At 67.1% G+C, this 56,607-nt stretch carries 52 protein-coding genes (2 of these 52 cut by a window edge); 32 read left to right on the top strand and 20 right to left on the bottom strand.

Going from position 1 to position 56,607, the window contains the following annotated elements:
- The 6 genes from ACFRAH_RS02830 to ACFRAH_RS02805 form a co-directional block, all read left to right on the top strand.
- Positions 1-875 carry the 3' end of an L-lactate permease gene (locus ACFRAH_RS02830; RefSeq protein ID WP_377989396.1) on the top strand. It extends 880 nt beyond the left edge of the window, so only the last 875 of its 1,755 coding nucleotides appear in the window; its start codon lies beyond the left edge, outside the window; its stop codon occupies positions 873-875.
- The gene (locus tag ACFRAH_RS02825; RefSeq protein ID WP_377989395.1) at positions 875-3,730 is read left to right on the top strand and encodes an FAD-binding and (Fe-S)-binding domain-containing protein; all 2,856 of its coding nucleotides are present in this window, start codon (positions 875-877) and stop codon (positions 3,728-3,730) included. The genes ACFRAH_RS02830 and ACFRAH_RS02825 overlap by 1 nt, the downstream gene beginning before the upstream one ends.
- A gap of 79 nt (positions 3,731-3,809) precedes the next feature.
- On the top strand, positions 3,810-4,703 hold the full coding sequence (locus ACFRAH_RS02820; RefSeq protein ID WP_377989394.1) for a potassium channel family protein: 894 nt from the start codon (positions 3,810-3,812) through the stop codon (positions 4,701-4,703).
- A gap of 124 nt (positions 4,704-4,827) precedes the next feature.
- On the top strand, positions 4,828-5,850 hold the full coding sequence (locus tag ACFRAH_RS02815) for a DUF6454 family protein (protein ID WP_377989393.1): 1,023 nt from the start codon (positions 4,828-4,830) through the stop codon (positions 5,848-5,850).
- A gap of 90 nt (positions 5,851-5,940) precedes the next feature.
- Positions 5,941-7,623, top strand: a complete 1,683-nt coding sequence (locus ACFRAH_RS02810) for a phospholipase C (RefSeq protein WP_377989392.1) — start codon at positions 5,941-5,943, stop codon at positions 7,621-7,623.
- A gap of 437 nt (positions 7,624-8,060) precedes the next feature.
- Positions 8,061-9,005 (top strand): SAM-dependent methyltransferase, encoded by a 945-nt coding sequence (locus tag ACFRAH_RS02805; protein WP_377989391.1) that lies wholly within the window; start codon positions 8,061-8,063, stop codon positions 9,003-9,005.
- Positions 9,006-9,061: 56 nt separating this feature from the next.
- Here ACFRAH_RS02805 and ACFRAH_RS02800 read toward each other — a convergent pair whose 3' ends face one another.
- Entirely contained in the window at positions 9,062-9,589 is a 528-nt protein-coding gene (locus tag ACFRAH_RS02800; RefSeq protein WP_377989390.1) for a flavodoxin domain-containing protein, read from the bottom strand.
- 47 nt (positions 9,590-9,636) lie between these two features.
- On the opposite strand from ACFRAH_RS02800, the gene ACFRAH_RS02795 reads away from it, so the two are divergent.
- The 4 genes from ACFRAH_RS02795 to ACFRAH_RS02780 all read left to right on the top strand — a co-directional run bounded on the left by ACFRAH_RS02795 (position 9,637) and on the right by ACFRAH_RS02780 (position 13,547).
- Positions 9,637-10,854: a glycerophosphodiester phosphodiesterase family protein gene (locus ACFRAH_RS02795; RefSeq protein ID WP_377989389.1), complete on the top strand. Its 1,218-nt coding sequence runs from the start codon at positions 9,637-9,639 to the stop codon at positions 10,852-10,854.
- A gap of 308 nt (positions 10,855-11,162) precedes the next feature.
- Positions 11,163-11,981 (top strand): hypothetical protein, encoded by an 819-nt coding sequence (locus ACFRAH_RS02790; protein WP_377989388.1) that lies wholly within the window; start codon positions 11,163-11,165, stop codon positions 11,979-11,981.
- Positions 11,982-12,081: 100 nt separating this feature from the next.
- Positions 12,082-12,630: an RNA polymerase sigma factor gene (locus ACFRAH_RS02785; protein ID WP_377989387.1), complete on the top strand. Its 549-nt coding sequence runs from the start codon at positions 12,082-12,084 to the stop codon at positions 12,628-12,630.
- Positions 12,627-13,547 carry a hypothetical protein gene (locus ACFRAH_RS02780; RefSeq protein ID WP_377989386.1) on the top strand — a complete coding sequence of 307 codons (921 nt, stop codon included), beginning with the start codon at positions 12,627-12,629 and terminating at the stop codon, positions 13,545-13,547. The genes ACFRAH_RS02785 and ACFRAH_RS02780 overlap by 4 nt, the downstream gene beginning before the upstream one ends.
- Before the next feature lie 88 nt (positions 13,548-13,635).
- On the opposite strand, the gene ACFRAH_RS02775 is transcribed toward ACFRAH_RS02780, so the two are convergent.
- Positions 13,636-14,160 carry a TM2 domain-containing protein gene (locus ACFRAH_RS02775; protein ID WP_377989385.1) on the bottom strand — a complete coding sequence of 175 codons (525 nt, stop codon included), beginning with the start codon at positions 14,158-14,160 and terminating at the stop codon, positions 13,636-13,638.
- A 318-nt stretch (positions 14,161-14,478) separates the two neighbouring features.
- Between ACFRAH_RS02775 and ACFRAH_RS02770 the strand changes: the two genes are divergently transcribed.
- Positions 14,479-15,192 (top strand): hypothetical protein, encoded by a 714-nt coding sequence (locus ACFRAH_RS02770; protein ID WP_377989384.1) that lies wholly within the window; start codon positions 14,479-14,481, stop codon positions 15,190-15,192.
- A gap of 140 nt (positions 15,193-15,332) precedes the next feature.
- Here the strand turns inward: ACFRAH_RS02770 and ACFRAH_RS02765 are convergent, their stop codons facing one another.
- Positions 15,333-16,283, bottom strand: a complete 951-nt coding sequence (locus ACFRAH_RS02765) for a 2-hydroxyacid dehydrogenase (protein ID WP_377989383.1) — start codon at positions 16,281-16,283, stop codon at positions 15,333-15,335.
- Between the two features lie 142 nt (positions 16,284-16,425).
- Between ACFRAH_RS02765 and ACFRAH_RS02760 the strand changes: the two genes are divergently transcribed.
- From ACFRAH_RS02760 to ACFRAH_RS02715, 10 genes are all read left to right on the top strand, one after another.
- A complete protein-coding gene (locus tag ACFRAH_RS02760) occupies positions 16,426-16,971 on the top strand; it encodes a gluconokinase (protein ID WP_377989382.1) in 546 nt (181 codons plus the stop codon).
- A gap of 159 nt (positions 16,972-17,130) precedes the next feature.
- Positions 17,131-17,763 (top strand): RraA family protein, encoded by a 633-nt coding sequence (locus tag ACFRAH_RS02755; RefSeq protein ID WP_377989381.1) that lies wholly within the window; start codon positions 17,131-17,133, stop codon positions 17,761-17,763.
- Positions 17,764-17,811: 48 nt separating this feature from the next.
- A complete protein-coding gene (locus ACFRAH_RS02750) occupies positions 17,812-19,161 on the top strand; it encodes an MFS transporter (RefSeq protein ID WP_377989380.1) in 1,350 nt (449 codons plus the stop codon).
- A gap of 92 nt (positions 19,162-19,253) precedes the next feature.
- Positions 19,254-20,057 carry a LamB/YcsF family protein gene (locus tag ACFRAH_RS02745; protein ID WP_377989379.1) on the top strand — a complete coding sequence of 268 codons (804 nt, stop codon included), beginning with the start codon at positions 19,254-19,256 and terminating at the stop codon, positions 20,055-20,057.
- 58 nt (positions 20,058-20,115) lie between these two features.
- Positions 20,116-20,952: a carboxyltransferase domain-containing protein gene (locus tag ACFRAH_RS02740; protein WP_377989378.1), complete on the top strand. Its 837-nt coding sequence runs from the start codon at positions 20,116-20,118 to the stop codon at positions 20,950-20,952.
- A complete protein-coding gene (locus ACFRAH_RS02735) occupies positions 20,939-21,967 on the top strand; it encodes a biotin-dependent carboxyltransferase family protein (RefSeq protein WP_377989377.1) in 1,029 nt (342 codons plus the stop codon). The genes ACFRAH_RS02740 and ACFRAH_RS02735 overlap by 14 nt, the downstream gene beginning before the upstream one ends.
- Positions 21,968-22,059: 92 nt before the next feature.
- The gene (locus tag ACFRAH_RS02730) at positions 22,060-22,857 is read left to right on the top strand and encodes an SDR family oxidoreductase (RefSeq protein WP_377989376.1); all 798 of its coding nucleotides are present in this window, start codon (positions 22,060-22,062) and stop codon (positions 22,855-22,857) included.
- 137 nt (positions 22,858-22,994) lie between these two features.
- Positions 22,995-24,167, top strand: a complete 1,173-nt coding sequence (locus ACFRAH_RS02725; protein WP_377989375.1) for a pyridoxal phosphate-dependent aminotransferase — start codon at positions 22,995-22,997, stop codon at positions 24,165-24,167.
- A 5-nt stretch (positions 24,168-24,172) separates the two neighbouring features.
- Entirely contained in the window at positions 24,173-24,808 is a 636-nt protein-coding gene (locus tag ACFRAH_RS02720) for a TetR/AcrR family transcriptional regulator (RefSeq protein ID WP_377989374.1), read from the top strand.
- 25 nt (positions 24,809-24,833) lie between these two features.
- A complete protein-coding gene (locus tag ACFRAH_RS02715) occupies positions 24,834-25,439 on the top strand; it encodes a TetR/AcrR family transcriptional regulator (RefSeq protein ID WP_377989373.1) in 606 nt (201 codons plus the stop codon).
- 18 nt (positions 25,440-25,457) lie between these two features.
- Here ACFRAH_RS02715 and ACFRAH_RS02710 read toward each other — a convergent pair whose 3' ends face one another.
- The 7 genes from ACFRAH_RS02710 to ACFRAH_RS02680 all read right to left on the bottom strand — a co-directional run bounded on the left by ACFRAH_RS02710 (position 25,458) and on the right by ACFRAH_RS02680 (position 32,628).
- Positions 25,458-26,009, bottom strand: a complete 552-nt coding sequence (locus tag ACFRAH_RS02710; RefSeq protein WP_377989372.1) for a hypothetical protein — start codon at positions 26,007-26,009, stop codon at positions 25,458-25,460.
- Positions 25,993-26,202: a hypothetical protein gene (locus ACFRAH_RS02705; protein ID WP_377989371.1), complete on the bottom strand. Its 210-nt coding sequence runs from the start codon at positions 26,200-26,202 to the stop codon at positions 25,993-25,995. The genes ACFRAH_RS02710 and ACFRAH_RS02705 overlap by 17 nt, the downstream gene beginning before the upstream one ends.
- A gap of 11 nt (positions 26,203-26,213) precedes the next feature.
- Positions 26,214-27,284: an L-idonate 5-dehydrogenase gene (locus tag ACFRAH_RS02700; protein ID WP_377989370.1), complete on the bottom strand. Its 1,071-nt coding sequence runs from the start codon at positions 27,282-27,284 to the stop codon at positions 26,214-26,216.
- 1 nt (position 27,285) lies between these two features.
- Positions 27,286-28,059 carry an SDR family oxidoreductase gene (locus ACFRAH_RS02695; RefSeq protein WP_377989369.1) on the bottom strand — a complete coding sequence of 258 codons (774 nt, stop codon included), beginning with the start codon at positions 28,057-28,059 and terminating at the stop codon, positions 27,286-27,288.
- 148 nt (positions 28,060-28,207) lie between these two features.
- Positions 28,208-30,643 (bottom strand): hypothetical protein, encoded by a 2,436-nt coding sequence (locus tag ACFRAH_RS02690; protein ID WP_377989368.1) that lies wholly within the window; start codon positions 30,641-30,643, stop codon positions 28,208-28,210.
- 158 nt (positions 30,644-30,801) lie between these two features.
- Positions 30,802-31,875 carry a TM2 domain-containing protein gene (locus tag ACFRAH_RS02685; RefSeq protein ID WP_377989367.1) on the bottom strand — a complete coding sequence of 358 codons (1,074 nt, stop codon included), beginning with the start codon at positions 31,873-31,875 and terminating at the stop codon, positions 30,802-30,804.
- Between the two features lie 336 nt (positions 31,876-32,211).
- The gene (locus ACFRAH_RS02680; protein WP_377989366.1) at positions 32,212-32,628 is read right to left on the bottom strand and encodes an ester cyclase; all 417 of its coding nucleotides are present in this window, start codon (positions 32,626-32,628) and stop codon (positions 32,212-32,214) included.
- A 172-nt stretch (positions 32,629-32,800) separates the two neighbouring features.
- On the opposite strand from ACFRAH_RS02680, the gene ACFRAH_RS02675 reads away from it, so the two are divergent.
- The 7 genes from ACFRAH_RS02675 (at position 32,801) to ACFRAH_RS02645 (ending at position 41,017) form a co-directional block, all read left to right on the top strand.
- The gene (locus ACFRAH_RS02675; RefSeq protein ID WP_377989365.1) at positions 32,801-33,118 is read left to right on the top strand and encodes a YegP family protein; all 318 of its coding nucleotides are present in this window, start codon (positions 32,801-32,803) and stop codon (positions 33,116-33,118) included.
- Between the two features lie 146 nt (positions 33,119-33,264).
- Positions 33,265-35,043, top strand: coding sequence for a RecQ family ATP-dependent DNA helicase (locus tag ACFRAH_RS02670; RefSeq protein WP_377989364.1), 1,779 nt, complete (start codon positions 33,265-33,267; stop codon positions 35,041-35,043).
- Positions 35,044-35,083: 40 nt separating this feature from the next.
- Positions 35,084-35,791, top strand: a complete 708-nt coding sequence (locus tag ACFRAH_RS02665; protein WP_377989363.1) for a FadR/GntR family transcriptional regulator — start codon at positions 35,084-35,086, stop codon at positions 35,789-35,791.
- A 218-nt stretch (positions 35,792-36,009) separates the two neighbouring features.
- Positions 36,010-37,425 (top strand): aspartate ammonia-lyase, encoded by a 1,416-nt coding sequence (locus ACFRAH_RS02660; protein ID WP_377989362.1) that lies wholly within the window; start codon positions 36,010-36,012, stop codon positions 37,423-37,425.
- A 154-nt stretch (positions 37,426-37,579) separates the two neighbouring features.
- Entirely contained in the window at positions 37,580-38,860 is a 1,281-nt protein-coding gene (locus ACFRAH_RS02655) for a dicarboxylate/amino acid:cation symporter (protein WP_377989361.1), read from the top strand.
- Positions 38,861-38,991: 131 nt separating this feature from the next.
- On the top strand, positions 38,992-39,747 hold the full coding sequence (locus ACFRAH_RS02650; protein ID WP_377989360.1) for an ArsR/SmtB family transcription factor: 756 nt from the start codon (positions 38,992-38,994) through the stop codon (positions 39,745-39,747).
- Between the two features lie 73 nt (positions 39,748-39,820).
- Positions 39,821-41,017 carry a TerC family protein gene (locus tag ACFRAH_RS02645; RefSeq protein ID WP_377989359.1) on the top strand — a complete coding sequence of 399 codons (1,197 nt, stop codon included), beginning with the start codon at positions 39,821-39,823 and terminating at the stop codon, positions 41,015-41,017.
- A gap of 153 nt (positions 41,018-41,170) precedes the next feature.
- Here the strand turns inward: ACFRAH_RS02645 and ACFRAH_RS02640 are convergent, their stop codons facing one another.
- From ACFRAH_RS02640 to ACFRAH_RS02610, 7 genes are all read right to left on the bottom strand, one after another.
- Positions 41,171-41,368, bottom strand: coding sequence for a hypothetical protein (locus ACFRAH_RS02640; RefSeq protein ID WP_377989358.1), 198 nt, complete (start codon positions 41,366-41,368; stop codon positions 41,171-41,173).
- Positions 41,369-41,573: 205 nt separating this feature from the next.
- The gene (gene eda, locus ACFRAH_RS02635; RefSeq protein WP_377989357.1) at positions 41,574-42,200 is read right to left on the bottom strand and encodes a bifunctional 4-hydroxy-2-oxoglutarate aldolase/2-dehydro-3-deoxy-phosphogluconate aldolase; all 627 of its coding nucleotides are present in this window, start codon (positions 42,198-42,200) and stop codon (positions 41,574-41,576) included.
- The gene (locus ACFRAH_RS02630; RefSeq protein WP_377989356.1) at positions 42,193-43,578 is read right to left on the bottom strand and encodes a mannitol dehydrogenase family protein; all 1,386 of its coding nucleotides are present in this window, start codon (positions 43,576-43,578) and stop codon (positions 42,193-42,195) included. Before ACFRAH_RS02630 ends, eda begins: the two co-directional genes overlap by 8 nt.
- Positions 43,579-43,664: 86 nt before the next feature.
- Positions 43,665-44,621 carry a PfkB family carbohydrate kinase gene (locus ACFRAH_RS02625; protein WP_377989512.1) on the bottom strand — a complete coding sequence of 319 codons (957 nt, stop codon included), beginning with the start codon at positions 44,619-44,621 and terminating at the stop codon, positions 43,665-43,667.
- Between the two features lie 38 nt (positions 44,622-44,659).
- Positions 44,660-45,871 (bottom strand): D-mannonate dehydratase ManD, encoded by a 1,212-nt coding sequence (manD, locus tag ACFRAH_RS02620; protein WP_377989355.1) that lies wholly within the window; start codon positions 45,869-45,871, stop codon positions 44,660-44,662.
- A gap of 53 nt (positions 45,872-45,924) precedes the next feature.
- Positions 45,925-46,950, bottom strand: a complete 1,026-nt coding sequence (locus ACFRAH_RS02615; RefSeq protein WP_377989354.1) for an L-idonate 5-dehydrogenase — start codon at positions 46,948-46,950, stop codon at positions 45,925-45,927.
- Complete coding sequence (locus tag ACFRAH_RS02610; RefSeq protein ID WP_377989353.1) at positions 46,947-48,362, bottom strand: MFS transporter; 1,416 nt, start codon at positions 48,360-48,362, stop codon at positions 46,947-46,949. The genes ACFRAH_RS02615 and ACFRAH_RS02610 overlap by 4 nt, the downstream gene beginning before the upstream one ends.
- A gap of 154 nt (positions 48,363-48,516) precedes the next feature.
- Here ACFRAH_RS02610 and ACFRAH_RS02605 point away from each other — a divergent pair, with 154 nt between their 5' ends.
- Positions 48,517-49,248, top strand: coding sequence for a GntR family transcriptional regulator (locus ACFRAH_RS02605; RefSeq protein WP_377989352.1), 732 nt, complete (start codon positions 48,517-48,519; stop codon positions 49,246-49,248).
- Between the two features lie 90 nt (positions 49,249-49,338).
- On the opposite strand, the gene ACFRAH_RS02600 is transcribed toward ACFRAH_RS02605, so the two are convergent.
- Complete coding sequence (locus ACFRAH_RS02600; RefSeq protein ID WP_377989351.1) at positions 49,339-49,884, bottom strand: YceI family protein; 546 nt, start codon at positions 49,882-49,884, stop codon at positions 49,339-49,341.
- A 321-nt stretch (positions 49,885-50,205) separates the two neighbouring features.
- Here ACFRAH_RS02600 and ACFRAH_RS02595 point away from each other — a divergent pair, with 321 nt between their 5' ends.
- On the top strand, positions 50,206-50,943 hold the full coding sequence (locus ACFRAH_RS02595) for an HNH endonuclease family protein (RefSeq protein ID WP_377989350.1): 738 nt from the start codon (positions 50,206-50,208) through the stop codon (positions 50,941-50,943).
- A 38-nt stretch (positions 50,944-50,981) separates the two neighbouring features.
- On the opposite strand, the gene ACFRAH_RS02590 is transcribed toward ACFRAH_RS02595, so the two are convergent.
- Both ACFRAH_RS02590 and fdhA read right to left on the bottom strand, forming a co-directional pair.
- Entirely contained in the window at positions 50,982-51,278 is a 297-nt protein-coding gene (locus ACFRAH_RS02590) for a hypothetical protein (protein ID WP_377989349.1), read from the bottom strand.
- 190 nt (positions 51,279-51,468) lie between these two features.
- Complete coding sequence (gene fdhA, locus ACFRAH_RS02585; RefSeq protein ID WP_377989348.1) at positions 51,469-52,680, bottom strand: formaldehyde dehydrogenase, glutathione-independent; 1,212 nt, start codon at positions 52,678-52,680, stop codon at positions 51,469-51,471.
- Positions 52,681-53,026: 346 nt separating this feature from the next.
- Between fdhA and ACFRAH_RS02580 the strand changes: the two genes are divergently transcribed.
- Positions 53,027-53,329: a DUF1540 domain-containing protein gene (locus ACFRAH_RS02580; protein ID WP_377989347.1), complete on the top strand. Its 303-nt coding sequence runs from the start codon at positions 53,027-53,029 to the stop codon at positions 53,327-53,329.
- 148 nt (positions 53,330-53,477) lie between these two features.
- Positions 53,478-56,607, top strand: partial view of a TM0106 family RecB-like putative nuclease gene (locus tag ACFRAH_RS02575; RefSeq protein ID WP_377989346.1) — the 5' portion only. It continues 659 nt past the right edge of the window; only the first 3,130 of its 3,789 coding nucleotides appear in the window; the start codon lies at positions 53,478-53,480; the stop codon falls past the right edge of the window.

Below are 56,607 nucleotides of genomic sequence, written 5' to 3'. Positions count from 1 at the left end.
GAGGCGCCGTGGCCGCCGGGACAGGTACGACGGCGGTCTCCCGCACTTCCGGTTCCGCCGCCGCTTCCAGTGCCGCCGCCGGCGGCAACGCGAGTGACGGCAGCACCGCCCCGGCCAACAACACCCGCCCCGAACCGCGCCACATCTGGATGGCCATCGCCCCGTACCTGATCATCATCACCGTGTTCTCCATCGCCCAGGTCCCGGCGGTCAAGGCCTGGCTGAACCAGGTGGGCACCGTGACGTTCCACTGGCCGGGCCTGGACATCACCGACTCCGCCGGCAAGCCCGTGGCCGCCACCAAGTTCAAGCTCGACCACCTCAAGGCCACCGGCACGCTGCTGCTGTTCTCCGGCCTCATCACCATGACCCTCTACCGGATCACGGCCGGCCAGGGCTGGCGGATCTACCGCGAGACCCTGGTGCAGCTCCGCTGGACCATCGTCACCGTCACCTCCGTACTGGCCCTCTCCTTCGTGATGAACCTGTCCGGGCAGACCACCACGCTGGGATTCGCACTGGCATCCGCCGGCGGCTTCTTCGCCGTGCTCTCCCCGCTGATCGGCTGGATCGGCGTGGCCCTGACCGGTTCCGACACCTCCTCCAATTCCCTGTTCGGCCAGATGCAGGCCACCGCGGCCCAGCAGACCGGACTGTCCCCCGTCCTGATGGCGGCCTCCAACTCCTCCGCCGGCGTCATGGGCAAGATGCTCTCGCTGCAGAACCTCGCCGTGGCCTCCGCCGCCGTCGGCCTGGACGGTTCCGAGGGGACCCTGTTCCGTAAACTGATCGGATGGAGCGTTGGGCTGCTGGCCCTCATCACCGTCCTGATCCTCCTGCAGTCCACCCCCGTACTTGGCTGGATGGTTCCCTGATGACAACACTGCAACTTGCCGGACTCCGCGAGGCCGTGGCGGATCCCGCCCAGGTGAAAACCCGGCCGATCGACCTTCACGCCAACGCCCATGACGCCTCCCACTTCCTGCTCATTCCGCAGGCCGTGGTGACGGCGGGGAACGCGGACGAGGTGGGCCGCCTGCTCCGCGCCAGTGCCGCCCAGGGCGTTCCGCTGACCTTCCGCTCCGGCGGCACCAGCCTCAGCGGGCAGGCCGTGTCCGACGGCGTCCTGGTGGACGTGCGCCGCAACTTCCGGAACGTCGAGGTGCTCGACGGCGGGGCCCGGGTCCGCGTCCAGCCCGGCGTCACGGTGCGCGCGCTGAATGCCCGGCTGGCGCCCTACGGGCGGAAGTTCGGACCGGATCCCGCCAGCGAATCGGCCTGCACCGTGGGCGGGGTGGTGGCCAACAACTCGTCCGGCATGAACTGCGGCACGGTGGACAATGCGTACCGCACCCTCGAGTCCGTCACCGTGGTGCTGCCCTCCGGCACCGTGATCGACACCGGCGCCCCGGATGCCGACGAGAAACTTCGCGCCCTGGAACCTGAGCTGCACGCGGGCCTGGCGGACCTGGCCGGGCGGGTGCGCGGCAACAGCGACTCGGTGGGCAGGATCCGGCAGCAGTTCGCCATGAAGAACACCATGGGCTACGGCCTTAACTCCCTGCTGGACTTCGACTCCCCCGCGGAGATGATGGCCCACCTGATCGTCGGCAGCGAGGGCACGCTGGGTTTCGTGGCCGAGGCGGTCTTCCGCACGATTCCGCGGCTGACCCACGCGGCCACCGGACTGCTGGTGTTCCCCGACCTGCAGGCAGCCAACGAGGCCCTCCCTGCCCTGGTGGAATCCGGGGCGGCGACGGTGGAGCTCATGGACGCCCTGTCACTGAAGGTGGGCCAGACGCTTAAGGGGACACCCGCCGTCGTACAGGATCTGACGGTCCGGGATCACGCGGCTCTGCTGGTGGAATACTCCGCCGAACTGGCCGAGGGGCTGGGTGCGCTGCGGCAGCGCGGAGAGCGCATGCTCACTCACCTGGGCCTGGCCGCCCCCGCGCAGTTCACCGGCGACGCCTCCGCCCGCGCCCGGCTGTGGCACCTGCGCAAGGGGCTTTACGCCTCGGTGGCCGGAGCCCGCCCGCAGGGAACCACGGCGCTGCTGGAGGACATCGTGGTTCCGGTACCCGCGCTGGGCCGCACCTGCCGCGAGCTGGTGGGGCTGTTCGACAAGTACAGCTACGCCAACAGCGTCATCTTCGGCCACGCGAAGGACGGCAACGTCCACTTCATGCTCACCGACGGCTTCACCACGCAGCAGGAGCTGGACCGCTACAGCTCGTTCACGGAGGACATGGTGGACCTGGTCCTGGGCGAAGGCGGCTCGCTCAAGGCCGAACACGGCACCGGCCGGGTCATGGCTCCGTATGTGCGGCGGCAGTACGGCGATGAGCTGTATGGGGTGATGCGCCGGATCAAGCAGCTGTTCGACCCGTCGGGGATGCTCAATCCCGGAGTGCTGATGGACGACGACCCGCAGGCCCACCTCCGCCACATCAAGACGGCGCCGCCGGTGGCCGAGGAGGTGGACCGGTGCGTCTCGTGCGGCTACTGCGAACCGGTGTGCCCCAGCAAGGACCTGACCCTGACGCCCCGGCAGCGCATTGTCACGCTGCGCGCCATCGAACAGGCACGGCTGGACGGAGATGAGCGGCTGGCCCGGCAGCTGGAGAAGGACTACGACTACGAATCGGTGCAGACCTGCGCGGTGGACGGCATGTGCCAGACGGCATGCCCCGTGGAGATCAACACCGGCTTGCTGGTGAAACGGATCCGCCGCTCCGAGGCCGGAGCGGTGGAAAACGGCGTGTGGAACGCGGCGGCGAAGCACTGGGGCGGCGTGACACGCGGGGCTTCCCTGGCGCTGACCGTCGTGAACAAGCTTCCGGCCGCGGCGGTGGTCCCACCTAATAAGGCGGCCCGCGCGGTCCTCGGGACGGACACCGTTCCGCTGTACTCGGCGGAACTTCCGGGCGGCGGTTCCGCCCGGAAACGTCCGACGCCGGATGGCGCGCCGGACGCTGTCTACTTCCCGGCGTGCGTGGGGACGATGTTCGGGCCTGCCGGGTCTGATTCCGGCGGCGCCGGCGAGGGCGCTGCCGGCGGTGCCGCGGGCAGCGGCGTTCAGTACAGCTTTGAACAGCTTTGCCAGCGGGCAGGGGTAACCCTCCTGGTGCCGGACGGCATCGACGGGCTGTGCTGCGGAACCCCCTGGTCCTCCAAGGGCATGGTCGCGGGCCAGGCCACCATGCGGGAGAAAACCCTGGCGGCGCTGCGGCAGGCCACCCGCGACGGGGAACTCCCGATCGTCTGCGACGCGTCCTCGTGCACGGAGGGCCTGCGCCAGGCGGTGGAATCCGACGAGCCGATGCCTGGCCAGCGTGAGCTGCGGATCGTGGATGCCGTGGACTTTGCCGCCCAGCACATCCTGCCCAAACTTCCGGACCACCAGAAGCTCGAGTCCCTGGCGCTGCACCCCACCTGCTCCTCCACCCGGATGGGCATCAACAATTCGCTGAACGCCGTTGCACAGGCAGTGGCCGAGCGGGTGGAGGTTCCGGACAACTGGGGCTGCTGCGCGTTCGCCGGGGACCGCGGCATGCTGCATCCCGAGCTCACGGCCTCCGCCACCGCGAAGCAGGGCAGGGAGGTTGCGGAGATGGGCGCGTCCGCGCACGCGTCCTGCAACCGCACCTGCGAACTGGGCATGACCCGGGCCACCGGCAAGGACTACCGACACGTGCTGGAGCTGCTGGAGGAGATGACGCGGAGCTGACGTGTTGACGTGTGCAGGGCGGCCCGGTCAGACCGCCGGCGCGGGCGTACTCCCGGGACGGCCGATCCTAAAATGAGGCATGGACTTCTGGGACATCGTGTGGACGGTGGCCGGAGCCGGGCTGATTCTGCTGATGCTCGTCGACGTCTTCCACACACTGCTCTACCCGCACGGCTCCGGCCCGGTGTGCAGGACCATCATGCACGGATGCTGGAGTCTCTCCAGGCTATCCAGGAGAGGCGTCTCGTCGATCGCGGCGCCCATGGCCATGGCTGCCGTCATCATCGCCTGGGCAGCGATGGCCATCCTGGGCTGGGCGCTGCTCTACCTGCCGCATCTGCTGGACGGCTTCATCTACGCTGCTGGAGTCCCCCGCCAGGCAGATTTCGCGGAAGCGGTCTACATCTCGATGGTCACTCTTTCCACCGTCGGGTTCGGGGACATAGCGGCGGGCTATCCGCTGCTGAGGCTGGTCCTGGCCGCCCAGGCGGTCACAGGCTTCGGTTTGCTGACCGCCACGGTCTCCTGGATCCTGCAGATGTATCCGGCCCTGAACCGCCGTCGGGCTCTGGCGCATCAACTGAACCTGTTCAGGGAGGCGGCAACTCCGGGTGACCCGTTCTCGATGGGTCCCAGCCACGCCGCCGGATTGCTCGAATCGCTGGCCAGCAGCGTCGCCGCCGTCAGCATCGATCTGCTGGCCTTCCACGAAACGTACTATTTCCTGGAGGTCGACCAGCGGGGCTCCCTGCCGGCCACGGTGACGTACGCACAGGAACTCGCATCCGAAGCCAAGACCAGCGACCACCCCGATCTTCAGTTTGCCGGGAGGATGCTGGAGGCCGCTTTGGAGGACCTGGCCAAGGTTCTGCGCGGCAGGTTCGGCCACGCCGGAACGACGTCGGCCGAGGTGCTCGAACACTATTCCACGCACCACAGGCACCGCCGGGCTGGTGGCGCGGGCACGGGTTAGCGGGCGCTGCGCCGCCAGTTAGCCATCCCGCAATATGCCGTTCACCGGCCCACCCCGGCGGGTTAATTACTCACCAGTAACGTGGCGAGCTCTTGATAAGACCTATCTTCGAGAGGCTCCCCCAATGAGCACGACCCGTACCCGAGGCATCCTCACGGCCGCCGCCGCCGTCATCCTGGCCGCATCCGCCATCGGCGGCACCGCCGTCGCCCAAGCCGCCGGCAACCAAGACGCGGGCAGCACAGCCGGCTCCGGTGACCACCACGTGACTGACGCCGCCCTGGCCGACGCGTTCACCGGCGTCGACCGCACCACGAACTGGACCCGGACGTCCACGCTGAAGCTGAACTTCCCCACGTACCACACCGAGGGAATCGCCTACAGCCGGGACCACATCTTCCTCTCGGCCGTCCAGATCATCGAACCGACCAAGAAGTTCGCCGCGCCGCAGGACGGCTTCGACCGCACACCCGGCAAGGGCATCGGCCACCTGTTCGTCATGGACAAGGCCGGCAACCTGCAAAAGGACATCGTCCTGGGCGAGGCGGACATGTACCACCCCGGCGGCATCGACTTCGACGGCACCAACGTCTGGGTGCCCGTCGCGCAGTACCGGCCCAACAGCAGCGCCATCATCTACCGCGTCGACGCCAACACCCTTGAGGTGCACAAGCAGTTCGAGGTCAAGGACCACTTCGGCGGCATCGTGCTGGACAAGCAGACCGGCCACCTGGTGGGCAACACCTGGGGCTCCCGGCGGTTCGCGGAATGGGACCTGCAGGGCAGGCAGCTCGCCACCTGGCAGAACCCGAACTTCTTCATCGACTACCAGGACTGCCAGTATGTGCCCAACTCCAAAATGCTCTGCGCCGGCGTCACCAACCTCCCGCAAACCCCCGCCGCCGGCGGCACCACGGCAACCTATGAGCTCGGCGGCATGGCCATGATCGACCTCAAATCCCGCAGCGTGATCCGCGACGTGCCGTTCCAGCAGTGGTCCACCGCCGGGCACGTGGCCACCCGCAACCCGTTCAAGATGACCGCGGCCGGCAACCACCTCACCATGACGGTGGCCCCGGACAACGGCGAAGAGGGCAACGGCACCGAGATCCTCACCTACGAAGCCGACGTCACCCCTGCCAAGTAACGCCCCCCCCGGCTCACCGGACGCCGTTATCGCTCACGACGGCGGCCCACCGGTTCCGCTCCTCCACCAACAGGAACGATTGGATTTCCCATGCCCTCTCCAGCCCTCCGATTTACCCGAAAAGGCGCCGCCGGCGCCGCCGCCCTCGCGGTCTCTGCCCTGACCGCCGGACTGGCCGGTTTCGGCGCAGGCCCGGCCACCGCCGTCGAACCCCACCCTCAGACCGCAACGCCGATCAAGCACGTGGTGGTGATCTTCCAGGAGAACGTCTCCTTCGACCACTATTTCGCCACCTACCCCAAGGCCGCCAACACCGCCGGCGAAACCCAGCAGGGCAGCGGCACCCGTGCGGCCTCCTTCACCGCCGCGGACGCCACGCCGAAGGACATCAACACCCTCGCCCACGCAGGCCTGCTCGCGCCGAACAACCCCAACTCCGTCCAGCCGGAGCGGCTGTCGCCCCTGCAGGCCGTCACCTGCGACCAGGACCACGGGTATTCGGCCGAGCAGAAGGCCTACAACGGCGGCGCGATGGACAAGTTCGTCCAGTTCACCAGCCGCGACGCCTGCGGCACCAACCAGTACGGACGCCCCGGCCTCACCATGGACTACTACGACGGCAACACCGTCACGGGCATCTGGAACTACGCCCAGAACTACTCGATGAGCGACAACCACTTCAGCACCGTCTTCGGCCCCTCCACCCCGGGCGCCCTGAACCTCATCTCCGGCCAGACCCACGGTGCCACCGAATACACCGCCGCCGGGCAGCCGGTGGCCACGCCCGCCTCCGGAAGCAGCGCCGTCCGCCAGCCCGACGCGAACGGCGTGGGCACCGTCATCAACGACCCCGACCCCGTGTACGACGACTGCTCTAACAACAGCCACGCCAAGACCGGCAACCTGGCCGGGATGACCGGCAGGAACATCGGCGACCTGCTCAACGCGAAGGGCGTGTCCTGGGGCTGGTTCCAGGGCGGCTTCACGCCGACCGCCGCCGCGACGGGGACCAGCCCGGCGTCGTGCCTGTCCGGCCACACGAACGCCGCGGGTGCCAGCGTTGTTGACTACTCCCCGCACCACCAGCCGTTCCAGTACTACACCTCCACCGCCAACCCGCACCACCTGGCACCGGCGTCTGACGCGGAAATCGGCCACAACGGCCAGGCCAACCACCAGTACGACCTCACCGCGTTCAACAAGGTGGTGGACACCGGCAACCTGCCCGCGGTGTCCTTCCTGAAGGCCGGCATGTTCCAGGACGGCCACGCCGCGTACTCCGACCCGGTGGACGAGCAGAACTTCGTCACAAGCACCGTGAACCGGATCCAGAGCTCCCGGAACTGGGACAACACCGCCGTCGTGCTGGCGTACGACGACTCGGACGGCTGGTACGACCACGTCGCCGCGAAGGTGAGGAACTCCTCCAACTCCGCCGACGACGCCGCCTGGTGCCAGAGCGCCGCGGCCAGCGGCATCCCGATGGCCGGCGGCTACGCCGACCGCTGCGGCCCCGGCCCGCGGCAGCCGCTGGTGGTCATCTCCCCCTACGCGAAGAAGAACTTCGTGGACCACACCGAGACCGACCAGGCCTCGATCCTGCGGTTCATCGAGGACAACTGGAACACGGGCCGGATCGGCGACGCCTCGGCCGACGCCACAGCGGGCTCCGTGAATGCCATGTTCAACTTCCACCACCAGCGCAACGACAAGGTCCTGCTCAACGAACAGACCGGCGCCGTCGCATCCATCAGCCACAGCTCCCTGAAGTAGCACCCTTGGTCCTGCCCCGGACCATCCTTCATCAGAAACGCCACCCGGCAGCCGCAGGGTGGCGTTTCTGTTGTGAGCCCGACAGCGGGGCGGCACTTCGCGCTGCCGCCGTGTGAGCAGACGGATACAAAAACGAAACGTTGGATCGACGCCCTGAAACATGCCGTGACTACGCTGATTCCTACCTGAGAGCGGGTCATCCGCAGGTCAATTGAAAGGAAGCAGCTGAATGCTTTGGAATACCTTGAACCTGTTTTTCAGTTCCTCGTGCAATGACGGAAAGGCCCCTTTTGGCCAGGCCGGGCCGACCAGTGATTTTCCGCAGGGCAAGCTCACGTCCGCACCCTGGGAAGGCTGGTGGGACAGCCCCACGCAGGCGTGACGGGCGGGTGGGGTAAGCTCGCCGCAAGTGGTCCGGCACGGCAGAAGGGCATCGCGTGGCAGAGCTCGACGGCAGTACGTCACTCGAGGACCAGGGGCTGCCGCTGACGGCCCTGGCCGTGGCTGCCGGCCGGGCGGTCGAGGCGTCGAGGCCCGACCCGCTCGTGGCCGACCGGTTCGCTTCAGCCCTGGTGGTGGCCGCGCGCTCCCATCTGGACCTGCCGACGGTGTGGCCTGCCCAGCCCTCGGAGGCTCCTCCCCTGGAGCAGCCCCTCCTGCTGGCGTCCATCTATATCGGGATGCGGACCAGGTTCATCGACGATTTCCTGCAGTCCGCCTCCACCGCCGCGCAGACGGTCGTTCTGGGCGCCGGACTGGACACCCGGGCTTTCAGGTTGCCGTGGCCGGCCGGCTCCAAGGTCATTGAGATCGACAGCGCCAACGTCCTGGAGTTCAAGGCCCATGTGCTGGGCCGGCTGTCCGCGGAGCCCGGGTGCGAACTGATTTCCCTGCCCGCCGATCTCTCCCTGCCGTGGCGGGAGCCGCTCCTGGCCGCCGGCTTTGACCCGTCGCAGCCCACCACGTGGGTCGTCGAGGGCCTGCTGCCGTACCTCGATGCCGCCGCGCAGCACGCGGTGCTGGGCGAAATCGCGGCGTTGTCGGCGCCGGGGTCCCGGGCGGTGATTGAGCAGGCCGTGCCGATTCCCCGGACCGATGACATGGAAGCCAAGCTGCGCGAATTCAGCGAGCAGACGGGCCTGCCCATGAGCGAGCTGCTGGCGCGGTCCGATCCGCCGGACCCGGCGGCACTGCTCGAAGCGGCCGGCTGGCGCTGCAGCGGCCACACGGTGGAGGACCTGTGCTCGCTGTACGGCAGGGTGCTGTCACTGGATACTTCAACTGAAGCCGGAGCGGGCGTGCCCGACGACGAGCAGCCCGGACCGCAGGACCAGGGCCAGGACCAGTCGCGGGGCGGCTTCGTCACCGCGTGGCTGCCGTAAGCCGGCTCCGGCAAATTCAGTGCCTCGCAAATTCAGTGCCTCGCAAACTCAGTGCCTCAAGTCGCGGGTGACGCAGGTGTGGCGAGTTCCGCTGTGATTTGGTCCGTCCAGGCGTCGATGGCCGCCCAGTTCCGCAGGTCTCCGAGCCGGCCGCCGGTGAGGCGGAACAATGACCGCAGCGGCGCCGCCATCTGGCTGGCCTCGTAGACTCCGGAAAAGACAGCGTGGCCGCGAAGCGGAACGTCCTGGAACTGCGTCTGCTCCAGGCGTTGCTGCTGCAGTACCGCACCGCGCTCGCGGAACAGCTTGGGCAGGCCGTCGGACATGCCCACGCTGAAGGCCCAGACAGGCCATTGGGCCAACTCGGGCCCATGCTGTGTGAGGAACGCTAAGGCCGGAGCCAGCCACGCCTGGTTGTGAACGGCGCTGCCCACCACCACAGCTTCGTAGCCGGAGACGGAACCGACTTCCGCCACGGACCGGCACTCAACCTCGCCCAGTGCATCCGCCATACGTGCAGCGATGTGTTGGGCTATTTCGCGGGTGGAACCCCGCGCACTTGCGTAGGCAACAAGAACAGCCATGGTCGAGCCTCCCTTTCCTTCCCCCATTCTGCGGGAACGGGAGCCGGATGGAACCTGCCATTGGTCCCAACGATGCCGTTAACCTCACCGCCACCTTCCCGCAGACAGCAGGCCACCTGGCCTCACTAGGGTTGTCGGGTCGGCGGCTCAGCGCCGACCACCGACTTCCGGGAGGAACCACCACCATGCGCAAAGTCCTGACCGCAGCGGCCGCCGCCGCGCTTTTCACAACAGGCATTGCCTCAGGGGCGGGAACCGCCGTCGCCGCGCCCACCGCGGAGGCCGGCACGCCGTCGCCGAACGCCGCAGGAACCACCGCGCCAGCGGTCAAGACCAACGAGAGCAACGGCTCCTTCGACCTGCAGGCCCACCGCGGCGGCCGGGGCGAGTGGACCGAGGAGTCGCTGGCCGCATTTGCCAACTCGCTGAAACTGGGCGTGAGCACGCTGGAGCTGGACACCCACCTGACGGAGGACGGCAAGGTCATTGTCTGGCACGACGACACGATGCAGGCCAACAAGTGCGCCGACACCGCGCCGGCTACGCCCAACGACCCCGAGTTCCCCTACGCCGGCGACCGTGTGGCGGACCTTTCCCTGGCCCAGATCAAGACGCTGAACTGCGGCTACACCCAGCTGGCCGGCTACCCGGAACAGCAGGTGATCGAGGGCAACCGCGTCGCCGAGCTCAAGGACGTGTTCGCGCTGGCCAACGAGTACGGCGCCAAGAAGGTCCGCTTCAACGTGGAGACCAAGGTGGAGGACGGCCGGGCCGGCGGTCCCGATTCTGTGGCGCTGACCAAGGCCGTGGTCACCGAGATCTACATGGCGGGCATGTCCGGCCGGACCACCGTGCAGTCGTTCGACTGGTCCACGCTGAACTACACCAAGAAGATCGCCCCGCAGCTGCCGCTCGTGGCCCTCTCCAGCGGCGATGCCTGGCTGCAGGTGGGCAAGCCCGGCGCTGCCCCGGAACTCGGCGGCATCGACATCGACGATTACGACGGCTCGCTCGCCAAGGCCGCGAAGGCCCAGGGCTACGACGTCATCTCGCCCGCGTTCGCGTCCGTCACCCCGAAGATGATCGCCGAGGCCCACGAGTTCGGCCTGCCGGTGATCCCGTGGACCGTCAACACCACGGCGGACATGGCGCGCCTGATGGACCTCGGCGTGGACGGCATCATCACCGACTACCCCACCCGCCTGCGCACGCTCATGCAGGAACGCGGGCTGAAGCTGCCGAAGGCATACGCCCCGGCTGACTGACCGGGCCTGTCACCGCTGACCGCCGTGATTCTTCCGTCGATTGCTCTGTAACTGCCGTTTTGCGGCTGCATAAGGGCAGTTGCGGAGCAATCGATGGGGCCAGCGGCAGCGCAGAGGCGTACGACGGCGGGCCGTCCCCTTCTCGGGGCGGCCCGCCGTTTTGCTTCCCCCCGACTGACTACTTGTCGCCGACCAAAAGTTTTTTACCAAACCCGTAACCTTTGTGACTGAATTTACGATCCACAGAGTGCGGAGAGAAAACCGCAAAGTTGAACGCAACTATTTTCGTCAACGGAGGGTCTCATCTCATGTCTCTGTTCACTCTTACTGGAAACAGGCTGGCGGCCACCGTGATCGTCGCCGGAGCCTTGGTGGTAAGCGGGACTGGCTGTACTGCCATCACCGCGTTCCTGCAGGACGGCCGCACGGTCTCGGACGCCGAATCACCGTCGCCTGCTCCCACAGAAACCGAATCACCGTCACCTACTCCCACGGCCACGGAGACGGAAACGCCGTCGCCGAGCCCAACGGCCACCGAAACCGAATCACCGTCGCCGTCCCCGACGGCCACCGAAACCGAATCACCGTCACCCACTCCGACGCCAACAGAATCGGCCACGCCGAGCCCGTCCCCCACTGAGTCCGAGGAGCCGACCCCTGCGCCGACCTCCGCTCCCAAGGGACCGGACGCCACCGGCCCGGCAGCCTTCGGCCTCTGCAACGCCTTCACCCACGGCGGCCTGGGCCACAAGTCCACGGCGCGTGCTGCGCTTGTCAGGGCGGCGGGCGGCGAAAGCAGGATCGTCACTTACTGCGTGAACATCACGGCCAAGCGCCACGCACATGACGATGATGCCCGCGAGAGCTCGACCGGCCAATCAGTAACTCGCCGTTCCGGCGCGGAGCAGAAGGACCGGCGGGCGGACCGGCAGACCGAGCAGCGGGTGGAGCAGCAGAGCGAGCGGCGGGCGCAGCAGCGTACCGAGCGGCGCGTGGAGCAGCCGGGTCGGGCGCCGGCCCGTGGTTCGTGGGACGGTGCACGCCACGACTCTGACAACTCGCGGGGGCACTCCGGCAATTCGCATTCACACGGCAACTCGCATTCACATTCCGGCGGACGCAGGTAGCCTGTCAGCAGGAGGAACGTCGGGCGGGGGACGGCCAGTTCACCCCGTCCGGCGCCACATCCGAAGGATGCCCGGGACAGGGCATCCGCACAGGGGGCGAATGCAACCGGTCAAAGGTGATCCCACGACGCCTGGTCAATCCGACGAGGGCGCCTTTTGTGCTGTCTACCGCGAATTTTCGCCCTCCGTGCTGAGCTATCTTCGGGCCCGCGGCGTGGAAGATCCGGAAGGATCAACACAGGAGGTCTTCCTGGCCCTGTACCCACAGCTCGGGCAGGTGCGCGGCGGGCCGAGCGGGATCAAGTCCCTGGTCTTCTCCATCGCCCACGCGCGCTACGTGGACGAGCACCGGCGCCGCAGCAAGGCCCCGCCGACCACCGGGTACAACCCCGAATCTGACCCGCGCAGCGATCCTTCCGCCGAGGAACAGGTGCTGGCATCGGAGAGCACGGCGAACGTGAAGGCGCTGCTTGAACCGCTGCAGCAGGACCAGCAGGAGGTCCTCGCGCTGAGGATCGTCGCCGACCTGTCCCTGGAAACGACCGCGGAAATCATGGGCAAATCGCCAGGAGCCATCAAGCAACTGCAGCGCCGGGCCTTGTGCCGGCTCAGGAAACTCCGCCACCTAATGAGAGAAGGCTCGCCATGACCGATGCAGGCAGGAGGCAAGAAGAGCGCCGGCTCGACGACGAGCGCTGCGTGGACGGGCTGCTCGCGGAGGCGGGTCTTCCGGACGACGCCGAGCTGCGCGCCCTGCTGCTGGAGATGCGGAACCAGCGGGTCACGGAAGTGCCGGAGCCTTCGCCGGAACTCGCCGCCTTGCTGGGCCAGCCCAATACAGCCGAGGTGATCCGTCTCGCGGACCGGCCCCGCAAGCAGCCGGGGAAGGGGCGCATCGTCTTCACCACGCTGGCTGTGGCGGCTTCGCTGGGCGTCGCCGGCGGGGCGGCAGCCGCGAACGACGGTCTGCGCAGCCAGGCCGAGGGAACCATCAGCAGCATCATCGGTTCGTTCTTTCACCCCGCGCCAGCCAAGCCGGCGCCTGTCTCCCCCGCGCCGACTTCCCCTGCTTCTGCACCGGAACCCAAGCCGGCACGGACACCCGAGCCGGCACGCGCCGTCGTCCTTCCCTCCCCCGTGTCCGTTCCCAGTGTCCCCGCCGCTGTTCCGGCTCCCCGGGCAGAACCATCCGTCGTCCACCAGAGCGAGGACGCGCGGCCCAGGCACGGACGGCGCCCGCAGGACGACGTCGAATCCGGGCGTTCAGCCGGGATGACGCAGACGGGAGGAAAGCCGGCAGATACCGGGGCCTCCCGCCACGCTGACGCGCCGCGGTACGGGCATGACCGGTCAGCGTTCGAGCGCCGGGAGTTTGACCGGCGAGCGTACGAACGGCAGGCATACGAACGGCAGGCATACGAACGGCAGGCATACGAACGTCCGGCGCGCGGAGCGGAGACGTCCGGCCCCAGAAACGCGCAGGGCCACGGGCGCCACGGCGGCGGCGCCGGACAGGACGCCGGCCATCCCAGAACGGCTCATGGCCAAGGCGGCGGCAGGCGGTAGACGGTGGTGGTACCGACGCCGACGCAGCCGTAGACGGCGTAATTCTCCCTGTGGGAGCCCCGCGTCAATTTGCGCAAGCTGGGCCGGGTCAGTCGCGAAGCGGAATTCCCCTCGCATCCTGACGGAAGTAGTTGGCGCCGGCGAGGATCATGATGCCCTCAATGACGCCCCAAAGGCCCACGAGCCCGAACGTGAAGACCCCCACAAAAAGCGTGAGGACGAGCTGAATCACGCCAATGGCTGTGTACCCCAAGTAGAAGCGGTGGATGCCCAGTCCACCCAGAAAGATGCCGAGGAGGCCAGCCGCGATCTTGGATTTGGGCTGCGGGTAGCCGTAGGCCGGGTACGGCATCGGAGGCTGCTGCGGCATCTGCGGATAGTGGCTGTTCACGTGCTGCATGGCGGCGGGCGCCTGGTACTGCTGCGGTGGCGTGTAGTTCTGGTACTGCGCAGGCGCCGGGGGCAGCTGCTGGGCGGGCGGCACCGTCGGTGCAGGCGCGACGGGCGACGAATTCCACGCCGGCTGGCTTGAGTCATAGGCCGACGGCTGTGGCGCCGCAGGCAATTCAGGTTCAGGAGCGGCAGCAGGCTGTTCGGCGCCGGGGTGTGTCATGGTTATGCCTTTCGAGGTAGTGATCATGCAGCCCAAAGCTCAAGGGCAAGCGCTCACCATCGAAAGACGGCATCCCCCAAGAAAATCAATGTGCCGCCATAATTCTGGCCCATCGAAGTTTGATTTGCCGTGTATGTCGGCGGACCCTTCCGTCCGTGCCGATCAGGAGGTGCTTGCCCTGGCATTGACGCGCCGTTGGACTGCAGCCGAGGGGCAGGAGTTCCATAAGCTTTGCGCAGGTTTTGCTCATCAATCAACCTGGTGGCGACCGTGGATGGCATTCTGAAATGGCAGCCGGGCCACAACATGGGGAAATAAATGAGCAATGAATATCAGCTCGTCGACGGGTCGCCGCGGTACGGCACCCGACATGACGAAACACCACAGGATACCGGCGCGGCACAGTCGCCACGCGTCGAAGAAACCGCCGAAGCCGCGGCACGACTCGGCTTGGACCACGTCGCCGCGGCCATCGACCGGAGGCTGACCAGCCCCTGGGCCGAGAAGGAAGACGCCGTTCAGGCCCTGCGTGCCCAGTACCCGGAGGAACTGGCCTCCGCCCGCGCCCTGGTCAGGCTTCACCTCGGGTCGCAGCGGCAATGGCGCCTCAAGGCCCAGGCGGTCCGCGACAAACAATTGGCTGCCACGATGCACCGCCGCCGGATGTCGGGAAGGGCCAGGGAGATTTTTCTGCTGCGCCTTGGCCTGATGCTGGCCCTGATCGCCCCGCCGGTGTACGTGCTGACCACCAGCCGCGAAGACATCCTGAAGCTGGTGCTGACCGGCGTCGTCTGCATCGCCGCCGCCTTCGTCGGAGGTCACTTCCTGACTGTTCGGGCACGGGTTCCCGTAATGCCGAACATCCGCGGCACCTGGCTGGCTGAACTCCGCAACGACGTCATTAACGCGACCCTCGTGGCCATCCTCCAGAACAAGGGCGTGGAGCTTGACCGCATGACAGTGGCGGCCGGTCAGCGCGGCTGGGACAGCATCACGACGGCGGCGAAGGCCGTGGACGCGCTGCAAGGCTGAAGCGCCGGCGATCCTGAAGCTGCCGTTTTCCTTCGCTGTTTTGCCAAAAATGGCCGCCTGAACGCGTCGCCAGGCGGCCATTTTTCGTCATGCCACGGGGGTTGGCTTCGACAGGCCCAGCTGACGGGCTCAACCTGGGCTCAAACGGCCGCGAACGGGCCTTCCTGGACCAGGTTCTCGGGGCGGTTGCCTGCGGCGATGGCTTCGAGCTGGCGGGCCAGGAGCTTGACGATCCGCGGTTCGAAGGCCGAAGCATTCCCGCCGACGTGGGGCGTGATCAGCGCGTTCTCCGAGCCCCACAGCGGGTGGTCGTTCGGCAGCGGTTCCGGATCCACGACGTCGAGGGCGCAGTGCAGCCGTCCGGACAGCACCTCCGCGGTCAGGGCCTCGGTATCCACCACAGGGCCGCGGCCCACGTTCACCACCAGGGCCCCGTCCGGCAAGGCCGCCAGGACTTCGGCGTCGACCAGCCGGTAAGTAGCGTCGCTCAGCGGCGTCACGGCCACGAGGACGTCATGCGTTGCCGCCAGGGAAACGAGGTCGGCCGCGGCATGGACCTGGCCATGCCCGTCCGTGCGGGCACTGCTGCCCACCCGCGTCAGCTCCACCTCGAACGGCGTCAGGCGCTTGGCGATCTCATGCCCGATCCCGCCGACGCCGAGGAGCAGCACCCGGCGGTCGGCCAGAGACGGGCGGCGCTGCGGACGCCAGCTCCCCGTCTGCTGGTCCCGAACCGCGGCGTCGATGCCGCGGAGCTTGGTCAGGATGAGCCCGACGGCGAGTTCGGCGGTCGCCGCCGCATGCACGCCGGCGGCGGTGGCGACGGCGGCCGCCGGACCTGCCGCCTCCGGCACGCCGTCGTACCCCGTGGACTGGGTCTGGACCAGCTGAAGGTTGCCCGCTTTGCTCAGTGAACCCAGCACGGCACCGGCATCGATGTAGGGCAAAACCACCGCATCAATATCCGCCAGGGCAACGTCCTCGGGGTCGGATTTCAGGTCCCACACGGTTCCCCTGATCCCCTCCGGGAGGGGCGAAAGGCGTGCCAGAAGGTCCTGGTCGGGAAAGCTGACGGTGCTGATCGAGGGCATGCGGCGTCCTTTTTCGTGAGCGGCAGACCCCGGCAAAAGGCCTGTTGACCACCCGGATTGAATCTGCGAAACTTTTCTCATATGCGATCATCATCGCATCAAGACTGAGGCGTGGCAAGGGTGCCGCCGGAAGGATTCATCAATGATGACGACGACGACGTTTCCACCCATCGTGGTGATGGGCGTATCGGGCTGCGGCAAGTCAACCGTGGGGAGCCTGCTCGCACAGCGGCTCGGCCTGACGTTCATCGACGGGGACGACCTCCACCCCGCAGCAAACAAGCAGAAGATGGGCTCAGGCACCCCGCTGAACGAGGACCGCCACCCCTGGCTTGCCGAAATCGGCAGGACCCTGAGGGGCGGAACCGCCGACGGCAGGAACATCATCGTGGCCTGCTCCGCGCTCAAGCGCCGCTACCGCAACCAGCTCCGGGCCGAGGCCGGCAACATACTATTCCTGCACCTGACGGGCGATCCTGAAACACTGAGCAGCCGCGTGGCCGGCCGGCAGCACGAGTTCATGCCCGCGGCCATGCTCGCTTCCCAGCTCGCCGCCCTCGAGCCGCTCGACGCCGACGAGCTCCACCTGCTCCTGGACATCCGCGAGTCCCCGGCCGCCCTTGTGGAACAGGCCCGCCAGGCGCTCATGAACGGCAGTGCTCTGCGCGCCGCCGGGTCACCCGCCTGACCAAAGTCCCCCCGCAGACCCCACCGCGAACCTTTTACGTCCCAGAAACAGAAAAGGGTTGACGGATGAAAAAAGAAACGCGAAACTTTTCTCATATGTGATTGGCATCTCAACTCCAGCCAGCGCATTCAAACCCTCCAGACCCTAAGGCTGAACCCCATGGCAACAACGCTCGAACTCACCGTCCGCACCGCACAGTGGACCCGCCCGTCCCGGGAGCTGGTCAAGGCTTTCGAGAAGTTCCCGGTGGCCAACATCGGCGACGCAATGGAGCGCCTGGGCCTGGTGGACGGCAACATCAACCCCGTCTGGGCCGGCGCGCACTGCGTCGGCTCGGCACTGACCGTCCTGGGCGCGGCCGGCGACAACGCGGCCGTCATCGAAGCGCTGAACTACATCGAGCCCGGCGACGTAGTGGTCATCAACGGCTTCGGCCACGAGCACCGCGCACTGGTGGGCGAGCAGCTGTCCCAGCGCTTCGAGGCCGCCGGCGCCACCGGCGCCGTCATCGACGGCTACATCCGCGACCGCGCCACCATCACCGAAATCAAGTTCCCGGTCTTCGCCCGGGGCACCACCCCGGCCGGCCCGTTCAAAAACGGCCCCGGTGTCATCGGCGAACCGGTGGCCATCGGCGGCATTGTCTGCTCCCCCGGCGACATCGTCGCCGCCGACGACGACGGCGTCGTCATCATCCCCCAGGCCCGCGCCGCGGAAATCCTGGAACGCGTTATCGAAGTCGCCGCGCATGAGGCCGAAATGACGGCCGAAGTCACGCGCGAATACAGCTAATCCAAGCTTCTCCCGCATCAGGGACCCTCCTAGACTGAGAGAACTCCAATGACTAATTCATCGACGGAATCAGTGGACCTCAACACCGCTCAAGTACAGATCGTCACAGCTGACGGCAAGATGGTGCGCAAGGCGACCTTCGCCGGCACCATGGGCTCCTTCGTGGAGTGGTACGACTACGGCATCTACGGCCTCCTCACCACCTACCTGGCCATCAACATCATGGGCTCGAAAGACCTCGGCTCCCTGCTGCTGACCAACGTCGGCTTCCTGGTGAGCTTCCTGGCCCGCCCGTTCGGCAGCGTGATCTGCGGCTACCTCGGCGACAAGCTGGGACGCAAGAACCTGCTCGCCGTGCTCCTGCTGCTCATCTCGGGCGCCACGGCCTGCATTGGCCTCATCCCGTCGTCGTCCGTCATCGGCTGGGCCGCACCGGCGCTGCTGATCCTGTTCCGCATCCTGCAGGGCTTCTCCGCCGGCGGTGAGGTGGCCGGCGCCATGGCGTTCGTGGGCGAATACGCCCACAACCGGCACCGCAACTACAACATGAGCTTCATCGCCGTCGGCTCCTTCTGCGCCCTCCTCTTCGGCAGCGGCCTGTCCGCGACGCTGATCACCACCCTCGGCGACGCCACCATGGAATCCTGGGCCTGGCGCGTGCCGTTCCTCTTCGCGCTGCCCCTGGGCTACATCGGCTACTACATCCGCTCCAAGATGGAGGACACCCCGCACTTCGCAGCACTCCGTGACCGGAACCAGGTGGAACGCAACCCGCTGCGCGCAGCCCTGACGTCCAAGCGCCACCTGAAGGCCATCGCGCTGACCATCTTCCTCCCGGCAGTCAACGGCCCCGGCTACTACCTCCTGTTCGCCTACATGCCCACCTACCTGAAGACCCAGCTGGGCACCGGCAACAACTTCAGCATGGTACAGGCCCTGACCGTGACCGCCTTCAGCCTGGTGGCCATCATCATCTCGATCCCGCTCATGGCCCGCCTGTCCGACCGCATCGGCCGCAAGCCCGTGCTCGCCGTCTCCGCTGTCCTGATGGCCGTGGTGTCCTACCCGATGTTCGCGATGATCACCACCGGCAACATGGTCATGGCCTGCATCGCCACCGTGGTCATGGCCATCGCCTTCTCCGGGCACGCCGCCGTCGTCCACACCGTCCTGACCGAAATATTCCCGACCACTGTCCGCTACAGCGCCTACAGCATCGGGTTCAGCATCAGCACCATCATCTTCGGCGGCAGCGCCCCGCTGGTCATGACCGAGGTCATCAAGGCCACGGGCAACAGCATGGTCCCCGCGTACGCCTCCATCGGCACCGCCATCATCACCCTGGTGTCCGTGTTCTTCCTGAAGGAAACCAAGGGACTGCCGCTGCAGACCCACTAAAAAGCAAAGCACGACGGCGGCCTGCCGCCCTTGCCGGCCGGCCGCCGTCGTCGGACCATAAGCACCACAACCTGAACCACCGGGAGCAAACCTTGAGCATCAATTCAGTGGCCGTCGTCGCAGACCTCGGCGAAAGCTACGGCAACTACACTATCGGCGACGACGACGCCCTCCTGGGCCTGGTCACCGCCTCCAACATCGCGTGCGGCTTCCACGCCGGCGATCCGCGCGTCATGGACGCCACGGTGAAGTCCTGCGTGGAGCGCGGCATCGAACTCGGTGCCCACCCCGGCTACCCGGATTTGGTGGGCTTCGGCCGGCGCCTGATCGAAGCCAGCGAAGAGGAAATCCGCACCGATGTGCTCTACCAGATCGGCGCCCTGGACGCCTTCGCCCGCATCCACGGCGGCAAGATCAGCCACGTGGCCCCTCACGGCCGGATGGGCAGCATCGCCCAGACCGACGCCAAGCACGCCCGCGCCATCACCGACGCCATCAAGGCATATGACCCCTCCTACATCGTGATCTGCCAGAACGGGCTGCTGGCCGACGAGTCACGCAAGCGCGGACTCGAGGTGGGCTACGTGTTCCTGGCGGACCGCGGCTACGGCGAGGACGGCATGCCGGTCTCCCGCAACACCGAGGGCGCGCTCCTGCACGACCCCGAGGAGATCGGCCGCCGCGTGGTCCAGGTAGTCACCGAAGGCACCGTCCGCGCGGTCACCGGCAAGGTGGTCCCGCTCGGGCACGACGCCGACGTGGTCCTCCTGCATGGCGACCACCCGCAGGTCCTCGAAAACGGCACCGCCCTCCGCAAGGCGCTGGAGGCTGCCGGCATCACGGCCACCGGCCTGCAGGAAGTCCTCGCCGAGAAGGCCCGCCGGGCCGCCGCCTAGCTTTTTCCGTCGCCACTTTTTCCCCTCACCACCGTCACCTGACACGAACCAAGGAACCATGAGCATCCAGCCAGCGCCCGAGCAGCCGACGTCCCGATTATTCGAGATCGAGGCGACACCATTCGGCGACTCGGGCCTGATGCTGAAGGCGGCGGCCGGCACGGCGGAAGAGCGCCAGGCCGGAAGCCGCCGGCTCCGCGAGCTGGTGTTCGAGCTGAAGCCGCACGGGCTGCTGGACGTGGTGGCCGGCGCGGATTCGGTACTGGTGGAGTTCGATTGCCTGGCCGTCAGCCACAGCCAGCTCGCGCAGACGATCCGGCTGGCGGCGTCCGGCGGCGGGCTCCCCACAGCCGGGGCGTCCGCCGCCGGACGCGCTGCCGAGCTCTTCGAGATCCCGGTGGTGGTCAGCGAGGCCTTCTCCCCCGACCTTCCCGGCGTAGCCGACGAGCTCGGCATCAGCCAGGAAGCGGTACTGGGAATCCTGGAGAACACGGAACTGTCCATCAACCTCCTCGCCTCCGCAATGGCGCCGATGATGGGCAGCCTGCCGTTCCCCGGCCAGGTCAGCCGCTGCCGGGAACCGCGCACCAACGTGGACCCCGGATCGGTCATGGTGGCCGGCACCAGCGCCATCATCCAGCCTTTCCCCGGCCCCAGCGGCTGGAAAGTCATCGGCCGCACACCCCTGACCGTGTGCGACATCCGCGAAGACCCGGCCACGTCCTACACGCCGGGCGACCGCGTGCGGTTCCGCGTCATCCCGGAGAGCGAATGGGACGCCCTGGAGGGCCGCTTCCTCCGGGCTGCTTCGGCGACCGCCGCGCATGCCGGCCGGACCGCCGCCAGCCCCGCCGCTGCACCAACTTCCGGAGGGACCCCCGATGGCAACCACTGAACTGACCGTCGGACTGAAGATCCGCGAGGCCGGCTGGCTCTCCACGTTCCAGGACCTTGGACGGGAACACTCCGAATACATGGGCGTGCCCTGCGGCGGCGCGGCCGACCAGCATTCAGCCTCCGTCGCCAACATCCTCGTGGGAAACCTCCGCTCCGCCACGTGCATCGAAATCATGGGCGGCCGGTTCAGCTTTATCCCCGACGCCCCGGTGCTGATCTCCGTCACCGGCGCCCCGGCGGACCTGACCGTCAACGGGGAAGCCGCCGCGATGTGGGAGCCGGTCTGCGTCCCCGCCGGCGCACGCGTGGTCATCGCCAACGCGCGGGGCGGCATGCGCAACTACCTTGCCTTCAGCGGGGCTCTCGCCACCGGACTGTTCATGGGCAGCGCCGCGCCGGAAGCGCGCATGGGCTTCCCGCAGCAGATCGGCGCCGGGCAGGACCTCAAGCTCCGCACCAGCTACGCAGGCTTCGAGCACCCATACCTGTCCCAGCCCCTCTTCCGGCTGCCGGTGCCAGTCCCGGCTTTCAGCCCGGGGACCTGGCGCGTCGACATCGTGGAGGGCCCGGAAACCGCCGCCGCACCCGGGATCACGGAACTGCTGGCCTCCCGCGAGTACACCGTCACGGCCAAATCGAACCACGTGGGCCTGCGCCTGGACGGCCCGGTGGTCCACCCGGAGGGGCTCGGCGAAATCGTGTCCCACGGCGTCCCGATCGGCGCGTTCGAGATCCCCCACGGCGACGAACTCATCATTCTGGGCCGGTACCGGACGCTCACGGCCGGCTACCCGATCGTCGCCTTCGCCACCAAGGCATCCCTGCCGATGCTCGGCCAGGCCCGGCCCGGCCAGAAGATGACCTTCCGCTGGGTCAGCAATGCAGAAGCGGTCGAAAGCTACCGCGAACAGCAGCGGCTGCTTACCGTCCTCGAGGACCGGGTCCGCAGCCTGTTCGCCGCCGTCCGGCTGCCGCACGCGTCTGTGCTGGCCACCGCCCCGGCCGCGGCCTGAGTTCACCAAACTGGCGCTTGACCCAGCCAACCAAAAGATGAGAAACTTTTCTCATATGAAGCTTGAATCTCACTGCGATTAGGAGCGGTAAAGTGGCACTTCTCGAAGGCAAGGTGGCCGTAGTCACCGGCGCAGGCAGCGGCATGGGGCGTTCCACCGCCGCACTATTGGCCGCCGAGGGCGCAAGCGTAGTGCTGGTGGGCCGGCGCAGTGAGGTGCTGGACGACGTCGCCACCGCCATTACGGCCGACGGCGGCCACGCCGTCGTCAAGGCCGCAGACATCTCATCGAAAGCGGAGGTCGACGCCCTGGTCGAGGACGTCCGCACCTCGCTCGGCCCGGTGGACATCCTGGTGAACAACGCCGGCAGCGCCAGCAAGGTCCTCAACGTCCGCTGGATCAGCCAAGAGGAATGGAACGAGGTCCTGGACGTCAACCTCAACGCCGTCTACCTGCTCACCCAGGCCGTCCTGCCGGACATGCTCTCCCGCAACACCGGCACCATCATCACCGTCTCCTCGCTGGCCGCCGTGAACCCGAATCTCCTGGGCGGTGCCGCGTACGGCGCGGCCAAGGCAGCGGTCCGGAATTTCATGACGTACCTGCACAACACCTTCCGCAACGAGGGGCTGCGCGCCATCACCATCCTTCCCGGTGAGACCGCCACCCCCATCCTGGACAACAGGGCACGGCCGCCGCACGCCGAGGAGCGCGATGCCATGGTCCAGCCCGAGGACGTGGCCCGGGCCATCCACCTCGTGGCCACGCTGCCGCAGCGCACCGTGGTCCAGGAACTGGTCATCGCCCCCACCGTGCAGCGGGACACCTCCGGGGACATCGAAATCAGCCGCTGGACCGGCGCCCCCGCAGAGGATGTTCCCCAGCAATGAAACGCCGCCGCACGTCAGCCGCCAGCACGTCAGTCACCAGAGCCGCCACCGCAACTTCCGTCGTCACGTCTTCGAACAACCGGGGCGCCGCCGCCGTCGCCCCAGCAAGCCATCCATCAACTTCAGGCAGGACCACCATGACCCTCGAACCAGCCGCCACCCTCGTCAGGGCCTTCCAGCCCTCGGAGGCAGTGCTGCGCGTCCAGCGCACGTCCCTGCGCGTCCAGCAGCCGCAGTCCAAAGGTGACCTGGTGTCCCTGGCCATGGGCGAACCGGACTTCGACACCCCCGCCCAGGTGCGCGCTGCGGCCGCCCGGGCCCTGGAAGAGGGCCACACGCACTACTCGCCGCTGCTCGGCGAACAGGTGCTCCGCGAGGAGCTGGCCGCCCGTATCGGCCGGCTCCTCGACGGAGTTGCCAGCCCGGGCGACGTGCTCATCACCCAGGGCGGAACCGCAGGCCTCTCAGCCGCGATCCTCGGCATCGTCAACCCCGGCGACAAGGTGGTCATCCCGGACCCCACCTACTCCCTGTACGCGGACCTGGTGAGCATGGCCGGCGGTACGGTCGTTCCGGTGCCGCTCGCCGAGGACCTGCACTGGGACCTGGAGGCACTGGCCACGGCACTCGAGGGCGCCAAGCTGTTCGTCTTCTGCAACCCCTCCAACCCTACGGGCATCGTCCACTCCCGGCGGGAGCTCGAAGCCCTCGCGGACATGGTGGCCGGCACCGAGACCCTGGTCCTGTCCGACGAGGCCTACAGCGACCTCGTCTACACTCCCGAGCCTTTCGTCTCCGCGCTGGAAATCGAAGGCCTCCGCGGCCGGACCATCTACTGCCAGACCTTCTCCAAGAGCTACGCCATGACCGGCTGGCGCGTGGGATACCTTTGGGGACCGTCCGACGTCATCGCCTCCGCAGCCCGTGTCCACAACACCTTCAACGGGTCCATGAACACCGCCGTCCAGCTCGCGGCGCTGACCGCCCTGAAAACCTGCGGTCCGGACATCGAGCGCATGCACGCTTCCTACTCCCAGCGCCGCGAACTGATGGCCAGCGGCCTCCGGAGCATTCCAGGACTCACCGTCAGTTCCCCGGAAGGTGCCTTTTACCTCTTCCCCAAGTACGACGTCGACCTTCCGGCGGCACAGATGGTGGCGCACCTGCGCGACTTCGGCGTGGCCGTCCGTCCCGGCAGCGAGTTCGGCCGCAACGGCGAATTCCACCTCCGCCTTTCCTACGCGGCGAGCGCCGAAGCCATCACGGCCGGCGTCGAACGCCTGGCCGCCGGCCTGGCAGCCCTCCGGTAGCCCGGATGCTCGTCTCCGACCCGGCCGCGGGGCTGCGACCCTCCGATCCCGCCGCGGGGCTTCGCCCCGACACGCTGCGAAGCCGCACCCTCCTGGTCAACGCCGCCGGCGCCCTCTTCGGCGCCGGCACGGCGGCGTCCATGGCCGAGGTGGCCGCCCAGGCCGGCATTTCCACCGCCACCGCCTACCGCCATTTCGCGTCGGTGGACGAGGTGCTGGCCGCTTACCGCTTCGAGGTGGGCCGCGAGCTGCTGACCTTCAGTACCTCGCAGGAAGCGCACGGCCACGAACTGCTTGAGCTGGTCTGCCGGAAGTGGGTGCAGCTGGTGGTGCAGCACGGCGGCTCGATGGTCCATACCCGTTCCGCCGAAGGCTACCTCGCCCGAATGCGGGACAGCGCCTACTACCTCACCGTGCAGGCCGAGGCGCTGACGCGTCCGCTGGACGGGATCACCCGCGCCCTCGGCGTGGAGGGCCAGGGCGACGAAGCACTGTTCCTCTGGAATGTCTTCTTCGACCCGCGCGAAATCTTCGACCTCATCGGGAGCCTTGGCCTGACGCCGGACCAGGCATCGGAGCGGCTGGTCCGCACCTTCACCGCCGCCCTCAAGGGGTGGGCCGCCGCCAAGGCCCTAAGCTAGGTGAGTACCGAGAAGGGACCCAAGCATGCGTAGCGACACCCAGCGCAACCGACGACAACTCGTAAAGGCCGCCGGCCAGCTCTTCGCTGCCCGGCGGGGTCCCATCAGCATGACCGACATCGCCAAGCATGCCGAGATTTCCACTGCCACCGCGTACCGCCATTTCCCTTCGGTCGAGGACGTCCTGGCGGAGTACCGCTTCGGCGTGGGCGAAAAGCTGCGCGACTTCAGCCTCAAGCAGGATGCCACCGGGCTGGAACTGCTGGTTGCCGTCAGCCGCAAATGGGTGGACCTGGTCACCCGCCACGGCGGCGCCATGCTTTACACCCGCTCCGGAGAAGGCTACCTGGCCCGCCTGCGCCAAGGCGCCTTTTATTTGACCGTCCAGGCGGAGGCGCTCGAACGGCCGCTCCGCGAAACCTGCGACGAGCTCGGGCTCGAGCCGCTGGGCGATGAGGCGATGTTCCTCTGGAACATCCTGTTCGACCCCCGTGAAATCCTCGACCTCATCAACACCGTCGGCCTGACCAAGGACCAGGCAACGGAGCGCCTGGTTTCCGCGCTCAAGGGCGCCATGACGGGGTGGAGCGAGGACCGCTCCCGCGTGGATCGCACTGCTGCGGACGGCTAGCATCCCGGCCGGAACTTTTTAGGCGCGGAAGTTCTCCGTGCGAAGTCCCGTTCCACGCGTCAGTTCGCGCAGCCGCTCCGCCGTTACGGCCGTCAGCGCGGCAATCCGGAAGACGTCCATTTTCCCGCTGCGCAGGACATCTACGACGTCGGTCCGCAACTGCCGCTCCGCGCTTGCCTTCTCTTCCTCCACCGTCCGCAGCTGTTCCGCCAGGGCGGACAGCCCGGCAACGTGCTGCTCCCGGGAGAATTCGGGAGCGTAGGAGTCCGAGTAGGCCCGTGCGATCTTCTTGACCTCCGTTACCTTTAGCCCGGTGGTGCCCGCAATGGCCGCCGCCGGCACCCGGCCCGTCAGTGCGGCACCGATGGCCTCGTTCCGCTGGGTCAGGAGCGTGCGCAGCCGGCTCTGCCGGTGCGCGCGGGACATCCTCGCCGCAGCAAGCCGCTCTTCAGCTTCCGGGCAGCCGCCGGGGGCTTCGCCGCCCAGGGCCGTGCGGCCCTGGGCGGCGCTGTTCCGGGCGGCCTTGTTCCGGGCGGCGCGGCGGGGCCGGGCTTCAGGAACGTAGGTCACGCCGGCGGAGGCCTTCGAGCAGTTTCCATTGTGCGGCGGCGTTCCGGAAGGCCGGCATGACGGCGCCTTCCAGGAGGCGGCGGCGGCCGCCCTCCTCCCCCGCGGGTTCCCACGTCCCGCTGACCGGGCAGTGGTTGCCGGTGACGGCAGTTACCCGTTCCTGGCCGGCAGGCGCGCCCGGCGCGGTGCTCATGGCGTGCAGCATCAGTTCTCCCCCGTATCCGAGTCGGCGCTGAACCGCAGGAGCACCTTGCCCGAGCGGCCGGCGTCCTTCGCTGTGGTGAAGGCCTCGAGTGCCTCGCTGAAGTCGTACTCGTGGCTGACCACGGGCTCCACGTGCAGGCTGCCATCCGCCAGGGCGGCGAGGACCTCGTCCATTTCGCCGTTGAAGCGGAAGGAGCCAAGAAGGTCCAGTTCGCGCGTGATGGCGAGCGAGATGGCCACCGGCTGCGCCCCGCTGGGAAGCAGGCCCACCATCACCACTTTGCCGCCGCGCATCGTTCCACGGATCGCCGAGTCCAGCCCCCGGTGGTTCCCGGACGATTCCACGGTGACGTCGGCTTCCACGGCGGCGATAGCATCGCCGTCGGACGCCAGGATGGTGCCGGTGGCACCCACCAGGCGCGCCCGCTTGAGAGGTTCCTCATGGACGTCGACGGCGATAATTTCCGCCGCGCCCGCACGCTTGAGGACGGCGACGGCGAGGCAGCCGATGGGGCCGCTGCCGATCACCAGGGCGCGCTTGCCGCGGACGTCCCCGGCGCGGGCGACGGCGTGCCAGGCAACGCTGGCCGGTTCGGCCAGGGCGGCTGCCCGCAGCGTCAGCCCCCGGGGCAGGGGCCGGAGCATCCTGGCAGGCAACGCGGCGAACTGGCTGAACGCACCCTGCGTGTGGGGATACCGGGCGGCGCTGCCAAGGTAGGTGCACCCCGGGGACAGGTTGGGTCGGTCCTGCGGGTAGCGGGCGCCGTCGCCGCCGGGCGTGGCCGGATGGACGGCGACCCGGGTGCCTGCTGCGGGCCCGGACCCGTCGGCGGCCGCCTGGGCGACCGTGCCCACCACCTCGTGCCCAAGCACCAGTGGCTGGCGAAGAATCGACTCACCGGCGGCGCCGTGCAGCCAGTAGTGCAGGTCGGACCCGCAAATGCCTCCGTAGGCGATTTCGACGACGGCCTCGTCGTTCCGAGGTTCTGCGGGCTTCACGTGGTCCAGGCGCAGGTCCTCCACGCCATGCACCACAAGTGCGGTGCCCGAGGTCATGCTGTGATTGCCCATGTCAGACCACCGCCGTCATTCCGCCGTCGATGAAGATCGTCTGCCCGTTGACGTACGCCGAAGCATCCGAGGCGAGCCACTGTACCGGGCCCATGAGGTCATGCACGGTTCCCCAGCGGCCGGCCGGAGTCCGTTTGCAGATCCAGCTGTTGAATTCGGGATCGTCCACCAGGGCCTGGGTCATCTCGGTGTGGATGTAGCCCGGCGCGACCGCGTTGATCTGCAGGCCGGCGCCCGCCCACTCGGCAGTCATCGCGCGGGTCAGGTTCCGCAGGCCTCCTTTGGCGGCGGTGTAGGCGCCGATGGTCGGGCGTGCCAGGTCGGACTGCACGGAGCCGATGTTGATGATCTTGCCCCGGGCCCGCGGCAGCATCCTGCGGGCAACCTCGCGGCCCACCAGGAAGGCGCTGGTGAGGTCGGTGTTGATCACCCGGTTCCAGTCCTCGACGGCGAGGTCCAGCAGCGGGACCCGGTGCTGGATGCCGGCGTTGTTGACCAGGATGTCCAGCTCGCCCAGGTTCTCCTCTACGTGGGCGATGCCCTGCGCGACGGAGTCCTCGTCGGTGATGTCGAAGGCCACGGCATCGACGCGGTCCGGGCCGAAGCGTTCGGCGAAGTCCTTGTGCGCTCGCTCCAGCCGTTCGGCGTCGAAGCCATGGAGCACCACGCTGGCCCCGGCGGCGGCCAGGCCGGCCGCGAGTGCCTGACCGATGCCCCGGGAGGAGCCGGTGACGAGGGCGCGGCGCCCCGTGAGATCAAAGGGTGTGGGGTTCATCAGCGCTTCCTTCGTGCCTGCCTCGTAAGGCGCCGCGCTTCAATGCGGCGGCGAAATGTGGTTCCTTCCCAGCCTATGTGCGGACTCGGTTAAATACAAGAATGTTTTCTCATTTGAGTACATAATCTTATTTTCTTCACGTGTCCGTTCAGATGTCGTGTGTGTCCTTCAGCTGGCGCAGCCACTCCTTCAGTTGACCGGCATCTGGGGCCCGAAGGATGCGACGGCGGATGGTGTTCCTCAGACCAGCGACGAACGGGCCCGGATCGCCGGAACCGGCCATGTCCGAGGCCATGTCAGCTATCCATGGATCCTGGATGTCCTTTGGAGACTCGATCCCCGCCTGCACCAAGGCGCTCACCACTTCCACCCGGAGCGGGTAGATATGCCAGGCATCCCCATGGCCGGGCACAGCTTCGGCATGCCGCACCAGAGCGGCCAGCCTGCACAGCCGCTTGAGCACGAGCGGGCTCACCTTGAGGTAGGCGCTTACGGCGCTCTGTCCCACTTCCTTCTGGTACAGGTCCCCGGGCGTTGCGACCCCGGCCTCCCGCAGCCGTTTTTCATAGGGCTCGAACGGCTCCAGCTTCCAGAAGTCCCCCCGCGGCTGTACGCCCAGGAAGTGCAGGAAGTCCTCCTTCTTCCGCAGTTCCGCCAGCTCAGGATCCTTCCGCGCCCAGTCCTTGTTAGCGGAATCGGCGAACGCATACCCGAGCCGCCGCGTCACTTCGGATTCGGGAGCTTTGTTTCTGGCCAGGCTGCACGCTGCGTTGTAGGCGGTGTGCGGGGCCACCGATACGAGTGCCTGTTTGCACAGGTCATCGAGCTCCGGGACCGTGGAACCTGCCGACACGAGCAAGTCATGGTGGGCCAGTGCGGCATCCAGGCGCATCGTTTGGGCCAAGGTTCCGGCGACCAAGGGTCGCCGCGCAGGGTCGAGGTCCGCAATCATCTTCTTGGCCATCTGCCTTGCCTCAGAGCGGAGGCCGTCGAATTCCGCCGCATCGGGCGGCAGATTCAGCACCATGCTGAGGAACGTCTTTTCGATCCTGTACCGCAACGGTGTATAGCCCGCCGCCGATTTTTCTCCGTTATCGATGCCGGACCTGATTATCCGCGACTGGCGCAACAGCCACTCTGCGTATGTCTGGACTGTCGGTGCGTCGGTGCTTTCCCGGAACATCCGGTGCTGCAGCGCCACCTCGGCGAGCATGTTGCCCGCGTCGTAGTCGATGGCGGCACCCAGCAGCTTCTTTGCCCGTTCGTCGTCCATGGCGTTATCTGTGGTTGCTACGTAGTGCAATCCGAGACTCCGCCAGTCCGTGGTCCCACACAGCCCGCTGAATCCGTAATGCTTCCTGGCCAGCATCACGAGGATGTAGGCCGCCGCCATCTTGTGCAGTTCCAGCTCTGCGGCGCTATCCGATTTGGCGGCCGCCGCGCTCGTGATGTCCCGGCCTGCGCCTCCACTCGTCCCAATAGCCAAATGCAGCTCGTTCCTGGCAATCGTGGCGGCGCCAACGCTGGCTCCGTTTCGGGCCATCGCCACGGTCAGCGAGTTGTCATCGGCGGAGGAAACCACCACCCGCCACGGCACGACGCCGAAGATCGAGATCAGGACCTTCTGAACCGCAGCCAGCACCTTGTTGGTAAAGGTGAGGGGCAATGTGTCAGTGCCCAGCGCCGTCACGTCGGCCCCTTCAGGTATTTCCAGTCCACGGGGCGCATCGCCGCCAAGCTCGTGCAGCAAGGCACCGATCCGCGATACATCGACCTTGCTAGTTTCGCCCTTGGTGTCCCGCACATCCAGCGACACACGCAGCCGGCTGCTCAGGTAGACGGCAAACACCACGGAACCGAACAGGGCCAGCAGGCCACCGGTCACCATCTGCCCGGCGGCGCCCCCTGTAAGGACGCCGTTCTCATCCCATGCAGGCGACGAGACGATTACGGAGGAACCGAGCAGGATCAACACCAGCCCCGCGAGCGCAAGAGTTGCCCGGTCCGCCGGACTCTTCCTGGCTCCCGAGATCTTCGGCACGAAGACAAGCAGCCTCCCTAACACCAGGAAAGCTGCGATCAGCCCCAGCAGTGCTGGTCCGGCCTTGACCAAGGGGTTTATCCAATCTGTGGTGAACCGGTCCCAGTTGGCGCCAACGTCCTGGGCATAGGTAGGTGTCTTCGCTTTTGGCGGCTCCTGGCTCTTGAGGACCGCCGCCAGCCGCTGCGCCTCGCAAGCCGTGGTTGCAGCGAGCGCGGGGCTGCGCACCTGGCCACGAATTTTCTCGATCAGGGCGAGGGCTTCAGCCGGGTTACCACCTTGGGTCAACTGGTTCGCTTTATCGCACAGGTTCCTGAGGCTGTCGGTAGGCTCCGGGACAGGAGTGGGCGCCGCAATGGATGGTGGTGCAGTAGCCGCCGGCGAGCCGGCAGACCGCGGACTAAGCAGGAAAACGAGGACCAGTCCCAGGAGCGCCGCAACAATCAGGGCACCAGCCAACGCCAACCGGCGGTGTCGCTCAATCGGATCTTCTGAAATCACCTCGGGTATCGAAGCAGACGCCTTCGAAAGTTCTGTACCCATGTAAATCGCCGGCTTTCGGAGTCCCACGGACATTGTGCTCTTCGCCTGAACAAAGGAAAAGACCATGGCTTCGACAAGCTCAACCAGCGGACGCAAAAAGCCCCGCGGGACCCGGCACAATGCCAGGTCCCGCGGGGCGCCATGGAGACGAGGGAACCCTACTTCGGCGTGATGGTCCAGTCGCCGTCGGAGTTGACCTGCACGAAGCCCGGGGTGAGCTTGACGGTGCCGCTGTAGTCGCCGACCTTGTTGACCGGCAGTTCGGGAACCTCGCTGCCGAAGCCCTGCACCACGAAGTTGCCCTCGCCCTTGTTGGTGATGGCTGCCTTGTCTGTGGCCACGTCCCAGTAGAGGACTGTGTCCCCGTGGCCGGAGGCCTTGTCCAAGGTGGAGGGCACGGTGTCGACGTCCTCGATCTTCAGCGTCCAGGCAGAATCGGCGCTGATGTTGAACTCGGTGGTGGGAGCGCCCGCACTGGTGTCCACGAGGTGCGAACCGGTGTAGGCGCCGACGGTGTTGACCAGCAGCATCTCCGCGCCGTTGGTTTCCAGGACCGTGTTGCCGCTGCAGGCCTTGCAGGTGAACGTCGCCACGGCCGGGAGGCCCTTGAGGTCAACGGTCTTGACGGCATCGCCGGTGCCCGTCAGCGTCTGCGCCGTCAGGTGCGGCCGGTCCTCGCCCGCGGCCGGCTCGGTGGTGGTCGGTTCCGCTGAGGAACTTGCGCTCTCCTGCGTGACGGGTGCCGCAGAGATAATCGGCGGGGTGGCGGCCTGCCGGACAACAGCGGCAGAGGCAACTCCGACGAACACGCTAATCACCAGACTGACCACGACATAGACCACCGTGACCACAACGGCCACCTTCTTGTGCTGCGCGTACCCTGCCAGCGGCCGGCGGTTCTTGTCCGTCTGCTTCCCGGCCAGCGTGATGATCAGGTCCACCAGTGACCAACAGCCCAGGCCGCCCAGAGTCAGCAGCTTGGCGATGCCCGTGCCGATCTTGCCGAGGTAGAAACGGTCGACGCCCAGCCCGCCCAAAAGCAGCGAGAACAGCCATGTGGCCAGGAAGGACTTCTGCGGTTCCGCTCCGTACTGCCCCGGAAAGGCCCCGTACTGTCCCGGATACGCCTGCCCAGCGTTCTGCCCGTCCAACAACTGCCCGTTGGCATACTGCGGCGCACCGTAGGTGGTGTAGTCGGAGGGCGGCGGCGGGGTTGGGCCGGGGAGGCTCATTGCGGTCCTTTCAGGGCAGGCGACGGCAGGGGTCACCGAGGTGGCGGAGGAAGAAGGGTGGGCAGTGCGGAGGGGGGAGGTGCGGAAAGGCTGGGCGGGCACATGGCTTCAAAAGGCCTTGTTTTATTAAGGCTTTATGGCTTGCACATCTGCTGCTGTCCCCCAGTTTGACGCTTTGGCGTCACCGCCCCCTGAAGGGATAATACAGGCCTTCCGGAGGGCATGCGGGGACGCCACGGCGCGTCCTCGCCGACGCGCCGCAAAGAGGTACGACGACGGCGGCCGCCGCCCGCCGTCGTCGTACTTTTGCGCCCTAAAAAGTGCCCTGGAACACCCCTATTTCGGCACCGCTCCGATCTGCTGCATGAGGCTCAGTGTGTCCGTCGATCCCCAGTGTTCGGCCACCTTGCCGTTCTCTACGCGGATGATGTCGATGCCCGAGAATTCCACCGACTTGCCCGTGGCCGGCACACCGGCGAAGTCGCCCTGGTGCGTTCCGGTCAGTGTCACGTGCGCGGCCTCAAGGTTCCCGTCGGCGAGCGCCGGCTCGGAGGTCTTGACCGCGAGGTCCGGAAACGCTGTCCGGACCGCGTTCACATAGAATTTCACGCCTTCCTTCCCCGGCGGCTGCCCGGGAAAACCCTCCTCATGGTCGACGACGTCCTCCGCCACCATCTCGTCGATGATCGCCAGGTTTCCGCCCGTCAGCACTTCGTCGTAAAAACGCTTGATCAGTCCGTTTCCGCCAGCCATCTCCGTCTCCTTTGAGGTTGTGGCTGAATATGGCAGTTGCATTGTCCTCCCACCCCGGTAAGGCTTCAATGGCCGATTGCTTCCCGAATTCGTCGGCCATCCGGGCGCGAACGGGTTCAAAATGTACCTAGGGGACATGCCAGGAAACGCAGCGCGAATGGAGGGAATTGTCATGGCTGGACACTTCGAAATCATCGATGCTTCCGACGGCGGCTTCCGGGTCAGGCTTCTGGATGGCACAGGCAAGCTGGTGGCGACCTCGGTCACATACCCCACGAAGCAGGCTGCTGTTGCCGGGATTTCCTACACCCGGGAGATCGCCGGAACAGGCCTCATCCGCGACATGAGCCGGGGCGGCCACGGCGAAGTCATCATCCCCAAGTCCCGGCACGGCCACGCGACCGTAAGGATCCACTCCCACACGCGGTTCCCGGCCGCGGATCGCGCGGAGGCGGTCCGAGGACCATCGTTCCGGGGCCTGCGCTCGTGACCGTTCGGATCGACCCGGTGGGCTGACCCGGCCGGGACCCGGTGGGCTGCCCCAGCCGGGGCATGACGTTGGCGCGGGCCGGGGGCTAGTGTGGATTCACGGCTGAAGACACCCGGCCCCTGGAACGCCCCTACGGAGCTGCCACCATGACCGAAGCCCTCGCTCCCACCACCGGAAGTCCCGCAGCCGCCGCCCCAACGGATTCAGCTGGAACCGTCACCGAGAAATCCGCCGAATCCACCCTCCGCTGCATCGCCGCCGACAGGCTCGGCCTGCCCCGGCTCCGGGACGGCCAGCTCGCCGGGATGAGTGCCCTTGTTTCCGGCCGGGACGTCCTCGCCGTGATGCCCACCGGCTACGGCAAGTCGGCCATCTATCAGGTGGCAGCGCTGTTCATCCACGGCGGCCACAGCGAAACGTCAGCCGACACCGGGAGGCGCGGTCCCGCCGTCGTGGTTTCCCCGCTCATTGCGCTGCAGGAGGACCAGCTGGACGGGCTGCTCAAGGACCTGGGCGGGGAGACCGCCGTCGCCATCAACTCGGGCCGGAAGGATTCCGAGGTGGAGGACGCGTGGGAGGCAGCCGAGCGGGGCGACGCCGCGTTCCTCTTTCTCGCACCCGAGCAGCTGGCCAAGCCGGAGACGGTGGAACGGCTGGCCGCGCTGGATGTTCCGCTGTTCGTGGTGGACGAGGCCCACTGCGTCTCGTCCTGGGGGCACGACTTCCGCCCGGACTACCTGCGCCTGGGCGAGGTCCGGGGGCAGCTCGGCAACCCGCCCGTCGCCGCCCTGACCGCCACCGCCTCTCCCCCGGTCCGCGACGAGATCCAGCAGCGCCTGCGCATGAAGGACCCGCTGGTCCTGGTTAACGGCTTCGACCGGCCCAACATCCGGCTCGGCGTCGTCCGGCATCTCCAGGACCGCGACAAGCAGCGCGTGGCGGTGGAGCAGGCGGCCGAGCTGCACGCCACGCTCAACGGCCCCGGCCTGCTCTACGCCGCCACCCGCAAGGACACCGAATCCTACGCGGCCGAACTCGCCGGGCACGGGCTGCGGGCCGCGGCGTACCATGCCGGCCGGAAGCAGAGCGAGCGGGACGAGGTGCACGAGCAGTTCCTCGACGACGACCTGGACGTGGTGGTGGCGACCACAGCGTTCGGCATGGGCATCGACAAGCCCAACGTCCGCTTCGTGATCCACGCCGACATTCCCGAGTCCCTGGACGCCTACTACCAGGAAATCGGTCGCTCCGGCCGCGACGGCGGACCCGCAACCGCCGTCCTGCACTACCGGCCCGAGGACCTCGGCCTGCGCAGGTTCTTCGGCACCCACAAACCGGACGAGGACGCGCTGCTCGCCGTCCTCACCGCCCTGTGCGCCGCCGGCGGCCCGGTCACGCAGAAGGCGCTCGCCGAGGAAACCGGCATCCCCGCGCGGCGGCTCACCGGACTGCTGAACCAGCTGCAGGAGACCCGGTCCGTCAAGACGGGCAAGCGCGGCATCCGCCTGGAAACGGACGCCAAGCTGCCCCAGGTGGTGGAGCACGCCGTCGAACTCGCCGAAGCACGCCAGCGCGTGGACCGCTCCCGGATCGAGATGGCGCGCGGCTACGCGGAGACGGACGCCTGCCGGCGCCAGTTCCTGCTGGGCTACTTCGGCGAGGACCTGCCCGAGCCGTGCGGCAACTGCGACAACTGCGCCGACGGCTCCGCTTACGAGGAGGATTACGACGACGGCGCCGCGGCCGCCGCTGGCGGCGAACCGTTCCCGCTCCAGGCCGCCGTGGTGCACCGGGAATGGGGCGCGGGCATCGTGATGCGGCACGAGGAGGACGTGATCACCGTGCTGTTCGAGCAGGAGGGCTACAAGACGCTCTCCCGCCGGGCCGTGACCGACGGAAAGCTGCTGACGCTGGCGACGCCGTAACACGTTGACACACCTGAGTGATGCATGCCATATTCGAAGCATGAACCTGTTGGACAGCTGGACAGTTGGACAAGATAAAGTTATCCGGGTCGGCGCCGCCGAAGCCGTGTTCGCTTCTCTTCGAAACGCCATTGAAGCCGGCAAGATCCCCGTGGGAGCCCGGCTTGATTCAGAGGCATCGCTGGCCCAGCAGTACGGTGTCAGCCGGTCGATGGTCCGGGAAGCGCTGAAGTCGTGCAACGCGCTCGGCCTGACGGCCACCTACACCGGCAAGGGCACCTTCGTCATCGCAGACCGGGCCGTCCAGGATCTGAAGCTCGGCAAGTATTCCGCCCGTGACCTGGTCGAGGCGCGGCCCCACATCGAAGTGCCCGCCGCTGCCCTTGCTGCCGAACGCCGGACTGTTGAAGACGTGGAGGCGCTTCGCGAAATTCTTGAGGCCATGTCGGATGAAGATGATCTCCAGCAGTGGATCGTCCTCAACGCTGAATTTCACGCCACCATCGCCCGGTGCAGCGGCAATGGGGTCTTCGTGGGGGTTCTGACGGACATCCGCGAGGCCATGGGCGACCAGTCGAGCACGCTGAACCTCGTAGCTGACCGGCGGAAGGAATCCGACCGTGAACATGCGCGGATTTTTGCTGCCATCGAACGCGGATCCGCGCAGGAAGCCTCCAGGGCCATGACCCGCCACCTGCACGGCGTGGAGTGCGCGCTGGGCAGCATCGTGCCCGAAGGCAGGAACTGACCGACGATCCGGCCGTCTCCCGAGAGCCGCGCTGCCCAGACCATGTGACCGAACCGCGCCGGCCGTATTCCGGTTCAGCTCACCCGTCGTTTGCCCCAACCCCGTGCCCTGTTCGGAACGCGGGTGCTCCAGACTTGTGCACCGCGGGCGTCAACCATCCCCGCCGCAGACACTGATTCTTCCGTCCAATCCCGTCAACGAAGCCGTGAGGACCCCCTTTGACCATCATCAACACCGACCACGACGTCCGCTCCGAGCACGACTTGCTCGGTGACCGCGACATCCCCGCCGGCGCATACTGGGGCGTCCACACGCTCCGCGCCGTGGAAAACTTTCCCATCACCGGCCAGCCGCTCTCCACCAACATGCACCTGGTCCGCGGCCTCGCCGCCGTGAAGCTCGCGGCGGCCCGCACCAACCTCGAACTCGGGCTGCTCGACGCCGAACGCGCCGCAGCCATCGAACAGGCCTGCACCGATGTGATGAACGGTGCGCTCAGCGAACAGTTCGTCGTTGACGTGATCCAGGGCGGCGCCGGAACGTCATCGAACATGAACGCCAACGAGGTCATCGCCAACCGGGCCCTGGAAATCCTTGGCCACCCCAAGGGCGACTACGCCCGGCTGCACCCCAACGACCACGTGAACCTCAGCCAGTCCACCAACGACGTCTACCCCACCGCAGTGAAGCTCGGCACCATCTTCGCCGCCCGCGAGCTGCTCTCCGCCCTGGCCGAACTCGAAGAGGCCTTCGCCGCCAAAGCCCTCGAATTCCGCACGGTCGTCAAAATGGGCCGCACCCAGCTCCAGGACGCCGTCCCCATGACCCTGGGCCAGGAATTCGGCACCTACGCCGTGACCATCGGCGAGGACCGGCTCCGCCTGGCCGAGGCGGACCTGCTCATCCACGAGATCAACCTCGGCGCCACCGCCATCGGCACCGGACTCAACGCCCCCGCCGGCTACGCCGAGGCCGCCTGCCGCCACCTCGCCGAGATCACCGGGCTGCCCCTGGTCACCGCCGTCGACCTCATCGAAGCCACCCAGGACGTAGGCGCGTTCGTCCACCTCTCCGGCGTACTCAAACGCGTGGCCGTCAAGCTCTCCAAAATCTGCAACGACCTCCGCCTGCTCTCCTCCGGACCGCGCGCCGGCCTCGGCGAGATCAACCTGCCCGCCGTCCAGTCCGGATCCTCCATCATGCCCGGCAAGATCAACCCGGTGATCCCGGAAATGGTCAGCCAGGTCGCCTACGAGGTCATCGGCAACGACGTCACCATCACCATGGCCGCCGAAGCCGGGCAGCTCCAACTCAACGCCTTCGAACCGATCATCGTGCACAGCCTGCACAAAAGCATCTCGCACCTCGAAGCAGCCTGCCGCACCCTCACGGCCCGCTGCGTCCGCGGCATCACCGCCAACACCGAACGGCTGCGCCTCACCGTGGAACAGTCCATCGGCCTGGTCACGGCCCTCAACCCGCACCTGGGCTACGCCACCGCCACCGCCATCGCGCAGGAAGCCCTGGCCACCGGCCGCGGCGTGGCCGAACTGGTCCTGGAACACGGACTGCTCACCGAAACCCAGCTGCAGGAGCTCCTCAGCCCCGAACGCCTGGCAAACCTCAGCAAGTAACGGCCAACACACACACCTTCTAGCCCGCCCGATCAAGGGCGCCGGGGCACGCCGTCGTGCCCAAAATCTTGACAGACCACAGAGAAAACGGAACCCGATGACGAGGGCCGTTCCAACACCGGGCCCCGGCCCGGCCTCTACGCAAGGACTGAGTATGAAAAACAAATCAACAATGTGGATTCTGGCAGCGCTCGTGTTCGGAATCCTCAGCGGCCTGCTCTTCCACTGGCTTCTGCCGGATGACACGCGCGAATCCGTCGTTGCTGTCCTCGACACCGTCACGCACATGTTCCTGAACCTCATCAAGATGATCATTGCCCCGCTGATCTTCGCGACGTTGGCCTCCGGCATCGCGGGAGCAGCCAAATCCGCGGGCGTGGGAAAACTCTTTGGCCGCTCGATGATCTGGTTCCTGTCCGCATCCGCCCTTGTGGGCGCCTTCGGTTTCCTGACTGCGCATTTTCTCAATGTCGGCGCCGGCCTCCACCTGGTGCCGGGAGGTGACGCAGGCATGGAAACGAAGGCCCTCGATTACCAGGAGTTCATCACCCACATCATCCCCACTAGCGTCTTCGCCGCCCTCACAGAAAACAACCCGCTCCAGATCCTCGTCTTCGGTGCCCTCTTCGGCATCGCCCTACTGAACCTGCGGAAGACGGGCCGCTCCTCCATCGCGGATGCCATCGATGAACTGATGGGCGTCATGCTGAAGGTCACCGGCTATGTGATGAAGGCTGCGCCAGTGGGCGTTTTCGCGGGCATCGCGGCGGCCTTCACCGCCCAGGGCTTCGACGCGTTTGCCACCTACGCGTCGTTCATCGGCGGCTTCTACGTCTCCCTCTCCGCCCTATGGGTCATCATGGTGGGCGTCGCCGTTGTCTTCCTCGGAAAGGCAGCCTTCCGGCTGGTCCGGATGGTGCGTGAACCCATGGTGATCGCCTTCGCCACTTCCAGCAGTGAGGCCGCCCTGCCCAAGCTCATCGACGGCCTGACCAAGTTCGGCATCGAGAAGCGCACAACCGGTTTCGTGCTGCCCCTGGGGTACTCGTTCAACGTGGACGGTTCCATGATGTACATGACCTTTGCATCGGTCTTCCTGATCAACGCCTACGGCATCGACATGGACCTGGGCCAGCAGATCGCGATGACCGCAATGCTCCTGCTCAGCAGCAAAGGCATGGCCGGCGTGCCGCGAGGGTCGCTCGTCGTCGTCGCGGCCGTCGTCCCCGCCTTCGGCATCCCTGCCGCCGGCATTGGTGTCCTGCTGGTGATCGACCAACTGCTGGACATGGGACGCACCGCCACCAACATCCTGGGAAATGCCATCGCCACTGCAGTCATCGGCCGGAACCACGAAAAGGCTGCGCCTCAAGAGGCCTCGCTCCAAGAGCGGGACGTGCAGGAGGCCAAAAAGCTGGAAGACGCGGTGCACTGACCACGTTCTCATCAGGCAGGCCGGGTCTGGGTTGATGCAACGTCCCCGGGCCCGGCCAGCCGGCTGCCAGCTGGTTCGAGAAGGCATTCAGACCGTTGACATGTGACCAAATAGTCACCTATTCTGGCCATGTGGACGCCGTATTCAAGGCCCTCGCCGACCCCATCCGCAGGGAGTTACTGGACGCGCTCTTCCTTGAGGACGGCCAGCCCCTCAGCGCCCTGGAGGCACGGTTCGAGATCACCCGGTTCGGCGTCATGAAGCACCTGAAGATCCTGGAAGAGGCCGGCCTCGTGGTGACCCGGCGCCGCGGCCGCGAGAAGCTGCACTTCCTCAATCCGGTGCCCATCAGGCTCGTCCACGACCGGTGGGTGAGCAAATATGCAGAACCATGGGCCGCTGCGCTTAGCGACCTCAAGACCCGATTGGAAAGTCCCATGGAAAAGATTTTCGAAATCTACATCAAGACCACCCCGGAACGGCTCTGGGAAGCCATCACGGACAGCGACATCCGCAGCAAGTACCAGTTCGGAAACACGGTGAAGTCGGACTGGACGCCGGGCTCCCGCTTCGAGATGGGCAACCCCAAGGCCGGGGAACTGCTGGGCGAGGGCGAGAACCTGGAGGTCGATCCCCCGCGCCGGCTGGTGCAGACCATGCGCGCGCTGTGGGGCGAGGACGTCAAGGCCGAAGGCACCTCCCGGGTCACCTGGGAGATCGAGCCGGTCGGCGACGACTCCTGCCACCTCACCGTCACGCACGACCAGCTCCGCGAAGGCGCCAACGAACAGCTCTACGGCGGCTGGCCGATGATCCTCTCCGGCCTGAAGACCTGGCTCGAGACAGGGGAAAAGCTCACCACGCCGGGCTCTCTGATGTACGGCTGAGAGGTCCGGCGCCAAAGCTCGGTAGGGTTGATTCCAAGCGCTCCGCCCGAATGACATTCAGGAAAGAGGCAGCATGGAAGTTCCCACTATCGTCTGGATCATCACGATCGCCGGAATTGTCGCGCTCCTGGCGTTCGATTTCTTCTTCCACGTCCGCAAGGCCCACACGCCGTCCCTGAAGGAATCCGCCACCTGGTCGGCCATCTACGTGGGCATGGCGCTCGTGTTCGGCCTCGGCGTCTGGCTTTTCGGCGGCTCCAAGATGGGCACCGAGTACTTCGCCGGCTACGTGACCGAGAAGGCGCTGTCCGTGGACAACCTCTTCGTCTTCCTGATCATCATGTCCAGCTTCAAAGTCCCGCGCGCCGACCAGCAGAAGGTGCTCCTGTTTGGCATCGTCTTCTCACTGCTCGCCCGGACCGGCTTCATCTTCCTCGGCGCCGCACTCATCAACAGCTTCGCCTGGGTGTTCTACATCTTCGGGCTGATCCTGCTGGTCACCGCCGGCAACCTGCTCAAGCCCGACAACCACGACGACGAGCAAGAAACCCTGGTGGTCCGGCTCGCCAAGAAGTTCCTGCCGGCCTCCGAGCATTTCGACGGCGACAAGCTCTTCACCGAGGTTGACGGCAAGAAGGTCCTCACCCCGATGCTGCTGGTGATGGTGGCCATCGGCGCCACGGACATCCTCTTCGCGCTGGACTCCATCCCGGCCATCTTCGGCCTGACGCAGAACGTGTTCATCGTGTTCACGGCCACGGCGTTCTCGCTCATGGGCCTGCGGCAACTGTTCTTCCTCATCGACGAGCTCCTCGACCGGCTCATCTACCTCTCCTACGGCCTCGCCGCCATCCTCGGCTTCATCGGCGTGAAGCTGATCCTGCACGCCCTGCACGAGAACAACCTGCCGTTCATCAACGACGGCGAGCACGTCAACGTCCTCGAAATCAGCACAGGCCTGTCGCTCAGCGTGATCCTCGGCGTCCTCGCCGTCACCATCATCGGTTCCCTCCTCAGCCCCAAGGGCAAGGCCAAGACCATGGTCTCCGGCGCCAGGCGGCACGCCACCACATACGTGGACCTCAACTACGAGACGGACATCGCCGAACGCGAGCGGATTTTCGACAAGCTGGTCCACGAGGAGCAGGGCCTCAAACAGCTCCCGGAGAAGTACAAGCGCCTCATTCGGAACGAGACCGAGTTCATGGACCTCATCCGCCAGGCGCACACCGAGCACGACCAGGCACTCGAGCGCGCCGGCGAAAAGTAGCCCTCCAGGGCCCACGCCCGCAGGGTTCCCTGGCCGAGCTTGCGAGGCTAGGTGGCGGGTGGGGACGTGCCGCCCAATTCCGTCGGTTTATTGGGCGGTAAGTGACCCCGCGTTGGTGTTTTCGAATCTCAGAGACAGGCGGGCACTCCAGCGTCAGTGCCTGTGGAGGAAGTGGCGGATCTTGTCGCCGAGTCCTTCAGCGGTGCGGCCGCGACCCATGGAAGAGGTCCGTCCGGCAGTGTAGGGCCTGGTGCCCCGGGTGTATCCGCGCGCGTATCCGCCGGTGGTTCCGTGCGTGGTCCGTCCGGAGATTCGGCCTGCGGCATTCCTGATCATGTTGCCCAAGTTCATGATGAACTCCTTTGGTTGTGCGTCTGTTCAGGCTGCGACCGGTTTGAGGGCCGGTCTTTCCCGACTCTACGCCCGCCCACTGGGCATGGCTACCGCGGAGTTTTAGACGCGGACAACAGCAACGCGGGGTCACTTACCGCCCAATTCGGAGAGTTTATTGGGCGGTACGTGACCCCGCGTTGCTGCTAAGTCGATCGGAGGAGTGTTAGGCGCCGAGGGTCGCCGCTTCCCGTGCCAGGTCCGTGATCTGCTGCCAGTTCCCGCTTTCGACGGCGGCGCGCGGCGTCAGCCAGCTGCCCCCGACGCAGCTGACATTGGCCAGCTTCAGGTAGTCCGGCGCCGTTGCCAGGCTGATGCCGCCGGTCGGGCAGAACGTCACTTGCGGGACGGGTGCCCCGATGGCCGCAAGGTAGGACGGACCGCCGGCAGGACCGGCAGGGAAGAACTTCATGGTGTCCAGTCCGCGCTCCAGCACAGCCATCACCTCGCCCACCGTGGCCACGCCCGGAAGCACCGGCACCTCGAGGGAGAGCATGTGGTCCAGCAGGGCCGGGGTGACGCCAGGGCTGACCAGGAACTGCGCGCCGGCGGCCACGGCGTCGTCCGCCTGGCCCGGAGTAAGAATGGTGCCGGCGCCGACGAGGATGTCCGGCACCTCGTTGGCGATGGCTTTCAGCGAGGTGAGCGCCGTTTCAGTGCGCAGCGTGAGCTCGATAATCCGGACGCCGCCGTCGGCCAGTGCCCGGGCCACCGGAACGGCATGCTGCGGGTCGTCGATGGTCACCACGGGAATGACCGGGGAGACGTTCAGAACGCTGGTGGCGTCAGCCATGGGTGATCTCTTTTCTCAGGCCGTCCGGCCCGTGCGTGTCGATGATGCTGTACCAGTGGATGAGCAGGTCCGCGAAGCCGGCGTGTGCAGCGAGTTCCGGATCGAAGACGCTGCGGCAGCCCAGCAGCGCGGGGACCACGTCGGCCGCTGACTTCGAGACGGGCAGCGCCGCGGAGAGCTGATCAGCCAGCGGGTCGTTGAGTTCGTCCGCGGGGGTGGTGGCCACATGCCGCATCCAGGCGGCAACGGCGAGCGCCGCCCACCGGGGTACGCGGCCGGCGTCGAGGTTGCCGCGCACGGTGCTGAGCAGGCGCAGGCCGATCTTCTGCGAACCGTCGCTGCCCACCTTGGCCGTGGTGTGGCCGAGGGCGGGGTTGGCGAAACGTGTCAGCACCTGGGCACAATATTCGTCCGCGTCCAGGCCCTCCGGCAGTGTGATGGTGGGCAGGACGTCCTCGGCCATCATGCGCCGGGCGGCAGTGAAGAACGCCTCCTCGGCCACGGCGTCGCTGATGGTCTTCCTGCCCGCGGCGAGGCCGAGGTACGCCAGCAGCGAGTGGCTCGCGTTCAGCAGCCGCAGCTTGGCCGCCTCCCAGGCCGCAACGTCGCTGCTGAACAGCGCCCCGGCGTCCTCCCGGCGCGGACGGGCCGCGGCGAAGTTGTCCTCGATGACCCACTGCATGAACGGCTCGGCCACCACGGCGGCCTCATCCCGCAGCCCCAGTTCACGTTCGACGGCGTCCAGGTCACCCGCCGTCGTGGCCGGCACCATCCTGTCCACCATGGTGCTGGGGAACGTGACGTTGGCGTCCAGCCAGGCGAGCAGCGGCCCGGCTTCGGCGGCCGGCAGTGCCGCGGCGAAGGCGCGGACCAGCCTCCGGGTGAGTTCGCCGTTCCCGGGAAGGTTGTCGCACGAGACCACGGTGAGAGGGCCGGCGCCGGTCCGGGAGCGCTGCTGCAGCCCGCGGGCAATCTGCCCGACGGCCGTCAGCGGCGCCCGCCCCTCGAGATCCGCCTGCACGTCGGTATCCGCCAAATTGAGCGATCCCGTCTGCGGGTCGATCCGGTAGCCCTTCTCCGTGATGGTCAGCGTGACCACCAGAGTCTCGGGCGCGGCGATCCGGTCCACGGCGGCGGCCGGGTTGTCACGTCCCGAGATGGCGTCCACGATGCTGGAAACTACGCGGAGCGGCGCCGCACCGTCGCCCCGTTCGGCCACGGTGAACAGCCCGTCCTGCGGGGCGAGCTGCCGCGCAACCGTGTCCGAGCGCTGGGTGACGCCGGTGATCCCCCAGCCTGTTTCGCCGCTGGCCAGCATGGCGTTCTCGGTGCAGACGGCGGTATGGGCGCGGGCGAAAGCGCCCAGGCCGAGGTGCACGATGCCAGGCTTCAGGCCTTTGGCCCGGAGCGCGGCGCCGGGGAACTCTGCCGCATGAGGCAGGCTGCTGCCCAGGGTGGCACTGCTCAGGCGTGCGATGACAGCTCTCCTTCAGGTGTCCCCAGAGCCTGTGCCGTCGGAGTCTCTGCCCCCAAGGCGTGGGCGCGGGTCTGCTCGAAGCCCGGAATGAAGCCGGTGCCGCCCTTGCCGCCCACCACGAGCGAAGCCGCGGCCGCGCCATAGCGGGCTGCCTCGGGAAGGCTGTCGCCAAGGACCAGCCGCGCGGTCAGCGTGCCCACGAAGGCGTCGCCCGCTCCGGTCTGGTCCACCACGGCCGGCGCAGGGATGGCATCGATCCAGGCGGACCCGGCGTCGCTTTCCAGCTGGATCCCCTTGGACCCGCACGTCACCGCCACGTTCGCGGTGCCCAGCGAGCGCAGCTTAGCCGCCGCTTGCTCCGGAGAGGAGGTGCCCAGCAGTGCGGACGTCTCCCCCGGGAAGGAGGGCGTGACCAGGAACGCCTTCGGCGCAAGCCCGGTGACGGCCGCCGTCGCGTCCTCCACGGAGGTGAGCCGCGGGCGGTAGTTGGGATCGAACACGAAGCGGCGGGAAACCTCGGCTGCCCTGTAAACGGCGGCGCGGGACGAAGCCGAGATGGCGCAGGCGATGCCGCCTGCGATCACCGCTCCGGCCGCGGCAAACACCTCGGCGTCGACGTCGTCCGGCCCCAGCGTGGAGCCGACGCTGCCGCTGCGTGCGTAGGAGAACTCGCGCCGCCCGTCGGGGTCGCAGTGCACCAGGTACACGCCCTGCTGGCCCTTGCGAAACTTCAGGAGTCCGGTGGAAATGCCGAGTTCAGCGATCCGTGCGGCGACCGCCTGGCCGAGGTCGTCGTCGGGCAGTACTGCCAGCAGCGCGGTGCGGGCGCCGGCCGCAGCAGCAGCCGCGGCGACATTGAGCGCGTCACCGGAGATGCCGAGCTGTGCGGGAACGCCGTGCCCGAACGGGACGTCGGTGGCCACCTCGAGCAGGATCTCCCCCATGGCGACGACGTCGAACGGCTGTGTTTCTGTGGGGTTATTCACCAGTCATGCACCGACCCGTCGAGGCGGCGGTTGATGGGCAGGTACTTGGGGTCGAACGGGAACGCGGCGGCCGCCTCCTCGTCGAACTCCACACCCAGGCCGTGTGCGTCGCCGGGGTGCATGTAGCCGTCGGTGAAGGTGTAGGAGGTCTTGAACACCTCGTTGGCGGGGTCGCGGTGGCCCATGTACTCCTGGACACCGAAGTTGGGAATGCTCATGTCCACGTGCAGCGCGGCGGCGAAGGACACCGGGGAGAGGTCCCCGGCGCCGTGCGAGCCGGACCGGACCCCGTACAGGTCCGCCAGCGAGAAGATGCGGCGCAGGTGAGTGATGCCACCGGCGTGGGAGACCGACGTGCGGATGTAGTCGATCAGCCGTTCGGTGATCAGCTGCTGGCAGTCCCAGATCGAGTTGAACACCTCACCGACGGCGATCGGCGTGGTGGTGTGCTGGCGGATCAGGCGGAACGCGGACTGGTCCTCGGCCGGCGTCGGGTCCTCGATCCAGAACGGGCGGAACGGCTCCAGCGAAGCGCCCAGCCGGCCGGCCTCGATGGGCGTCAGCCGGTGGTGCACATCGTGCAGGACGTGCACGCCGTAGCCGAACTGCTCGCGAACATGCGCCATCATCTTCGGCGCGAAGTCCAGGTACGCGGTGGTCTCCCACAGGTCCTCCTGCGGGATGTTGCCGCTGGCTGGCTCGTAGGTCCTGCCGTCCACCGGCGCGATCCCGTAGGTCTTCTCCAGCCCCGGCACGGCGGCCTGCGCGCGGATGGCCTTGTACCCGAGGTCCAGGTGGTGCTGGAAGTCCGCGCTGAGGTCCTCCAGCGAGGAGCCGCTGGCGTGGCCGTAGACCATGACGCCCTCGCGGGCGGCTCCGCCAAGAAGCTCGTACACCGGCATGCCGGCGGCCTTGCCCTTGATGTCCCAGAGTGCGACGTCGATCGCGGCGATCGCGGTCATGGTCACGGGTCCGCGGCGCCAGTAGGCACCCTTGTAGAAGTACTGCCAGGCGTCCTCGATGCGGCGGGCGTCGCGGCCGATCAGCAGCGGGCAGAGGTGTTCGGACAGGTAGGACGCCGCGGCGAGTTCACGTCCGTTGAGGGTGGCGTCGCCGATGCCGGTGATCCCGTCCTCGGTCTCGATAACGAGCGTGACGTAATTCCGTCCTGGCGACGAAACCACTACGCGTGCGTCGGTGATCTTCACTGGTTGGTCCTTTTACTTCAGGGTGGTGTGGGGGTTGAGGCGAGTCGGGTGGGTCAGAAGAGGCGGAGCATGACCTTGCTGCTGCCGGCGGCGGGGTCTGCGGAAACCCGCATGGCTTCCGCCGCCTGGTCGATGCCGAACTTGTGGGTGATGACGGGCGAGACGTCCAGGCCTTCGGACATCGCCTTGAGCGCGTCTGTGATCTCGTCAGCGAACCGGTAGGACCCGATCCAGGTGATCTCCCGTGTCACGAGGTCCCCGAGGGCGGCAGGGGCCGGGGCGCCGGGCAAGTTGCCCACCTGGACGATCGTCCCCCCGCGGGCCGTGGCCCGGAGCACGCCGCCCAGCACAGCCGGGATGCCGGTGGCTTCGAATACGAGCTCCACGTCCTCCGGCAGCGTTGCCCCGCCGGAGAGGTTCCGGACCTCGTCCGCGCCCATGGCCGCAGCGATCTTCAGCGAGGCGTCGTTGATGTCCGCGGCGATGACCGTCCGTGCACCGGCGTATTTGGCGGCTGCAATCACCAGCGAGCCGATCGGCCCGGCTCCGTTGACCAGCACATCCCGGCCGGCCAGGTTCCCGGCCCGGCCGACGGCGTGAAGGGCGACGGCGAGCGGTTCGGCCAGTGCCCCGCGGAGGGTGTCCACGCCGTCGGGAAGCGGACGGACCTGCGATGCGCGGACCAGTTTCCGTTCACTGAAGCCGCCGTCGGTGTGCGGATCGAAGGCCGCAGATCCGAAGTACCGGATCTGCGGGTACAGGTTGGTCCGGCCGCTGAGCCGCGCGGGCATGATCCCGTCCCCCACCAGTTCGGCGGGATGGACGGTGACCGGCTGGCCGACGTCGAGGTTTTCCACGCCGTCGCCCAGCTGGGCGATCCGGCCGGCCACCTCGTGGCCGAGGACGAGCGGTGACTTCAGCTGCGCGGTTCCGGAGGCGCCGTGGCGCCAGTAGGAAAGGTCGGATCCGCAGATCCCGCCCCACTCGACGTCGAGGACCACCTCCCCCGGCCCGGCGACGGGCTCGGGGCGTTCGTCGATGCGGAGATCGTCGGCACCGTGGACAACAACGGCTTTCATGCTGCGTCTTCCAGGCGGACCATGTCGCGGCCGCGGACCTCGGGGCCGACGACGGCGGACACCAGGGTGATCAGCGAGTAGCCGATGAGCATGGCGGCCAGCGGCCACCAGTGCCCGGTGACGGCGGTAAGCGTCGCGGCGAGGATCGGGCCGATGGCCGTGGCCAGGATGCCGCCGATCTCCTTGGCAAGGGCCAGCTGGGTGAAGCGGGTGCGGGCTCCGAAGAACTCGGCCATGGTGACGCTCTCCATCGAGAAGAGGCTCAGTACGCCCAGGTTCAGGCCGGCGACGACGGCGATGGTGACCAGGGTCGGGTTGCCGCTGCTGACCATCATCATCATGGGGATCGCGAACAGGGCGGTGAGTGCGCTCAGGATGATGTACAGGGGCCGGCGGCCGAAGCGGTCGCCCAGGATGCCGATCAGCGGGATGGTGGCGAAGCCGATAATCGAGCCGATCATGATGGCCGTGGTGCCGACGGACTTGTTCATGAGCAGGACCGTGGCCAGGTAGCCGATGAGGAAGGTCTGGATGAGGCCGGAGTTGCCGGCCTGTCCGAAGCGCAGGCCCAGGGCGATCAGGAAGGACTTGCCCTTGCGCTGGTGCAGCGCAGCTTCGATCGTGCTGGTGGACTGGGTCTTGCGCTGGGGCTCCTTGGCTTCGGTTGCTTCGCCCGCCGTTCCGGCGAGGTCGCGCTTGGCGAGTGCCACGCCGTCGACGACGTCCTCACGCTGCTCGAAGACCGGGCTCTCCTTGAGGGAGCGGCGGATCCAGACGGCGAAGATCATCAGCAGGAAGCTGGCAAGGAACGGCAGGCGCCAGCCCCAGCTCAGCAGCTGCTCCTCGGAGAGGACACCCACCAGGATGGCCCAGAGCGCCGAGGCCGCCAGGGTGCCCGAGTTGGTGCCGAGGCAAACGAGGGAAGAAATGATGCCGCGGCGGCGGGCCGGGGCGTATTCGGCCAGCATGACGGTGGCACCGGCGATTTCGGCGCCGGCACCGAAGCCCTGGATCAGGCGCAGCGCGACGAGCAGGATGGGTGCCCAGATGCCAATCATGGCGTAGGTGGGCAGCACACCGATGAGCGTGGTGGACGCACCCATCAGGGCGATGGTGATGAAGAGGACCTTCTTGCGGCCGATCCTGTCGCCCATCCGGCCGAAGTAGACGGCGCCGACCAGGCGGGCCACATAGCCGACGCCGTAGGTTGCCATGGCGGCAATGAGGCCGATGACGGGGCTCACGTCGGGGAAGAAGATCTTGTTGAAGACGATGGCGGCGGCCAGCGAGTAGAGCTGGAAGTCCATGAATTCCATGGCCGTTCCCAGCCAGCCGGAAACCGCCACCCTTGCGAGGTCTTTGGTGGTCCGCGACTCGGTCTTGGCGGTGGGCGGTGCGATGCTCTCGGTCATCAGTTGCTCCTTTGCAGGCGATGAAGAAGGGGAGGTGGAGAGTTCTGCCTGATTGTGGCCGGCTTGGAGGACAGGAGGGCTGTCCGGCGGCCACTTACTGACTACCATACAAGCACTACCATTCTAGTTTGTCAACGATGGCTACACTGGATGCATGGCAACCGGCAAACCCGAAAAAGCGCAGTCTCCGCGGCTTTCCGTGCGGGACCAGACACTGGATACGCTCCGGCGTCGCATCATCTCCCTGCAGCTCCCTCCGGGCGAGCCGCTGTCCGAGAACGAGCTCGCCCAGGAACTGGGCGTCAGCCGGACGCCGGTGCGCGAAAGCCTCATCCTGCTGCGCGAGGAGGGGCTGGTGCAGGTCTTCCCGCAGATCGGCTCGTTCGTCTCGCTCGTGGATCTGGGCCGAGTGGCCGAGGCCCAGTTCGTCCGCGAAGCCATCGAGTGCGCGTCCCTTAACGACGCGATGGTGGATGCCGCTGCCCTCGCCGGACTCCGCGGGATCCTTGCCGCGCAGCGCGATGCGGAAGCCGCCGGCGACGTCGAGGAGTTCTTCCGGCTCGACGAGGACTTCCACCGCGAGCTCCTGCGCCTGGCCGGGCACGAGTCCGCGTGGACCGCCGTCAACTCGGCCAAGGCCCACCTCGACCGCGCGCGGCGGCTCAGCCTGATCGACACACGGCCGGTGTCCACACTGATCGAACAGCACACCGCCGTGGTGGACGCGCTCGAAGCCAACAACCGCCCCGAAGCCGACAGCTCCCTGCGGCTGCACCTGCGCGGCGTCTTCGAGGACGTCAAACGCATCCAGGCGTCGTCGCCCGAGCTCTTCTCAGACGGCACAGCCTCGCGCCCAGTAAGGCGCAGCATCGCCCGGCTTTCCTAGTCCGCGGCAACAGCAACGCGGGGTCACTTACGGCCCAATTCAGTCGGTTTATTGGGCGCGAAGTGACCCCGCGTTGCCCTGCCCGGCCGTCTACTCCTGCTTCACCAGGGCGGCCTCCAGAGCGATCTTCACCTTGTCGCTCACCAGCAGCCCGCCGGCCTCGAGGGCAGCGTTCCAGGTCAGGCCGAATTCCTTGCGGCTGATGTCGGCCTCGGCCGAGAAGCCTGCGCGGGTGGCGCCGAACGGGTCGACGGCGATGCCGGTGAACTCGACCTCGAGTTCGACGGGCTTGGTGATGCCCTTGATGGTGAGGTCGCCCGTGAGCGTGTAGTCTTCGCCGTCGCCCTCGATGTGCGTGCCCTTGAAGGTCATCTCGGGGAACTTCGCGACGTCGAAGAAGTCCTCATTCTTCACGTGCGCGTCACGGTTCGCGTCACCGGAGTCGAAGCTGGCGGTGCTCACGGTGGCATGCAGTGACGAATCGGCCAGGGAGTCCCGCACATGGGCTTCGCCGGTTGCTTCCCGGAACCGCCCGCGGACCTTGCTGATCCCGGCGTGCCGTACGCTGAAGCCGATCTCACTGTGGGACATATCGAGTGTCCAGACGCCGGGGGTCAGGCCTGCGGGAAGAGTCATGACGCATCTCCTTTGAAGGAAAAACCTGCTGGTCAGTGCGGTTTCAACACTGGTTTAGCCCGGCGGTGAAGTCAAGGATGAGAACCTTCGCCACAGACTCCTAGCCAATTTTCAGGAAACTTCCCTAACCTAGGAACAGGCCCACCGCGTAACCCCCATCCGGGGTGGTCCTGCCGCTAGGAGTGGCCCCGCAAAGCCGTTTGGCAGTGCGGGGCTCTCCGCGTTTTTGGCATCCGATCCGCGTGGCACCGCCAACTCCATCCCGCCGGCCGGTACAGTCGATCGTTGAATCGAGAACCAGCGCCACGGGAGTAAACCGCCTTGCACCACGCACCGCCCCGCGGAAGGAACTGGTTTGCAGCCGGCGCCCTTGCCGCCGTCATTCTGGCCACCACCGCCTGCGGCGGGGCTCTCAGCGCAACCCGGCAGCCGTCGTCGGACGCTGTCACCGGAACATCAGCCGGCACCGCGCCGGGCTACGCCGTCAAGGCGGCCGACCTCCTCGCCACCCTGCCCGTCAAGGGCCGCGCACCGAAAACCGGCTACGACCGGGAGCAATTCGGCCCCGCCTGGTCAGACACCGACCACAACGGCTGCGACACCCGCAACGACATCCTGGCCCGCGACCTCAAACGCACCACCTTCAAGCCCGGAACGCACGACTGCATTGTCCTGACCGGCTCTCTGGCGGATCCCTACACGGCCACCAGCATCGCCTTCACCCGCGGCAGCAAAACGAGCAGCGCAATCCAGATCGACCACGTGGTTGCTCTCAGCGATGCGTGGCAGAAGGGCGCCCAGCGGCTCAGCAAGGCGCAGCGGACGGCCTTCGCCAACGATCCCCTGAACCTGCTGGCCGTTTCCGGCCCCGCAAACCAGCAGAAGTCCGACGGCGACGCCGCCACCTGGCTGCCGGCCAGCCGGGCCTACCGCTGCCCGTACGTCGCCCGCCAGATTTCGGTCAAGGCGAAGTACAAGCTGTGGGTGACCCAGGCCGAACGCACCGCGATGGCCTCGGTCCTGGCCCAGTGCGGCGGCACGGTAGCCGGAAGCAAATAACCGGAGGCAGGCAAGGCGCAGGATCAAGCAAGCGCCGCTCAGCCCTGCTCCGGCGCCTCGCCCGCGAACGGGTAGTCGTCCTCGTCATTGCCGGGCGTCCCCGCGGCCTGCTCGATGGCGTCTGCCTCGGCCGCTTCCTCGGCAGAAAGGTCCGGGCGGGCGGCCGGGCTGTTGGACCTCAGCGGAGTCCGCTGCTCCAGGGCGTCCGCCTCGGGAACGTCCGCAGGCAACGACCGCTGTTCCTCGTCCCCGGACTCCCCGCCCGCCGTTTGGCGCTGTTCGAACGCGTCGACCTCCGGCACTTCGAGCGGTGTTTCATCGGGCTGGCTGTTCATGGATCTCCTCCTGGGCTGTCGGTCGGCTTCCTGGGCTTCGCCTGTGATGCCACGAGTCTGGCCCTACTCCCGGACGACGGCAATGGGGGCCGCCTGCTGCCCGGCCCTTGTGCCGGAACTCCAGGCGGCCCCGCACCACCTCCCCCCCCCCCCCCCCTTTCAACGTCCCTGCGTCAACTCCGGCTCTGCGTCAGCTGAGGTATCCGTTCGGGTTCAGCACATACTTCGTGGCTGCGCCGGCGTCGAACTCGGCGTACCCCTTCGGTGCTTCCTCCAGCGGAATCGGCTTCGCGTTGACGTTCTTGGCGATGCTCACGCGGTCGTTCAGGATGGCCATCATCAGCTGCCGGTTGTACTTCATCACCGGACACTGGCCCGTGGTGAAGCTCAGCGACTTTGCCCAGCCCGTACCGAGGCTCAGGCTCAGCGCGCCCTTCTTCGCAGCCTCGTCAATGCCGCCCGGGTCCCCTGTCACGTACAGCCCCGGAATGCCCAGCGCGCCGCCGGCCGCCGTGATGTCCATCAGCGAATTCAGCACAGTGGCCGGTGCCTCCTTGGCACCCTGGCCGTGGCCCTTCGCCTCGAAGCCCACGGCATCCACGGCACAGTCCACCTCGGGCACGCCCAGGATCTGTTCAATCTGCTCCGCCGGCCCGCCCTTGCCCAGGTCCACCGTCTCGCACCCGAAGCTGCGCGCCTGCGCCAGCCGGTCGCTGTTCATGTCGCCCACAATTACGACGGCGGCACCCAGCAGATGCGCGCTCGTCGCCGCTGCAAGTCCAACAGGACCGGCGCCAGCGACGTATACGGTGGAGCCGACGCCGACCCCCGCCGTCACTGCGCCGTGGAAGCCCGTCGGGAAAATGTCCGAGAGCATGGCAAGGTCAAGGATCTTCTCCATGGCCTTGTCCTTGTCCGGGAACTTCAGCAGGTTCCAGTCCGCGTACGGCACCAGCACATAGTTGGCCTGGCCGCCCACCCAGCCGCCCATGTCCACGTAACCGTAGGCGCTGCCAGGCCGGTCCGGGTTCACGTTGAGGCAGATCCCGGTCTTGCGCTCCTTGCAGTTCCGGCAGCGGCCGCACGAAATATTGAACGGCACCGAACAGATGTCCCCGACCTTGATGAATTCGACGCCGGGCCCCACTTCCACCACCTCACCCGTGATTTCGTGGCCCAGCACAAGGTCCGGCGGCGCCGTGGTCCGCCCCCGGACCATGTGCTGGTCCGATCCGCAGATGTTGGTGGCTACTGTTTTGATAATCGCGCCGTGGGGAACCTGGCGCCCCACGTTGGCCGGATTTACGCCCGGCCCGTCCTTAAGTTCAAAAGTGGGGTAGTCAATATCGATGACCTCCACCTTGCCGGGCCCCTTGTAGGCAACGGCTTTGTTCCCTTCCATCTCTTTCCTCCTGGCGTCACAGACCCTCCCCTTGAAGGATCGGCGGTGAATTCATGAGTGTTGTGATGCACCCTCCAGGGCATTCCCCTGAAAGGCCGGACGACGCCGTCGGGCCTTAAAAGGTGGAGGGTGACGCCAGTCTAGAACGGTCCCGCGTCATGGTCCATGGGTGCCCGGCCGTAAATTGAGAGCGCGCACTCAGCGGAGTTAATGGCGGCTCAGAGACACGGCTCTGCAATTAGGACAATTACGCAACACAATTGGGTCTTTTTGATGCGGTCCCTCGGGCCTACGTTGGGAACAGCGAGTCGCCCAGCCAGGGCGACCGGAACTTTGGAGGAATCCCATGAGCACGCATGTAGCCGATTGCAGCGTCACCAACTGCTCCTTCAACGACCACTCAGAATGTAACGCCGAGGCCATCACGGTCGGCGGCACCACAGACCACGCATCGTGCGCCACGTTCATTGACACCGGCACCCACGGCGGCCTTCCCAAAGTCCTCGCGGGAGTCGGAGCCTGCCAGCGCGCGGAATGCGTCCACAACGACCACCTGATGTGCAAGGCGCCGGAAGTCCATGTTGGCCCCGGCCCGGACAACGCCGACTGCCTCACCTACTCCCACAACGGCCACAAGGTCGCCCACTAGTCCGCGCGGGCAGATAGGGTCCCCCATTGGCGCTGCTCCGGCATTGATCGGCCTGAGCCGGTGCGGCCTGATTGTCAGAGCCTCTTGCTAGATTCAAATCAGCGCACCGGGAACCGTCCCGGAGCGAGGCTGCCAATGGGGAGGCCCCATGTTCCTGCTCGACCCGACCACGCCGGGAGCGCCATCTGACCTGGTGTTCTCAGCCAGCGATCTCGTGGCCGCGAGCGAGTGCGAGTACCGCACGCTGCGGATCCTCGACGAGAAGCTTGGCCGGTCCCCCAAAGCCGCCTTCCCCGCCGATGAGATGCAGGCGCGGGCCGGAAAACTAGGCGATCTCCACGAGCACAAGGTGCTTGCCGGCCTCATCGGCACCCACGGAGTCTGGGATGCGTCGCACGGCACAGGGGTTTACTGCGTAGACCGCGGAACGACCGACCGGGCCGACCTCGCCGAGAAGGCCCGCGAAACCGCTGTTGCCCTCCGTACGGGCGCCGACGTCGTCTTCCAGGCCACGTTCTTCGACGGCGAATTCCTCGGCTATGCGGACTTCCTGGTGAAAGAGGACATCGCCCCGGAGAACATCGGCCCGGAGGAACCTGAACCGGCAGGCAGTCCCCCGCCGGGCGGGGAACGCTCCTTGCTTTTCGGCGACCGTGGCCCGCGGTATGCGGTCTGGGACACCAAGCTGGCACGGCACGCCAAGGTGGGCGCGCTCCTGCAGCTGGCTGCGTACGGCGACCAGCTGATCGAGCTTGGGCTGGACCCCGCCCCGCGCGTCACCCTGGTGCTGGGAAACATGGAGCGCAGCTCCCACTCGCTGGCCGATCTGCTGCCTGTGTACCGCGATCGGCGGGCGCGGTTCCGTGAGCTCACCTCAACCCACCGGAACACGGACGCCCCTGTGGCGTGGCAGCAGCCCGGCGTCACTTGCTGCGGCAGGTGTGACTACTGCGCCGAGCAGGTGGCCGCGCACCGGGACCTGCTGATGGTCGCAGGGATGACGTCCGTCCAGCGGAAGAAGCTGGCCGCAGACGGCATCACCACCATCGACGCCCTCGCCGAGCTGCCGCTGCATCTGGCCACGGGTTCACGCCGGCGCCTGCGCGACCAAGCCAGGATGCAGACCGGCCTGGAGGCAGCCGACGGCTCCCGGACATTCGTTAAGGACGGCCAGCCGCACACCGTGACGTACAGGGTTCTGGCAGAGAACGCCCTGGGTGGTATCCCTGCCCCCAGCGAGGGCGACATCTTCTTCGATTTCGAGGGCGACCCCCTTTGGCAGGACCCGGCGGGCCAATGGGGCCTGGAATACCTCTTCGGCGTGATCGAGGCACCGCTGCCCACGGATCCGCCTGGCCAGGACCCCGTCTTCCGGCCGTTCTGGGCCCACTCACGCGCGGGCGAACGGCAGGCGTTCCTGGACTTCCTCGCCTACGTGGAGGACCGCCGGGCCCGGTATCCGGACATGCACGTCTACCACTACGCGCCGTACGAGAAGACGGCCCTGCGCAACCTCTCGCTGAACCACGTTGCCGGCGAGGATGTGGTGGACTCCTGGCTGCGGGACGGGCTCCTCGTGGACCTCTACGCCACGGTCCGGCATTCGCTCCGGATTTCGGAGGCCTCGTACTCCATCAAGAAACTCGAACCCCTGTACATGGGCGACCATCTCCGGTCCGGGGACGTCAAGGACGCCGGCGCTTCCGTGGTGGCCTATGCCGCCTATTGCGAGGCGCGCAACGCCGGCCCCGAGACGCAGGCGGAGGCGGCTGCCATCCTGGCCTCGATATCCGACTACAACCGGTACGACTGCCTCTCCACGCTCCGGCTTCGGGACTGGCTGCTGCAGTTGCGCGGCGGCGCGCCCGCTCCTGAGGGGGTCCGCGCCGGGATGGCGGGCGTGGGCGCCGCGACGGCAGGCACAGGAAGGGCGGACAGTCCCCCAACGCCGCCGGACGCAGTCCCGGACGGGAAACCGACGCCGGAGGAAGAAGGCCTGCGCGCCTTCCTGGACGCCATTCCTGAGCACCGCGAACTGACGCCCGACGAGCAGGCCGTGGCCATGGTCGCGGCGGCCACCGGATATCACCGCCGGGAGCGCAAACAGTTCTGGTGGGAGCACTTCGACCGCCTCGAAGCCGAGGTCGACAGGTGGCGGGACCAGCGGAACGTGTTCATCGTGGAAGCGGCGGAGGTGGTCTCCGACTGGGCACCGCCCACCTCCCGCGCCCGCACGGAGTCCCGCACGCTGCGGCTCACCGGCATCATGAGCGAGGGCTCGGAATTCAAGCCCGGCTCCACCTGGTTCCGGATGTTCGAGGACCCCCTGCCCGACGGACTCGGCGAGGTCGACGGCGGCAGGACCCCGCATCGCACAGCGGGCCAGCGTTCAGGGTCGGCAGAGTCGCCGGCGGCCCCCACCGAAGCCGCCATGCCTCCCTCCCGCGACGGCATCTTCGGCACGCTGGTGGAAACCGTCGAGGACCACCCCGAAAAACCCGGCCGGACCGTCATCACCATCACAGAGAAGTCCACGGGAAGGGTGCCGCCATACTTCCAGCTGCCCATGGCCCTGACGGACGACCGCCCCATCCCCACCGTCAGCATCGAGGCGGCACTGGCGGAACTCGCACAACTCGTCGGTTCCACGCTGCCGCAACTTCCCCAGCATCCCGGCGTGGACATCCTCCGCCGGACGGCACCCAGGCTGGCCGGCATCCCGAACCTCCCCACGGTCGGCAACGATGCCAACGGAAACGCCGACTACGTGTCGGCCATCACCGCGGCGCTGCAGCATCTGGACCGGTCCTACCTCGCGGTACAGGGGCCTCCGGGAACCGGCAAGACGTTCGTCGGCTCCCACGTCATCGCGCGGCTCGTGCGGGCCGGCTGGAAGGTGGGCGTGGTTGCCCAGTCCCATGCCGTCGTCGAAAACATGCTCTGTACGGCCATCCAAAAGGCCGGGGTGGACCCCTCCATGGTGGCCAAGAGACTTGCCCAGCCACACGACGTGCCGTGGACCTGCGTCGCCGACGAGGACATCCTGCGGCTCCTGGTCAGGCCGGGCGGTTGCCTGGTTGGCGGAACTGCCTGGACCATGACCGGCAAATGCGTGCCTCCTGGGTCACTGGACCTGCTGGTCATTGACGAGGCCGGCCAGTATTCGCTGGCCAACACCCTGGCCGTGGCCCGGTCCGCGAAGCGGCTCCTGCTGCTCGGCGACCCGCGGCAGCTTCCCCAGGTCACCCAGGGCTCCCACCCGGAGCCCGTCGATGAGT

Origin of the sequence: Arthrobacter sp. NPDC056727, assembly GCF_042790555.1 — a bacterium.
Taxonomy (GTDB): domain Bacteria; phylum Actinomycetota; class Actinomycetes; order Actinomycetales; family Micrococcaceae; genus Arthrobacter.
The sequence above is the reverse complement of the archived record's forward strand: the minus strand, read 5'-3'. Positions and strand labels throughout refer to the sequence as shown.

Excerpts from the sequence above, each read along its gene's own strand:
- ACFRAH_RS02625 (WP_377989512.1), bottom strand. The coding sequence starts at position 44,621 with ATGGGGGAGATCCTGCTCGAGGTGGCCACCGACGTCCCGTTCGGGCAC.
- ACFRAH_RS02615 (WP_377989354.1), bottom strand. The coding sequence starts at position 46,950 with ATGAAAGCCGTTGTTGTCCACGGTGCCGACGATCTCCGCATCGACGAA.
- ACFRAH_RS02640 (WP_377989358.1), bottom strand. The coding sequence starts at position 41,368 with ATGAACTTGGGCAACATGATCAGGAATGCCGCAGGCCGAATCTCCGGA.
- ACFRAH_RS02820 (WP_377989394.1), top strand. The coding sequence starts at position 3,810 with ATGGACTTCTGGGACATCGTGTGGACGGTGGCCGGAGCCGGGCTGATT.
- ACFRAH_RS02670 (WP_377989364.1), top strand. The coding sequence starts at position 33,265 with ATGACCGAAGCCCTCGCTCCCACCACCGGAAGTCCCGCAGCCGCCGCC.
- ACFRAH_RS02735 (WP_377989377.1), top strand. The coding sequence starts at position 20,939 with ATGGCAACCACTGAACTGACCGTCGGACTGAAGATCCGCGAGGCCGGC.
- ACFRAH_RS02785 (WP_377989387.1), top strand. The coding sequence starts at position 12,082 with ATGCAACCGGTCAAAGGTGATCCCACGACGCCTGGTCAATCCGACGAG.
- ACFRAH_RS02645 (WP_377989359.1), top strand. The coding sequence starts at position 39,821 with ATGGAAGTTCCCACTATCGTCTGGATCATCACGATCGCCGGAATTGTC.
- ACFRAH_RS02790 (WP_377989388.1), top strand. The coding sequence starts at position 11,163 with ATGTCTCTGTTCACTCTTACTGGAAACAGGCTGGCGGCCACCGTGATC.
- fdhA (WP_377989348.1), bottom strand. The coding sequence starts at position 52,680 with ATGGAAGGGAACAAAGCCGTTGCCTACAAGGGGCCCGGCAAGGTGGAG.
- ACFRAH_RS02680 (WP_377989366.1), bottom strand. The coding sequence starts at position 32,628 with ATGGCTGGCGGAAACGGACTGATCAAGCGTTTTTACGACGAAGTGCTG.
- ACFRAH_RS02600 (WP_377989351.1), bottom strand. The coding sequence starts at position 49,884 with ATGACTCTTCCCGCAGGCCTGACCCCCGGCGTCTGGACACTCGATATG.
- ACFRAH_RS02580 (WP_377989347.1), top strand. The coding sequence starts at position 53,027 with ATGAGCACGCATGTAGCCGATTGCAGCGTCACCAACTGCTCCTTCAAC.
- ACFRAH_RS02695 (WP_377989369.1), bottom strand. The coding sequence starts at position 28,059 with ATGAACCCCACACCCTTTGATCTCACGGGGCGCCGCGCCCTCGTCACC.
- ACFRAH_RS02775 (WP_377989385.1), bottom strand. The coding sequence starts at position 14,160 with ATGACACACCCCGGCGCCGAACAGCCTGCTGCCGCTCCTGAACCTGAA.
- ACFRAH_RS02610 (WP_377989353.1), bottom strand. The coding sequence starts at position 48,362 with ATGACCGAGAGCATCGCACCGCCCACCGCCAAGACCGAGTCGCGGACC.
- ACFRAH_RS02810 (WP_377989392.1), top strand. The coding sequence starts at position 5,941 with ATGCCCTCTCCAGCCCTCCGATTTACCCGAAAAGGCGCCGCCGGCGCC.
- ACFRAH_RS02690 (WP_377989368.1), bottom strand. The coding sequence starts at position 30,643 with ATGGGTACAGAACTTTCGAAGGCGTCTGCTTCGATACCCGAGGTGATT.
- ACFRAH_RS02715 (WP_377989373.1), top strand. The coding sequence starts at position 24,834 with ATGCGTAGCGACACCCAGCGCAACCGACGACAACTCGTAAAGGCCGCC.
- ACFRAH_RS02760 (WP_377989382.1), top strand. The coding sequence starts at position 16,426 with ATGATGACGACGACGACGTTTCCACCCATCGTGGTGATGGGCGTATCG.
- ACFRAH_RS02725 (WP_377989375.1), top strand. The coding sequence starts at position 22,995 with ATGACCCTCGAACCAGCCGCCACCCTCGTCAGGGCCTTCCAGCCCTCG.
- ACFRAH_RS02765 (WP_377989383.1), bottom strand. The coding sequence starts at position 16,283 with ATGCCCTCGATCAGCACCGTCAGCTTTCCCGACCAGGACCTTCTGGCA.
- ACFRAH_RS02685 (WP_377989367.1), bottom strand. The coding sequence starts at position 31,875 with ATGAGCCTCCCCGGCCCAACCCCGCCGCCGCCCTCCGACTACACCACC.
- ACFRAH_RS02815 (WP_377989393.1), top strand. The coding sequence starts at position 4,828 with ATGAGCACGACCCGTACCCGAGGCATCCTCACGGCCGCCGCCGCCGTC.
- ACFRAH_RS02750 (WP_377989380.1), top strand. The coding sequence starts at position 17,812 with ATGACTAATTCATCGACGGAATCAGTGGACCTCAACACCGCTCAAGTA.
- ACFRAH_RS02675 (WP_377989365.1), top strand. The coding sequence starts at position 32,801 with ATGGCTGGACACTTCGAAATCATCGATGCTTCCGACGGCGGCTTCCGG.
- ACFRAH_RS02720 (WP_377989374.1), top strand. The coding sequence starts at position 24,173 with ATGCTCGTCTCCGACCCGGCCGCGGGGCTGCGACCCTCCGATCCCGCC.
- ACFRAH_RS02770 (WP_377989384.1), top strand. The coding sequence starts at position 14,479 with ATGAGCAATGAATATCAGCTCGTCGACGGGTCGCCGCGGTACGGCACC.
- ACFRAH_RS02795 (WP_377989389.1), top strand. The coding sequence starts at position 9,637 with ATGGAACCTGCCATTGGTCCCAACGATGCCGTTAACCTCACCGCCACC.
- ACFRAH_RS02665 (WP_377989363.1), top strand. The coding sequence starts at position 35,084 with ATGAACCTGTTGGACAGCTGGACAGTTGGACAAGATAAAGTTATCCGG.
- ACFRAH_RS02800 (WP_377989390.1), bottom strand. The coding sequence starts at position 9,589 with ATGGCTGTTCTTGTTGCCTACGCAAGTGCGCGGGGTTCCACCCGCGAA.
- eda (WP_377989357.1), bottom strand. The coding sequence starts at position 42,200 with ATGGCTGACGCCACCAGCGTTCTGAACGTCTCCCCGGTCATTCCCGTG.
- ACFRAH_RS02590 (WP_377989349.1), bottom strand. The coding sequence starts at position 51,278 with ATGAACAGCCAGCCCGATGAAACACCGCTCGAAGTGCCGGAGGTCGAC.
- ACFRAH_RS02825 (WP_377989395.1), top strand. The coding sequence starts at position 875 with ATGACAACACTGCAACTTGCCGGACTCCGCGAGGCCGTGGCGGATCCC.
- ACFRAH_RS02755 (WP_377989381.1), top strand. The coding sequence starts at position 17,131 with ATGGCAACAACGCTCGAACTCACCGTCCGCACCGCACAGTGGACCCGC.
- ACFRAH_RS02700 (WP_377989370.1), bottom strand. The coding sequence starts at position 27,284 with ATGGGCAATCACAGCATGACCTCGGGCACCGCACTTGTGGTGCATGGC.
- ACFRAH_RS02655 (WP_377989361.1), top strand. The coding sequence starts at position 37,580 with ATGAAAAACAAATCAACAATGTGGATTCTGGCAGCGCTCGTGTTCGGA.
- ACFRAH_RS02740 (WP_377989378.1), top strand. The coding sequence starts at position 20,116 with ATGAGCATCCAGCCAGCGCCCGAGCAGCCGACGTCCCGATTATTCGAG.
- ACFRAH_RS02605 (WP_377989352.1), top strand. The coding sequence starts at position 48,517 with ATGGCAACCGGCAAACCCGAAAAAGCGCAGTCTCCGCGGCTTTCCGTG.
- ACFRAH_RS02780 (WP_377989386.1), top strand. The coding sequence starts at position 12,627 with ATGACCGATGCAGGCAGGAGGCAAGAAGAGCGCCGGCTCGACGACGAG.
- ACFRAH_RS02705 (WP_377989371.1), bottom strand. The coding sequence starts at position 26,202 with ATGAGCACCGCGCCGGGCGCGCCTGCCGGCCAGGAACGGGTAACTGCC.